General features: G+C 43.1%; 57 protein-coding genes, 1 tRNA gene, 1 pseudogene and 2 other annotated features (2 of these 61 running past the window's edge). Of the genes and pseudogenes, 42 read left to right on the top strand and 17 right to left on the bottom strand.

The genetic code is table 11. The annotated features are described in order from the left end of the window. A protein-coding gene (locus IGJ26_RS11860) for a MetQ/NlpA family ABC transporter substrate-binding protein (RefSeq protein WP_086297658.1) crosses the window boundary here: on the bottom strand, positions 1-389 show its 5' portion. Its footprint begins 451 nt before the window's first position; 389 of the gene's 840 nt are visible here — the first part of the coding sequence; it begins with the start codon at positions 387-389; the stop codon falls past the left edge of the window. 49 nt (positions 390-438) lie between these two features. Next, positions 439-670, bottom strand: a binding site (T-box leader). Positions 671-871: 201 nt separating this feature from the next. Here IGJ26_RS11860 and IGJ26_RS11855 point away from each other — a divergent pair. After that, positions 872-1,477 (top strand): short chain dehydrogenase, encoded by a 606-nt coding sequence (locus IGJ26_RS11855; protein WP_008379180.1) that lies wholly within the window; start codon positions 872-874, stop codon positions 1,475-1,477. 82 nt (positions 1,478-1,559) lie between these two features. Here the strand turns inward: IGJ26_RS11855 and IGJ26_RS11850 are convergent, their stop codons facing one another. Continuing rightward, positions 1,560-2,144 carry an SOS response-associated peptidase gene (locus tag IGJ26_RS11850; RefSeq protein ID WP_005234526.1) on the bottom strand — a complete coding sequence of 195 codons (585 nt, stop codon included), beginning with the start codon at positions 2,142-2,144 and terminating at the stop codon, positions 1,560-1,562. Positions 2,145-2,363: 219 nt separating this feature from the next. Continuing rightward, positions 2,364-2,510, bottom strand: a complete 147-nt coding sequence (locus tag IGJ26_RS11845) for a hypothetical protein (protein ID WP_005234527.1) — start codon at positions 2,508-2,510, stop codon at positions 2,364-2,366. Positions 2,511-3,231: 721 nt separating this feature from the next. Here IGJ26_RS11845 and IGJ26_RS11840 point away from each other — a divergent pair. From IGJ26_RS11840 to IGJ26_RS11830, 3 genes are read left to right on the top strand one after another with little or no spacing between them, the layout of a single operon-like run. Further along, positions 3,232-4,089, top strand: coding sequence for a PRD domain-containing protein (locus IGJ26_RS11840; RefSeq protein WP_008379178.1), 858 nt, complete (start codon positions 3,232-3,234; stop codon positions 4,087-4,089). After that, positions 4,079-5,950: a beta-glucoside-specific PTS transporter subunit IIABC gene (locus IGJ26_RS11835; protein ID WP_194199696.1), complete on the top strand. Its 1,872-nt coding sequence runs from the start codon at positions 4,079-4,081 to the stop codon at positions 5,948-5,950. Before IGJ26_RS11840 ends, IGJ26_RS11835 begins: the two co-directional genes overlap by 11 nt. 28 nt (positions 5,951-5,978) lie before the next feature. After that, positions 5,979-7,409 carry a family 1 glycosylhydrolase gene (locus tag IGJ26_RS11830; protein ID WP_194199695.1) on the top strand — a complete coding sequence of 477 codons (1,431 nt, stop codon included), beginning with the start codon at positions 5,979-5,981 and terminating at the stop codon, positions 7,407-7,409. A gap of 117 nt (positions 7,410-7,526) precedes the next feature. Here IGJ26_RS11830 and IGJ26_RS11825 read toward each other — a convergent pair whose 3' ends face one another. Then, positions 7,527-9,131: an amidohydrolase gene (locus IGJ26_RS11825; RefSeq protein ID WP_086373199.1), complete on the bottom strand. Its 1,605-nt coding sequence runs from the start codon at positions 9,129-9,131 to the stop codon at positions 7,527-7,529. Beyond that, positions 9,132-10,211 (bottom strand): ABC transporter substrate-binding protein, encoded by a 1,080-nt coding sequence (locus IGJ26_RS11820; RefSeq protein ID WP_061054440.1) that lies wholly within the window; start codon positions 10,209-10,211, stop codon positions 9,132-9,134. It lies immediately after the preceding gene. 267 nt (positions 10,212-10,478) lie between these two features. On the opposite strand from IGJ26_RS11820, the gene IGJ26_RS11815 reads away from it, so the two are divergent. The 4 genes from IGJ26_RS11815 (at position 10,479) to IGJ26_RS11800 (ending at position 13,748) form a co-directional block, all read left to right on the top strand. Next, on the top strand, positions 10,479-11,447 hold the full coding sequence (locus IGJ26_RS11815) for an NADP-dependent oxidoreductase (protein WP_139960037.1): 969 nt from the start codon (positions 10,479-10,481) through the stop codon (positions 11,445-11,447). 14 nt (positions 11,448-11,461) lie between these two features. Beyond that, positions 11,462-11,824 (top strand): TIGR02328 family protein, encoded by a 363-nt coding sequence (locus IGJ26_RS11810; RefSeq protein WP_430599658.1) that lies wholly within the window; start codon positions 11,462-11,464, stop codon positions 11,822-11,824. A gap of 153 nt (positions 11,825-11,977) precedes the next feature. Then, positions 11,978-13,039 (top strand): LLM class flavin-dependent oxidoreductase, encoded by a 1,062-nt coding sequence (locus IGJ26_RS11805; protein WP_139960175.1) that lies wholly within the window; start codon positions 11,978-11,980, stop codon positions 13,037-13,039. Continuing rightward, entirely contained in the window at positions 13,032-13,748 is a 717-nt protein-coding gene (locus IGJ26_RS11800) for an NADPH-dependent F420 reductase (RefSeq protein WP_139960176.1), read from the top strand. The genes IGJ26_RS11805 and IGJ26_RS11800 overlap by 8 nt, the downstream gene beginning before the upstream one ends. A gap of 235 nt (positions 13,749-13,983) precedes the next feature. Here the strand turns inward: IGJ26_RS11800 and IGJ26_RS11795 are convergent, their stop codons facing one another. Beyond that, positions 13,984-14,436 carry a DIP1984 family protein gene (locus tag IGJ26_RS11795; protein WP_005234539.1) on the bottom strand — a complete coding sequence of 151 codons (453 nt, stop codon included), beginning with the start codon at positions 14,434-14,436 and terminating at the stop codon, positions 13,984-13,986. Between the two features lie 562 nt (positions 14,437-14,998). On the opposite strand from IGJ26_RS11795, the gene IGJ26_RS11790 reads away from it, so the two are divergent. Beyond that, positions 14,999-16,651, top strand: coding sequence for a peptide ABC transporter substrate-binding protein (locus IGJ26_RS11790; RefSeq protein WP_086373195.1), 1,653 nt, complete (start codon positions 14,999-15,001; stop codon positions 16,649-16,651). A gap of 93 nt (positions 16,652-16,744) precedes the next feature. On the opposite strand, the gene IGJ26_RS11785 is transcribed toward IGJ26_RS11790, so the two are convergent. Continuing rightward, positions 16,745-16,826, bottom strand: a tRNA-Leu gene (locus tag IGJ26_RS11785). A 631-nt stretch (positions 16,827-17,457) separates the two neighbouring features. After that, positions 17,458-17,697, top strand: a binding site (T-box leader). A gap of 92 nt (positions 17,698-17,789) precedes the next feature. Here IGJ26_RS11785 and IGJ26_RS11780 point away from each other — a divergent pair. The 6 genes from IGJ26_RS11780 (at position 17,790) to IGJ26_RS11755 (ending at position 23,887) form a co-directional block, all read left to right on the top strand. Then, positions 17,790-18,638 carry an SAM hydrolase/SAM-dependent halogenase family protein gene (locus tag IGJ26_RS11780; protein ID WP_008379156.1) on the top strand — a complete coding sequence of 283 codons (849 nt, stop codon included), beginning with the start codon at positions 17,790-17,792 and terminating at the stop codon, positions 18,636-18,638. After that, positions 18,635-19,189: an ECF-type riboflavin transporter substrate-binding protein gene (locus IGJ26_RS11775; protein WP_005234545.1), complete on the top strand. Its 555-nt coding sequence runs from the start codon at positions 18,635-18,637 to the stop codon at positions 19,187-19,189. Before IGJ26_RS11780 ends, IGJ26_RS11775 begins: the two co-directional genes overlap by 4 nt. Positions 19,190-19,215: 26 nt before the next feature. After that, positions 19,216-20,925, top strand: coding sequence for an ABC transporter ATP-binding protein (locus IGJ26_RS11770; RefSeq protein WP_194199694.1), 1,710 nt, complete (start codon positions 19,216-19,218; stop codon positions 20,923-20,925). Further along, positions 20,915-21,745 carry an energy-coupling factor transporter transmembrane component T family protein gene (locus tag IGJ26_RS11765; protein ID WP_005234547.1) on the top strand — a complete coding sequence of 277 codons (831 nt, stop codon included), beginning with the start codon at positions 20,915-20,917 and terminating at the stop codon, positions 21,743-21,745. The genes IGJ26_RS11770 and IGJ26_RS11765 overlap by 11 nt, the downstream gene beginning before the upstream one ends. A 445-nt stretch (positions 21,746-22,190) precedes the next feature. Next, a complete protein-coding gene (locus tag IGJ26_RS11760; RefSeq protein WP_016621435.1) occupies positions 22,191-23,075 on the top strand; it encodes an ABC transporter ATP-binding protein in 885 nt (294 codons plus the stop codon). Next, entirely contained in the window at positions 23,072-23,887 is an 816-nt protein-coding gene (locus IGJ26_RS11755; protein ID WP_008379151.1) for an ABC transporter permease subunit, read from the top strand. Before IGJ26_RS11760 ends, IGJ26_RS11755 begins: the two co-directional genes overlap by 4 nt. A 284-nt stretch (positions 23,888-24,171) precedes the next feature. Here the strand turns inward: IGJ26_RS11755 and ypfJ are convergent, their stop codons facing one another. Continuing rightward, the gene (gene ypfJ, locus IGJ26_RS11750) at positions 24,172-25,062 is read right to left on the bottom strand and encodes a KPN_02809 family neutral zinc metallopeptidase (RefSeq protein WP_008379150.1); all 891 of its coding nucleotides are present in this window, start codon (positions 25,060-25,062) and stop codon (positions 24,172-24,174) included. Between the two features lie 201 nt (positions 25,063-25,263). Here ypfJ and IGJ26_RS11745 point away from each other — a divergent pair, with 201 nt between their 5' ends. Genes IGJ26_RS11745 through IGJ26_RS11725 form a run of 5 tightly spaced genes read left to right on the top strand, consistent with a single transcriptional unit; the run spans position 25,264 to position 29,614 of the window. Next, complete coding sequence (locus IGJ26_RS11745) at positions 25,264-26,904, top strand: BglG family transcription antiterminator (RefSeq protein ID WP_005234551.1); 1,641 nt, start codon at positions 25,264-25,266, stop codon at positions 26,902-26,904. Further along, the gene (locus tag IGJ26_RS11740; protein ID WP_061054433.1) at positions 26,901-27,329 is read left to right on the top strand and encodes a PTS sugar transporter subunit IIA; all 429 of its coding nucleotides are present in this window, start codon (positions 26,901-26,903) and stop codon (positions 27,327-27,329) included. The genes IGJ26_RS11745 and IGJ26_RS11740 overlap by 4 nt, the downstream gene beginning before the upstream one ends. 12 nt (positions 27,330-27,341) lie before the next feature. After that, on the top strand, positions 27,342-27,623 hold the full coding sequence (locus tag IGJ26_RS11735; RefSeq protein WP_016613655.1) for a PTS sugar transporter subunit IIB: 282 nt from the start codon (positions 27,342-27,344) through the stop codon (positions 27,621-27,623). Positions 27,624-27,625: 2 nt separating this feature from the next. Then, positions 27,626-28,876, top strand: coding sequence for a PTS ascorbate transporter subunit IIC (locus IGJ26_RS11730; protein WP_005234555.1), 1,251 nt, complete (start codon positions 27,626-27,628; stop codon positions 28,874-28,876). Beyond that, positions 28,877-29,614, top strand: a complete 738-nt coding sequence (locus IGJ26_RS11725) for an SIS domain-containing protein (RefSeq protein ID WP_005234557.1) — start codon at positions 28,877-28,879, stop codon at positions 29,612-29,614. Positions 29,615-29,764: 150 nt separating this feature from the next. On the opposite strand, the gene IGJ26_RS11720 is transcribed toward IGJ26_RS11725, so the two are convergent. After that, positions 29,765-31,906, bottom strand: a complete 2,142-nt coding sequence (locus tag IGJ26_RS11720; RefSeq protein WP_144330430.1) for a helix-turn-helix transcriptional regulator — start codon at positions 31,904-31,906, stop codon at positions 29,765-29,767. A gap of 214 nt (positions 31,907-32,120) precedes the next feature. On the opposite strand from IGJ26_RS11720, the gene IGJ26_RS11715 reads away from it, so the two are divergent. The 4 genes from IGJ26_RS11715 (at position 32,121) to IGJ26_RS11700 (ending at position 38,402) form a co-directional block, all read left to right on the top strand. Next, positions 32,121-33,497, top strand: coding sequence for an extracellular solute-binding protein (locus IGJ26_RS11715; protein ID WP_430599651.1), 1,377 nt, complete (start codon positions 32,121-32,123; stop codon positions 33,495-33,497). A gap of 85 nt (positions 33,498-33,582) precedes the next feature. After that, positions 33,583-34,476, top strand: a complete 894-nt coding sequence (locus IGJ26_RS11710; protein WP_008379138.1) for a carbohydrate ABC transporter permease — start codon at positions 33,583-33,585, stop codon at positions 34,474-34,476. Between the two features lie 9 nt (positions 34,477-34,485). Next, positions 34,486-35,316 (top strand): carbohydrate ABC transporter permease, encoded by an 831-nt coding sequence (locus tag IGJ26_RS11705; protein WP_008379135.1) that lies wholly within the window; start codon positions 34,486-34,488, stop codon positions 35,314-35,316. Beyond that, positions 35,313-38,402: an alpha-mannosidase gene (locus IGJ26_RS11700; RefSeq protein WP_429976709.1), complete on the top strand. Its 3,090-nt coding sequence runs from the start codon at positions 35,313-35,315 to the stop codon at positions 38,400-38,402. The genes IGJ26_RS11705 and IGJ26_RS11700 overlap by 4 nt, the downstream gene beginning before the upstream one ends. Before the next feature lie 50 nt (positions 38,403-38,452). Here the strand turns inward: IGJ26_RS11700 and IGJ26_RS11695 are convergent, their stop codons facing one another. Beyond that, positions 38,453-39,292, bottom strand: coding sequence for an aldo/keto reductase (locus IGJ26_RS11695; RefSeq protein WP_016621425.1), 840 nt, complete (start codon positions 39,290-39,292; stop codon positions 38,453-38,455). A gap of 128 nt (positions 39,293-39,420) precedes the next feature. Then, a complete protein-coding gene (locus IGJ26_RS11690; RefSeq protein ID WP_034872349.1) occupies positions 39,421-40,248 on the bottom strand; it encodes a manganese catalase family protein in 828 nt (275 codons plus the stop codon). A 186-nt stretch (positions 40,249-40,434) separates the two neighbouring features. On the opposite strand from IGJ26_RS11690, the gene IGJ26_RS11685 reads away from it, so the two are divergent. Continuing rightward, entirely contained in the window at positions 40,435-41,376 is a 942-nt protein-coding gene (locus IGJ26_RS11685; protein ID WP_016621424.1) for a magnesium transporter CorA family protein, read from the top strand. A gap of 71 nt (positions 41,377-41,447) precedes the next feature. On the opposite strand, the gene IGJ26_RS11680 is transcribed toward IGJ26_RS11685, so the two are convergent. Together IGJ26_RS11680 and IGJ26_RS11675 are read right to left on the bottom strand one after the other, a co-directional pair. Next, entirely contained in the window at positions 41,448-41,636 is a 189-nt protein-coding gene (locus IGJ26_RS11680) for a hypothetical protein (RefSeq protein WP_194199692.1), read from the bottom strand. Further along, a complete protein-coding gene (locus IGJ26_RS11675) occupies positions 41,620-41,871 on the bottom strand; it encodes a hypothetical protein (protein WP_260606939.1) in 252 nt (83 codons plus the stop codon). The genes IGJ26_RS11680 and IGJ26_RS11675 overlap by 17 nt, the downstream gene beginning before the upstream one ends. A gap of 419 nt (positions 41,872-42,290) precedes the next feature. Here IGJ26_RS11675 and IGJ26_RS11670 point away from each other — a divergent pair, with 419 nt between their 5' ends. From IGJ26_RS11670 to IGJ26_RS11660, 3 genes are all read left to right on the top strand, one after another. Beyond that, positions 42,291-42,539 (top strand): GlsB/YeaQ/YmgE family stress response membrane protein, encoded by a 249-nt coding sequence (locus tag IGJ26_RS11670; RefSeq protein ID WP_005225422.1) that lies wholly within the window; start codon positions 42,291-42,293, stop codon positions 42,537-42,539. Positions 42,540-42,721: 182 nt separating this feature from the next. Then, the gene (locus tag IGJ26_RS11665) at positions 42,722-43,123 is read left to right on the top strand and encodes an Ohr family peroxiredoxin (protein WP_005225423.1); all 402 of its coding nucleotides are present in this window, start codon (positions 42,722-42,724) and stop codon (positions 43,121-43,123) included. A 77-nt stretch (positions 43,124-43,200) separates the two neighbouring features. Further along, positions 43,201-44,286 (top strand): hypothetical protein, encoded by a 1,086-nt coding sequence (locus IGJ26_RS11660; protein ID WP_139960042.1) that lies wholly within the window; start codon positions 43,201-43,203, stop codon positions 44,284-44,286. Between the two features lie 9 nt (positions 44,287-44,295). Here the strand turns inward: IGJ26_RS11660 and IGJ26_RS11655 are convergent, their stop codons facing one another. Then, entirely contained in the window at positions 44,296-44,640 is a 345-nt protein-coding gene (locus tag IGJ26_RS11655) for a peptidase (RefSeq protein ID WP_005234590.1), read from the bottom strand. A 292-nt stretch (positions 44,641-44,932) separates the two neighbouring features. Here IGJ26_RS11655 and pepA point away from each other — a divergent pair, with 292 nt between their 5' ends. The 4 genes from pepA to ytpR all read left to right on the top strand — a co-directional run bounded on the left by pepA (position 44,933) and on the right by ytpR (position 47,825). Further along, a complete protein-coding gene (pepA, locus tag IGJ26_RS11650) occupies positions 44,933-46,009 on the top strand; it encodes a glutamyl aminopeptidase (RefSeq protein WP_034878843.1) in 1,077 nt (358 codons plus the stop codon). A gap of 134 nt (positions 46,010-46,143) precedes the next feature. Further along, positions 46,144-46,464, top strand: a complete 321-nt coding sequence (locus IGJ26_RS11645) for a thioredoxin family protein (protein WP_008379116.1) — start codon at positions 46,144-46,146, stop codon at positions 46,462-46,464. Between the two features lie 12 nt (positions 46,465-46,476). Further along, a complete protein-coding gene (locus IGJ26_RS11640) occupies positions 46,477-46,938 on the top strand; it encodes a universal stress protein (RefSeq protein ID WP_005225429.1) in 462 nt (153 codons plus the stop codon). 272 nt (positions 46,939-47,210) lie between these two features. Further along, the gene (gene ytpR, locus IGJ26_RS11635; RefSeq protein WP_194199691.1) at positions 47,211-47,825 is read left to right on the top strand and encodes a YtpR family tRNA-binding protein; all 615 of its coding nucleotides are present in this window, start codon (positions 47,211-47,213) and stop codon (positions 47,823-47,825) included. A gap of 76 nt (positions 47,826-47,901) precedes the next feature. On the opposite strand, the gene IGJ26_RS11630 is transcribed toward ytpR, so the two are convergent. Further along, a complete protein-coding gene (locus IGJ26_RS11630; RefSeq protein WP_194199690.1) occupies positions 47,902-49,206 on the bottom strand; it encodes a S1C family serine protease in 1,305 nt (434 codons plus the stop codon). Positions 49,207-49,579: 373 nt separating this feature from the next. On the opposite strand from IGJ26_RS11630, the gene rlmH reads away from it, so the two are divergent. From rlmH to IGJ26_RS11595, 7 genes are all read left to right on the top strand, one after another. After that, positions 49,580-50,059 (top strand): 23S rRNA (pseudouridine(1915)-N(3))-methyltransferase RlmH, encoded by a 480-nt coding sequence (gene rlmH, locus IGJ26_RS11625; protein WP_008379108.1) that lies wholly within the window; start codon positions 49,580-49,582, stop codon positions 50,057-50,059. Between the two features lie 65 nt (positions 50,060-50,124). Continuing rightward, on the top strand, positions 50,125-50,862 hold the full coding sequence (truA, locus tag IGJ26_RS11620; protein WP_005225435.1) for a tRNA pseudouridine(38-40) synthase TruA: 738 nt from the start codon (positions 50,125-50,127) through the stop codon (positions 50,860-50,862). A gap of 42 nt (positions 50,863-50,904) precedes the next feature. Beyond that, on the top strand, positions 50,905-51,663 hold the full coding sequence (gene map, locus IGJ26_RS11615) for a type I methionyl aminopeptidase (protein WP_005234612.1): 759 nt from the start codon (positions 50,905-50,907) through the stop codon (positions 51,661-51,663). An 87-nt stretch (positions 51,664-51,750) separates the two neighbouring features. After that, on the top strand, positions 51,751-51,849 hold the full coding sequence (locus IGJ26_RS11610; protein ID WP_074534955.1) for a type I toxin-antitoxin system Fst family toxin: 99 nt from the start codon (positions 51,751-51,753) through the stop codon (positions 51,847-51,849). 345 nt (positions 51,850-52,194) lie between these two features. Next, positions 52,195-52,362, top strand: coding sequence for a PTS glucose transporter subunit IIA (locus IGJ26_RS11605; protein ID WP_194199689.1), 168 nt, complete (start codon positions 52,195-52,197; stop codon positions 52,360-52,362). Between the two features lie 259 nt (positions 52,363-52,621). Continuing rightward, positions 52,622-52,912 (top strand): AbrB/MazE/SpoVT family DNA-binding domain-containing protein, encoded by a 291-nt coding sequence (locus tag IGJ26_RS11600; RefSeq protein WP_016621415.1) that lies wholly within the window; start codon positions 52,622-52,624, stop codon positions 52,910-52,912. After that, on the top strand, positions 52,906-53,256 hold the full coding sequence (locus IGJ26_RS11595; protein ID WP_008379101.1) for a type II toxin-antitoxin system PemK/MazF family toxin: 351 nt from the start codon (positions 52,906-52,908) through the stop codon (positions 53,254-53,256). The genes IGJ26_RS11600 and IGJ26_RS11595 overlap by 7 nt, the downstream gene beginning before the upstream one ends. Positions 53,257-53,271: 15 nt before the next feature. Here IGJ26_RS11595 and IGJ26_RS11590 read toward each other — a convergent pair. Both IGJ26_RS11590 and IGJ26_RS11585 read right to left on the bottom strand, forming a co-directional pair. Then, positions 53,272-53,532, bottom strand: a pseudogene (locus IGJ26_RS11590) (hypothetical protein); the annotation flags it as partial. 39 nt (positions 53,533-53,571) lie between these two features. Beyond that, entirely contained in the window at positions 53,572-53,979 is a 408-nt protein-coding gene (locus IGJ26_RS11585) for an Lrp/AsnC family transcriptional regulator (RefSeq protein WP_429961956.1), read from the bottom strand. 120 nt (positions 53,980-54,099) lie between these two features. On the opposite strand from IGJ26_RS11585, the gene IGJ26_RS11580 reads away from it, so the two are divergent. From IGJ26_RS11580 to IGJ26_RS11570, 3 genes are all read left to right on the top strand, one after another. Next, positions 54,100-54,645: a cysteine hydrolase family protein gene (locus IGJ26_RS11580; RefSeq protein WP_042890449.1), complete on the top strand. Its 546-nt coding sequence runs from the start codon at positions 54,100-54,102 to the stop codon at positions 54,643-54,645. Positions 54,646-54,961: 316 nt separating this feature from the next. Continuing rightward, on the top strand, positions 54,962-55,885 hold the full coding sequence (msrA, locus tag IGJ26_RS11575; RefSeq protein ID WP_194199687.1) for a peptide-methionine (S)-S-oxide reductase MsrA: 924 nt from the start codon (positions 54,962-54,964) through the stop codon (positions 55,883-55,885). Positions 55,886-56,233: 348 nt separating this feature from the next. After that, positions 56,234-57,126, top strand: the 5' portion of a protein-coding gene (locus IGJ26_RS11570; protein ID WP_005225442.1) for a hypothetical protein. The gene runs 469 nt beyond the window's last position; 893 of the gene's 1,362 nt are visible here — the first part of the coding sequence; its start codon is at positions 56,234-56,236; the stop codon falls past the right edge of the window.

Genomic DNA, 57,126 nt, shown 5'->3' with positions numbered 1-57,126 from the left:
AAACTGTCCTTTCTGCCAGGATACAAGCCGGCTGGAACGGTAGGAATCGGTGTGATACCCACTAAATCGGCATCCGTGTTTTCATTGAAGTTTTCTAAATAGGCGGTGTGCTGATCGACGTTTAAGTCGATCTCGCCATCGTTCAATGCAATGTCCGCTTCCAAGACCCCAGTAAAGCCAATATCCGTCACAGTATAGCCAGCTTCTTCTAAAATCGGTTTGATTCCTTTGAGAAACAGTTCGCTGTAAGGCCCTGGTGTCGTCCCCAATCTGATTTCTGTCTGCTGTTCCTCGGCATTTCCCGTTACTTCTTCTTGATTGCCACAACCGGCAAATAAAACTAAGGACAATAAACCAATGCCCACACCCAATCGAATCTTTCGTTTCATAACTTTTCCTCCTTTTTTATAAAAAAAGCCTTCCCAAAGAATAGTCTTTGGGAAGGACGATCATTTCGCGGTACCACCTTCGTTTGTTTTTTGCTGAAACAAAAAACCTCAGTCAGTTCATCAAATAAACTGCATTGCGCTATCGGGCTTTCTCCGTCGGGGATTGTTCGTCCACGAATGCTCAAAGGTCATTTTCGGATCGTCTTCCTTACTCGTTTCCACCAGTTCCGAGTTCTCTTGAAAGAAAGGGGGGATCGTACTCTTCTTCTCACTGCATGTGTATGAAATTAGTAGTATCTTAGAACAAGATGAGAAAGTTGTCAATTGCTTTCGTGATAGGTGATTCCAATCACTACGCAGGTAGTAGGGGAACAAATGGACAAGGGCAAGAATAGACCTAAAAAGCAGGAAAAGCAGATGAATGGTCGAAATCGCTTGGTTGGGTTAGAATCGAAACACAAAACAAAAAAAGAGGCGAGCAAATGAAATTACTTTTGATTGGACATACCGGCACACTTGGGCAGCTTTTAGTTGAAGGCTTTCAGCAGGTACCAGAGGTGGAGCTGATCACGGCTAGCCGTAGCAATGGCGATCATCAGGTCGAAATTGCGGATGCAGACAGTGTCAGCCAGCTATTTACAGCCACTGGGAAAGTGGATGCCATTGTTTCCGCTGCGGGAAGCACAGTGTTTAAACCCTTTGAGGAATTGACGCCAGCAGATATTCAACAGTCGGTGGCTTCGAAGCTGCAAGGACAAGTCAACCTTGCGTTGATTGGCCAGCATTTTCTCAATGAAGGTGGCAGTATCACGCTGACTTCTGGAATTATCAAAGACGAATTTATCCCAATGGGCACGCCTTCAGCACTGGTCAACGGCGGTTTAGAAGCCTTCGTGGCATCGGCAGCTTTTGAGATCGGTCAGGGGATACGAATCAATGCAGTCAGTCCCAATGCGCTTGTGGGCTCTTGGGAAACCTTCGCCGATTCTTTCAAAGGCTTTATTCCCGTTGGTGACGCACCCGTTTTTGCAGCGTATCAAAAAGCAGTCTTTGGAATCATGACTGGCAAGACCTTCACCGTTTATTAAGGAAAAGCAGAAGTAGAAAAAAACCGCCAAATCAAAGCTGACTTGGCGGTTTTTGTTCTGCTGAAAAAGAAGTAGCAAGCAGTTAAGAAGAGAGCAATTGGGTTTTCAGCTTGGGCATTTCTGCTTTGAGTTGTTGGCGAGCAAAAGCCAAGTCATTGATCCAAGAAGCAATCGCTTCTTTTTCTAAGAACAGAGGCATTCGATCGTGGACTGGTTCAACAGAATCGTTCGCGGCAGTCGTTAGAATGATTGATTCGGTTTCGATCTGATCCTCTTTTTGAAGGATGCGATAAAAACCAGCAGCATAAATCACGTGATCTTGCGAAAAGAGGAACTTTTCCTTTTCATGATTCCATTCATAGAAACCAGACATCGGAAAGACACAGCGATGCTCTTGGAAAGGCTGGCGAAAAGTCGGTTTCTCTTCAACGGTCTCAGAACGCGCATTGATCATCAAATGCCCTTTTTTAAAGCCGGTAAAGCCCCATCTTGTCACACCAGCTACAACTTGTTGTTGTTGATTTGCACCGATGGTTACGACGTGATTGGAGGGGAAAACATCATTGATAGCGACAGTCTGTTGGCGCTTGCGGGCTTTCGCCGCGGCTTCTTGATAATATTCTGACAATTCGCCAGTTGATGGATCAAATAAGTATCGGCCGCACATGGACAGGTCACTCCTTTTTTTGGATTGGCTGGTGCCTTTGTTTCAGTATAAAGACTCAAGGCGTCAAAACCAACTAACTTGCTTCACAGCGTGATTCGACAAGGAAAGGATAGGGACGGTTATGTAAAAAGTTAGTACCGCGAAAAGAGTTAAAAGAAATCAGATAACAAAAAAAGGCAGTCACCTACTGAGGTTGACAGCCTTTTTTATTCTAGTTGGTTAGCCAATTTTTTTAACTCTCCCGCCGATTTTATTTGCGAAACGTTCAGCATCTTCTCTGCAAGTATAGGTCAATGCAATTGTTTTGTCCCGTGTTCTTTTTCCTTCGGCGGTTAGATAACCATGAAAGATTTTAATCGCATACAATCGATAAACACCTCCTTATCCTTCGTAATAATAACAAATTTACCGCTTACATTCAAGAGATATAGTAAAAGTTTATTTTTTGTTAGTTATTTTATTAAGAAATTGTTCAAACGCTTAAGAAAAGATTGAGAGATAAAGGGAGGAGGTGTGGAATAGACCAATGCGCATTTGAAAGGAAAGACGAAGGAACCTAGATGTATAAAGTTACTGCTACTTGCTTTCCAGCATAGAAGGACAAAGAATGAAAGCTGTTTTGTTTTGAAATTTAAACAAATAGACCAATCGAGGAATAGCTAAGATAGGTGTCAAAAGTAGAGAAGAGAATCTATTTTTGTATTTGCGTGTTATTGAGACATTTTCCCCTCAAAAAATGGTTTGTAGAAAGAAACGATGATTCAAGCGCTGCATAAGCACGAAGATTGTTGTTTATTGTGCCGGCAAGTTGCTGGTTTGGGGATTAAAAAAAGCAAAAGTTGTTCTTAAAACACCAGTCTGACAAAAATAGCTTTTGTGAGAAGCTCAACGGTGGCTTAGCGATCGTGTGAAAAAATTTAAGGAAGCGATTGACAAGTTTTTTTTGAAGTGCTATGATACCGATGTAATTAGATAACGGTTACAGAAGTGCTGTGACCAAGAGGCGTGTTACTGTAAGAAGGCAAACCTCATATTCCACCAAGGGTGGAGTATGAGGTTTTTTAGTGTTTTTAAGGTGGAGGAAATCATGAAAATAAAGAAGTTTTTAAATAATAATGTTGTCTTACTAAAGAAAGGCAGCAATGAAATTATCGGATTTTCTACAGGCATCAGCTTCAATAAGAAGGTAGGAGATGATGTAGAAGAACAAGATTTTGAAAAGATTTTTGTATTGGATACTCACGCAATGTTGGAACATTTTAGCTATCAATTAGGAAAATGCGATCCGAAATACGTAGCGATCGTTGCTAAAATCGTGGCTTATGCCAAACAGAATTATCGCTTAGCAGTCAGCGACTATATTTATTTGACTTTGCTGGATCATATTGATTTCACTGTTCATAGGATCAAGCAGCAAATGACTTTTCATAGTCCTTTGCAATGGGATATTCGGCGATTTTATCCCGATGAATATGCCATTGGGGTGTATGCTGTCCAGCTTATGGAGCAAGAACTAGCGATCGATGTACCAACAGAAGAAGCGATCTCCATCGCATTGCATTTTGTAAATGTCCAATCACAAAAGAAGGATATGGCGGTTACCAATCAAATCGCGAAATTTATAGAAGACGTACTGACGATCGTAAAGTATGAGTACAAACAAAATTTTGATGAGAATAGTTTCCATTATTCTCGCTTTGTCACGCATCTGCACTATTTTGCACAAAATGTGATCAATCATACACTTCCCAGCTATGAAGCGTCGACGCTCTATGCACAAATTGAGAAGATGTATCCGCAAGCGTTTCACTGTGTGGAAAAAATCAAGGTTTATATCAAAAATACGTATGATATCAGCATCTCAGAAAATGAAGAAATTTATCTATCACTCCATATCCAGAAATTGACGGAACAAGGAGAAAGGGAGAAAAACAATGGACTATAAAAAACTAGCCAATGAAATTTATGAAAATGTCGGCGGTGGTAAAAATATCCAGCACGTGACCCACTGTGCAACAAGACTGCGTTTCACGCTGGCCGACGACAAAAAAGCTGACAGTGAAGCAATCAAACAGTTAAAAGGAGTGACTGGACTCGTTCAGGGAAATGGTCAATACCAAGTGATTATTGGGCCAGATGTATCGAGTGTATACGCTCAACTACCGACGACAGAAACGACGGCTGATCAAAGCAGTAGCGATCAATCGATCATCTCACGACTCCTTGACTTTATCGCAGGCTGTTTTACACCGATGATTGCAATCATAGCAGCTGGAGGAATGCTGCAAGTGGTCCTTTCACTATTGGAGTTATCAGGAATTTTAGCTGCAACTGACGATACGTATCTCGTATTGTATCAAGTATCGCAAGCAGCCTTCTTTTTCATTCCCGTTTATTTAGGAAATTCTGTGGCCAAACGATTGAAAATTGATCCTTTCTTAGGAAGCTACGTCGGAGCGATTTTTGTGATGCCAGGATTGACGGCCCTTCTTAGCCAAGAAGGAGGAATCACATTATTTGGATTGCTCGTACCGAATGTGAGCTACAATGCCTCCGTTTTGCCAGTTTTATTAAGTGTCTGGGTTATGTCTTATGTCTATCGGTTCGCCGATCGGATTTTACCGAACAGTGTCAAATTTATTCTACGTCCATTGATCGCCATCATCGTGATCACACCGCTGGCTCTATTGCTAATCGGACCATTAGGTGTGACGATCGGCAACTATGTGTCACAGTTTTTGAACTACTTAACAAACAATTTTGGTCCGTTAGCCGTCTTGTTTATGGGTGCCTTTGCTCAATTGCTAGTAATGACGGGCATGCACACGACGCTGACCCCTATTTTATTAACTTCTTTGGCAACGTACGGGTATGATGATTTGATCGTCCCTGGTATGCTGCTTGGATTGGCTGCCGAAGCAGCGATTTGTTTAGCGGCTGGAATCAAAGCTAAGGATACGGAATTTAAACAAGTGAGTTTTTCATCGGCAATTACTGCCTTGATGGGTGTGTCTGAACCTGCTTTGTACGGAGTAACCTTACGTCTGAAAAAACCGATTGTCGGAATGATCCTTGGGGGTGCTGCTGGGGGACTTTATTTTGGTTTGATGAAAATCAATACGCCAGTAGTCATTGCTTCATTTGTGGCGCTTCCATCATACAGCAGTGTGTTTCATGCGCTGATCGGCTCGTTGATTACTTTTGCGATTGCCTTTGCTTACACCTGGGTCATGGTCAAAGATGCAGATTTTCCTAATAATAATCAGCCGCAAGCAGTCAAATCTGGAGCGCAAGATGTGACAGCCAAAGCAACTGATGTTTCTTCTGAAACGAAGAAAGAACAATCAGCGATTGAAAAAATTGTATTATCACCTTTAAAAGGAACTGCCGTTCCATTGACAGAAACCAATGATCAGGCGTTTGCTTCATTGGCATTAGGCAAAGGAATTGCTGTTAAGCCACAAGATCAACAGGTGATTGCCCCATTTACGGGACAGGTTTCTGCCGTTTTTCCAGGAAATCATGCGATTGGACTTACCAGTACCGAGGGGATTGAACTTCTGATCCACATCGGTATTGATACGGTGAATATGCAAGGAAGTGCCTTTGAACGACTAGTCAATGAAGGTGATCAAATCACTATGGGAGAAACATTATTGCACTTTGATGCAGAAAAAATCGCTCAGGCAGGGTATGAAGATACCGTTATGATCACTGTTACCAATACGGCAGACTTCTTAGATGTTGTGGCACTTGCCCAAAATCAAGAAATTAAAGCTGGCGATCAGTTATTAGCCATTTTTTAACCATTAGAAAGAAGAAAGGATGACAGCAATGAGTTTCCCAAAACATTTTTTATGGGGCGGCGCTTCGGCGGCAAACCAATATGAAGGCGGCTATAATGAGGGCGGAAAAGGGCTCGCTTGTGCTGACTTGATCAGCGGTGGCAGCCATACGACTTCTCGGAAAATCACAGCAAAAATTGAAGAAGAGTTGTTGTATCCAAGCCACGAAGCAACTGATTTTTATCATCATTATCAAGAAGATATTGCATTGTTTGCAGAAGCTGGATTTAAAGCTTTCCGCATGTCTATCAACTGGACCCGGATTTTTCCCAAGGGCAACGACACTGAACCGAATGAAGAAGGCCTGGCCTTTTATGATCGTGTGTTTGACGAGTGTCGGAAGTACGGGATTGAACCAATTGTAACCATTGCTCATTTTGATGTTCCCGCATATTTGAGCCAAGAATACAATGGTTGGGCGAGTCGTGAAGTGATCGACTTTTATGCGAGATATGCGGCGGTGTTGTTTGAACGCTATCACGAAAAAGTAAACTATTGGATCACTTTTAATGAAATCAACACGGCCACCTTAAGTATCGGAAACTTTTTATCACTGGGACTGCAAGTTGGTGAATCTGAATTTATCAATCAGCCGGATAATCTACAGCAACGCTACCAAGCCCTGCATCATCAATTTGTTGCCAGTGCAAAGGTTGTCGCTTACGGACATAAACACTATCCAGATTTGAAAATCGGCTGTATGATTTCTTATATGCCACGCTATCCTTATACTAGCCATCCAAATGATGTATTACTAGCCAAACAAGAAGAAAATATGCATTCGAAATTTTGTGGCGATGTGCAGGTCAAAGGGAAATATCCTTATTATGCAAAGAAATATTTTGCTGATCATGGCTTTGCAATCGAGTTTGCACCAGAAGATCAAGCGATCCTAGCTAAGGGAACAGTGGATTACTACACGTTTAGTTACTATCTAACACTTTGTGTCTCTGCAGATGAGAAAGTTACCAAAAATGGACACAGTATGATTGGCGGCTCTGGCGTAAATAATCCTTATCTAGAGCAGACGGAATGGAATGCGATGATTGATCCAGTAGGATTGAGAATTGCGTTGAATGATATTTATGATCGCTACCAGCTGCCATTGATGATCGTGGAAAATGGGATCGGGGTTTCAGAAACTGTTGCTGAAGATGGACAGATTCATGATGATTACCGTATCGATTATTTAGAAAAGCATATTGCTGAAATGGAGAAAGCCATCGATGATGGTGTCGAGTTGATTGGTTACACGATTTGGAGTGCCGTTGATATTGTCAGTGCTTCTACAGGAGAAATGAAAAAAAGGTATGGCATCATTTTTGTGGATAAATATGACGACGGGACAGGGACTTTAGATAGAAAGAAAAAAGACAGTTTCTATTGGTATCAAAAAGTGATTGAACGAAACGGCTTATGATTAAATACTCCAGTACTTGCGGTGTACAAGTGCTGGAGTTTTTTTGCGTATCAATTTCAGCGCGTACAAAACAAAAACCACGCGTAAAACACGCGTGGTCCATATCAGGGGTTCATGTTAGTTGCCCCGATAAACAAATCGTCCATCAAATACGGTGGCTTCAACGGTCGTTTGAAGCAATTCTTCGGCAGTTAAAGGCAAGATGTTTTGTGACAAAATACAAAGATCGGCTAAACAGCCAACTTCTAATTGACCGATATCTTGCCGACTCAAGGCTTTGGCGGCGCCTGCGGTGTGGGCATAGAGGGCATCGGCGATGGTGATTTTTTCCTGTGGCATCAATCCGCCTGCTGGCTGGCCATTTTTTTCTTTCCGAGCAACCGCATAATACAGCGAGTCTAAAGGGGGCACGTCGATCACGACCGGCGTATCAGTCCCAAAAGCCAAGGTGGCACCTTGCTCTAGAAAGGATTGAAAAGGAAACATTTGACTGGCACGCTGAGGTCCTACTTCTTCATCGAGGGTCTCATAACCGACTAATAAATGGCTAGGCTGTACGGAGAGTACCAGTTGTTCTTGGCGAACTAGTGGCAAATCGGCGGCATCCATCACTTCCAAGTGTTCCAAGGTATTGGCTTTTCCTTTAGAAAGCGGGTGAGCAGCAGCACTTTCTTGATAAAAGAGGAGTGCTTGTCGAATCGCTTCATCACCGATGGTATGGATGCGCATCGGCCAGTCTTGCTGGTTAGCTTGTAATATAAAGCGGCGCATCCGTTGAACATCGATCAACGGCATCCCGACATCACCAGCAAAATACGGTGTTTCATATTCCGCTTTTAAAAAAGCGGTGTGAGTACTCGTCACGCCGTCAAAAAATTGTTTGACGCCGCCCATTTGTACTTTTTCGGAGCGATACGTACGGTAAGTTTCTTTTAGTTGTGTGATGTCTTCTCGCATGGCTGGATAAAAGACAGCGCGCAAGGTCGCTTCTGCTTCCGTTTGTCGATAAAGATTGGGGTAGACCAAATCGTCCCAGCTTTCTCCTGTCAAGGCAACATCGCCGATCGTCGTGATGCCGTATTGATTGAGCTGTTTCATATAGGTCAGAAAAGCAGCAGGGCTTTGAGCTTGGAATGACTGTAAGACCTTTGCTAAATAATGAATGGCGATCGCTTCTAAAAAGCAGCCGCTTAATTGTCCGCTGTTTTCGTCAAGCAATGCCTCCCCGCTGATCCCCGTTGGCAAGTTCTCAGGTGTGATCCCTAAAGCAGCGATCCCTTGGCTATTCAACCAAATGCTGTGGGCATCACCGGAAATCAGCATGACAGGCGTGTCGGCACAATAGTTGTCGATCGAATCTTTCGTTGGGTAGACTTGCTGACCGAAATCACTGCTGAACCAGCCGATGCCGATTTTCCATCCATGGGTGATGGGCAGCGCGGGCACTTGCTGGGCAACGGCTTCTTCTGTCACTCCCGTAAGATGGGTCAGTGCCCCTTGATGGAGTAATGCGGAAAGATAAAAATGAACATGAGCATCAATAAAGCCCGGGATGATCATTTGTTCTTTGAGATCAATGACCTGGGTGTCTTCAGCAAGTGTTGGCAGCGCTGAAAGAGGACCCACAGCCGTGATTTTCTGGTCTTCTATCAGGAGAAAGCCCGCAAAAGTCGTTTTCGTTTTGGTATCAAAGATGTGTTCAGATTTTAGTAATAGTGACAATTATAATCCCAACTTCCATTCAAGGAAAAGGTCGTTGTAAAGCTCAACCGCTTCTTTTCCTAAGTATTCATAATGTTCCATTTGTTCCATCGCACTTGGCTCAGGGTAGAAAGCTTTGTCAGCAGTCAGTTCAGCCGGCAGCATGGCTTTGGCCGTTTCACTCGGCGTGGCATAGCCTACGTATTCGGCATTTTGTGCGGCATTTTCTGGGCGGAGCATAAAATTGATGAAGGCGTAGGCTCCTTCAAGATTACCAACGGTTTTCGGGATCGCAAAATTGTCTGTCCAAATCGCACCGCCGTCATTGGGAACGATATAGGTGACGGCAGGATTTTCCGCCATCACATAAGCGGCATCGCCCGAATACCCGATTCCTAAAGGGGCATCGTTGTTGATCATCAAGGTTTTGATCTCGTCGGTCAAAACTGCTTTGACATTGGGACGGATACTTTCCAGCTTCTTCAAGGCTTTGGCGACTTTGGTCGGGTCTTTTTCATTTTGGGAAAGACCGAGCGTCTGTAACGCGATTCCTAAGGTTTCGCGAGCACCATCCACCATCAATACATCATTTTTAAATGCAGGGTTCCATAAATCCCCCCAGCCATGGATCGAAGAAACATCGACTTCTTCAGTATTTGCCATGATCCCGATCGTGCCCCAAAAATAGGGGATCGAATAGGTATTGTTTGGATCAAAGGCTTGATCCATCAAAAAAGGCGACAGATCTTCCGTTCCCGTCAATTTCTGATGATCTAAAGGCACTAACAGTCCTTCTTCGATCATTTTCGGAATTATCGATTCGCTAGGGAAAACCAAATCATAGCGTGAGCCGCCTTGTTTGATTTTTGTTTCCATCGCTTCGTTGGAGTCAAATGTATTATAAATCACTGAGTAACCAGTCTCAGTTTCGAATGTTTTGATCAATTCGGGGTCAATATATTCGCCCCAATTGTAAATAATCACTGTATTTTTGTCGGACGACGTTGCTGCCCCCGATTCTTTCGTTAACACCGAAGCACCGAAAAACAGCAATGCGGTGATGCCGATCACACCGCCAAAAAATACCCACAACCTTTTCAATTCATCAATTCCTTCTTTCTTTACAATTTCGTATTTCTTGAGTAGCGTAATTGATTTTTAAAGAAAAGGCAATAAAAAAATGAAGAAAAAATAAACCCGTTTCTTTCAAGGCTTAGCAGGAGGAATGGCCAGGTGGCTGCGGCAGTTTCCAAACATATCATTTGTCAAATTTCTTCCTTTTGCCTAAGCTAGGGAAGTGAGAAATCAAGGGATGGAAAAACAGGAACCTCTCTTTGATGAAGAATGAATGTAAGGAGTGAAGCATCAATGGAAACACGTGCTGTCGTTATTGAAGCCTATGGTGGAAAAGACCAATTAAAAGAAGCAACGGTCCAATTACCAGAATTAAAAGCAAATCAATTATTAGTCAAAGTTGCCGCAACATCCATCAACCCAATCGATTGGAAATTAAGAGAAGGCTATTTGAAACAAATGTTTCCATGGGACTTCCCAATTATTTTAGGCTGGGATGTCGCAGGGGATATCGTAGAAATAGGCGCTGACGTGACAGAATTCAAAGTTGGTGATGCAATCTATGCCCGCCCTGAAACGACTCGTTTTGGGACGTATGCTGATTACGCCATCGTGGATGCTGAGTTAGCAGCGATTAAACCAGAAAACCAAAACTACGCAGAAGCAGCTGCAGTGCCACTAGCTGGTTTGACTGCTTACCAAGCGTTGTTTGAACACGGTCGTTTAAAAGTAGGGGAAAAAGTCTTGATCCATGCCGGAGCAGGCGGAGTTGGTACCTATGCGGTCCAACTAGCAAAAGCAGCTGGCGCTTACGTCATCACGACGGCTAGTCCTCGTAACCATGAGTTATTAAAAAAACTTGGTGCCGATGAGATCATCGATTACCACACGACAGATTTTGAAGAAGTCTTGCAAGACATCGATTTGGTCTTTGATACGATGGGGGGCGACACCCAGAAGAAAAGTTTCACTGTCTTAAAACCTAAGGGCCGTCTGATCTCGATTTTGAGTATTGAAGACGAAGACTTGGCAAAAGAAAAAGACATCTTCGCCAAAGCAGTTTGGTTACGAACCAACGGCAAACAATTGGCAGAATTGACAGAGCTGATCGAAGCAGAAAAAGTCACCAGTGTCATCGGTGCAACCTTCCCATTGACAGCACAAGGAATTTACGATGCCCACGCATTGAGTGAGACACACCATGCAGTAGGTAAGATCGTTATTGAAAATCAAGACAATTTCATCAGCCAAGACGCAGAATAAAGGAGGCTGAACCGATGCGCTTATGGCATGAAGCACTGATACCTGCTTTGCCCCGGCAGCAGCTGTTAGGCCAGCATCGTGAAGCAGCAGCCTTACGAGGGTTAGGCTGGGGCAAGAAGCACGCAACGGTCGATTACGTTTTTACTCATCCACCCTATAAATTGTTTCAATACCATCAGTTAGTGCTGTATGAAATGACCTGTCGAGGCTATCGGCCAGCACCTGAATGGTACGATCCAGCGTATCGTGGCAAAAATCTGCCGCTGGAACCCTCCGTTCAAGCCGTTCCTTTGACTACGCCGATCTATCCAGAACATGATGAAGCATACTTGGAAGAATGCTTAGTGAATCTCCATAGTAAAGGGATCTATCTTTAAAGACCAAACACTTTCCTGAATTTTTGTTCGGGAAAGTGTTTTTTTCGCTTTAAAATCGGCGACTTACAAAAAGTAAGCATATTGTTCGCAACTTTTTTTGTTCCTTGTTATAGTGAGAACAGAGAATCAGTAATGAGAAATGAGGAAAAGAAAATGACCATCAATCACAGAAATCTTGAATTTGGGTTAGATACTTTTGGCGATCTAGCCTTTGAAGATACAACGAAAGAACGGATCAGTTATAGCGAATCGTTGCGCAATATCGTGGCAGAAGGAAAATTAGCCGATGAAGTCGGCATCGATGTCATTGCCTTAGGGGAGCACCATCGGGAAGAATATTCGATCTCAAGTCCTGATACGGTACTAGCGGCTTTAGCGATGGTTACCAATACCATCAAATTAGGTACCGGTGTAACTGTCTTGAGTTCGGATGATCCCGTGCGGGTCTACGAACGGTTTGCGACCGTTGATGCGTTGTCGAACGGTCGCGCACAAATCATGCTGGGACGAGGATCTTTTACTGAATCATTCCCTCTATTCGGCTATGACTTGCAAGATTATGAAGAACTATTTGAAGAAAAAACAGCAATGTTCAGTGAATTGAGAAAAGGCAAACCATTAACTTGGGAAGGCAAGTTTACGCAATCCTTAAAAAATGCCGACGTTTTTCCAAAAATTGAGGGGCATCAACTAGATACCTATGTGGGTGTCGGTGGAACCCCTGAATCGATCATTCGTGCCGTCCGTTATGGGTTTCCTGTTATGTTAGCGATCATCGGTGGCGAACCCGCTCGTTTTGCGCCCTATGTTGACCTATATAAAAAGGCAGCGCAGCAACTGGGGCAACCGATTTTGCCAATCGGCATGCACTCCCATGGTGTGATCGCCGACACCGATGAAGAAGCCTATGAAATCGGCTGGAACTACATCAAAAAAAGCATGGACAAAATCGGTCTTGATCGCGGCTGGCCAGCCATGAGCAAAGAGCGCTTTGACTTTGAAGTCGAACATGGGTCTTACTATGTAGGCAGTCCAGAAACCGTGGCGAAAAAAATCGCCCGTATGATGCCGCAAGTCGGTGTAGAACGCTTTGATCTGGTTTACGGTACTGGCGGCCAGCTGCAAAAAGACCGTTTCAAAACGATTGAATTGTATGGAACCAAAGTGATTCCACGGGTGAAAGAATTGTTGGCAGCAGGTGATGGCAATGCCTAAAACCATCGGTATTTTAGGCGCAGGCAAGTTAGGCTTAGCGCTCGCAAATCTTGGTGCCCAGGCGGGCTATCGGGTCTTGATCGCCAGTACGAAGCCAGCAGAAAAAATCGCCTTGTCCGTTTCTGTGTTGGCTCCGGGAGCAATCGCAAAAAATGCCGCTGAAGTGATGGCGGAAGCTCAAACGATCATTTTGGCCATTCCGTTGAGTAAGTACCAACAGCTGCCGGCAGAAGCTTTGGCTGGTAAGCTAGTGATCGATGCCATGAATTATTGGTGGGAAGTCGATGGCAAAGAAACAGAATACTCATCCATCGAGCAGACTTCTTCGGAACGTGTGCAACGCTATTTTTCCCAAAGTAAAGTAGTCAAAGGATTCAATCATATGGGGTACCACGACATCCAAGAGGAATCCTTGCTGACGAGAAGGGCTGCTCAAGGAACTGCCAAAAAAGCCATCGCCATTGCTGGTGATGACCAAACCGCCCTCGATCAGACAGACGAAATCGTTGACGCTTTCGGCTTTGATCCCTTTCCTATCGGTGCTTTAGCTAATGGCATCATGTTGGAACCCGGCAGTCCTTTCTTTGGTGCCAATCAAACCAAAGAGGGATTGACGGCATTGATGAAGGAGTTTTGGAGCAGTGAGAAAGGGCAAGCGTTTCTGGCGCGTCCTTCCGCTGTGAGTAACAAGCAGCAGGCTTCGCAGTAAAAGAGCCGCCTCCATGTACGACTGGATACGATAAAAACAACCCTCTTCTCAAAAAAGAAGAGGGTTTTTCCCATCCAGTCAAATCAGCACGTGGTCGCTAAAAAATACAATGTGATTGTTACGATTGTGATTCGTAAGCAGTGGTTGTTACGTTTACGTCTCTGCCAGACGTTCCATAGTGTACATATCAGCCTGTACCTGCTTTGTGCTCGCCTTTGACACCCACCCATATTGATTAAAGATCGACCAGCCAGTTGGTTTGTTGGATCTTTCCATCTAATTCTCGCAGCTGCTTGGCGGTCGCATTCAATTGCTCCGTTAGCGTTTTTGTATCGATCGTACGCACCAGTCGAATTTCGTTGCGACCTATTCGGGGAGCTGCTTTGGTTTCATCCAGTGCTTGCGTTAGCAGTGCATGCTTGCGGCGCAGCTGTTCTCGCTGTTCTAGTGCTTCCATCAGCAATAACGCACTATCTGCTAAAGAGGCAGTCGCATTTTTCCGATTGATGGCAACGACTAATTCTGAATATTGTTGATTGATCTCATCGTATTCCTTGAACAATTCTGTGATACTACGATCCAAGGTATCGCCTTCTTGGACTAACACACTGCTAGAGATCTCGTTACGTAATTGAAACAGACGATTGTTCAAATCCCGTCTTAAAAGTAACGCTTCTGCTAATTTCATTTTGGCACACTCCTTTTTACAAATGAGAACAGCTTATCTAGTTCTTATCCTAGAGAAGAACGTGATGAAAGGCAAGCAAGATGCAAAAAAAGGTCTGCCAGAAAAATCATAAAAAACTGAATATTCGCAATTCTTTTTGACTTCCAAAAACACCAATAGTATACTTTATAACAATCATGAAATAGACAAAAAAACGTCATTTACCTGTTTTTTAGATAAAAAGAAAGACGATGAAGAGAAGAGTAGCTTTGGAATCTGTTAGAAGAGAACCCGGATGGTGAGAAAGGGCAGCAGAAAAAAAGTGAAGATGAGCTCTGAGTGATCTGATTTGTTCACGCAAATCAGACGGAAAGCAGCCGTTATCGTGCCAAGTATCTTAGCGTACTGTTGAGGTGCCATTTGTGAGGATGGTGCGAAAAAGGGTGGTAACACGAAAATCTCGTCCCTTTGTTTGTCAAAATTGATAAGCAAAGGGATGAGGTTTTTTCTTTTTATCGATGAATGCGTTTTTTGCCGTCATGAAAAACACTTGCGTTGGTTGCGCAATCACATAGGAGGAAGAATGGAAATGATCTGGAAGAAGCGTTTATTGGTTGCAGCAGGAGTGATTGGGTTGACCCTTTCCGGCTGCACGACAACAGGAAATACCGAGGGATCAGAGGCTGAAACTAACGGAGCGCCGAATCAAGCGATTGCGGTGAGTCTACCGGCTGAGCTGACGACTCTCGATACGACTCAAACGACGGATAAAGCAACATTTACCATCGTTCAACATTTATTCGAAGGGCTTTACCGTTTCGATGAAAACAGTGAACCAGTTCCGGGCTTGGCAGAAGGAGTCGAAATCAGTGAAGATGGCAAAACCTATACCTTTACCTTGCGAGAGGATGCGAAGTGGAGCAATGGCGAAGCGATCACTTCAGCTGACTTTGCTTATGCGTGGAAAAAGTTAGTCGATCCAGCAACGATGGGACCTAACGCCTATTTGTTAGATAATGTAGTTAATAGTAAAGACATTCGTGAAGGCAATGCTGATATAGAAACGATTGGTCTGGAGACCCCAGATGACGCGACCTTTATCGTGCAGTTGGAGCAGCCACAGCCATCCTTTTTATCCTTGATTTCCATCGGCTGGTTGGCACCGCAAAACCAAGCCTTTGTTGAAGAAAAAGGTGATACCTATGCTCGTACAAGTGAAGATTTGCTGTATTCTGGTCCCTTTACCTTGACCGATTGGCAACAGACTGGGGATGAGTGGACATTGGTGAAAAATGACCAATACTATGATGCTGATGTCGTTCAATTGGAGGAGATCAAAGGCTCCACCATCAAAGAAGAAAATACTGGGATCCAATTGTTTGAAAGCGGCGACCTGGATTTGCAAAAAATCAGTGGGATCTACGTTCAACAATATGGAGACAATGAAGAGCTAGTTACGCAAAATGATGTTGCGAACTTTTTCTTAGACTTTAACAAAACGGCCAACGATGCCTTGGCAAATGTTCATGTGCGTAAAGCGATCGCGTTGGCGATCGACAAAGAAAGTCTCGTGGATAATGTGTTGAACGATGGAGCGAAAGTTTTAAACGGGCTGGTCCCCACCGGCTTAGCTACGAATCCAAATACTGGCGAAGATTTTCGAGCATATAGCGGTGATTACAACTTGTATGATTTAGAGGCGGCCAAGGAAGAGTGGGAAAAAGCCCAAGCGGAAATTGGCGAAAGTACGACGTTGCGTTTATTAGTGACAGATGATGACAATGGTCAAAAAATCGGGGAGTACTTGCAAAGCCAACTGCAAGAAAACTTGCCAGGCTTGTCGATCTCCATCAACAAACAGCCACGTGCCAGCTTGAATCAATCAAGAGCAAATAGTGATTACGAGCTTTCCGTTTCTGGCTGGATCGCTGGAAGTAGTGACATGGATATGTTCTTTATCTTATACAAAAATGGCGCTTCCTTTAACTACGGCGGCTATGTCAACGAAGAATATACGGCATTGACGGAAGATGCTCGCACCGTTCATGCCAATGACCCCGATCAATATTTTGAAGATTACAAAGCGGCAGAAGAAATATTGTTGGAACAAGATGCTGCGCAAGTCCCTCTATACCAGAGTGCTTCAAATTATCTGATCAAATCAAATGTAAAAGACATCCAATTCCCAGCCTATGGCGCGCATTTCTTTTTCCGCACCGCCTATGTCAGTGAATAAGGAGAAAGATAGCTGAATGAAGAGCGCATGTTTATTCGATGAACATGCGCTTTTTGCAACAAAAAAAGCAGTTCAGAAAGCTGAACTGCTAAATGCGGAAGATGGGAGTTGAACCCACACGAGATAAACTCACACGCGCCTGAAGCGTGCGCGTCTGCCATTCCGCCACTTCCGCATAAGATAAAGATAATCCTTTCTAGGAAGAAATGCAAGTCCAATCTCACAAAAAGGAGCCCGCCAGCGGGGACTGGCGGGATAGGAGTAAAAATGAAAAAGTGTTAGGGTTGTTTGTTGGTATGCATTTATAATAGCGTGTAAATGTGAAAAAAAATTGACGAATCAAACAGAATTCTGAGAAGAAATCGCCAAGAAAAAGTGAAACTAGATAAAACAATCAGAAGACAAAAAGGAGCCCGCCAGCGGGGACTGACGGGATAGGAGTAAAAATGAAAAAGTGTTAGGGTTGTTTGTTGGTATGCATTTATAATAGCGTGAAAATGTGAAAAAAAGTTGACGAATCAAACAGAATTCTGAGAAGAAATCGCCAAGAAAAAGTGAAACCATGTAAAACAGTCAGAAGACAAAAAGGAGCCCGCCAGCGGGGACTGGCGGGAAGGAGTAAAAATGAAAAAGTGTTAGGGTTGTTTGTTGGTATACAAGTATCATACCGAGAAAATATGAAGAATTTTCGAGCGAAATTTAGGAATTGCGTGAATCTTTTGACAAATTATGCCTTCTGTTTGAATTTTTTCTTAAAAGAGAATTGACAAAAGGCACAAGCTTTGATAATTTAAATGAAACAAAATGCAAACGCGATGAAAAAGAAAGTAGAATCAAGGAAGTTGTCTAGCAGAGAGTTCCGGTAGGTGGGAAGGAACGACAACGAATGATTTGAAAATGACTTTGGAGCGGATTTTCTGACTAATTAGGAAAATACGGTTGCCCCGTTAACAAGCGACAGTCTCCGAGTGTTTTCGGGTACTGAATGAGGTGAAGCCTGTGAAGGTTTTGCAGATTAAGGTGGTACCGCAGGTGATGCCCTTAGCTTTGGCTAAGGGCTTTTTTTGTGTCTGCACGGTCAGCTGTTTCAAGCGCAGGTTTTGTTAAAAAGGAGAAAGGTTGTTGGGAGGAGAGAAAAATGCACAAATTAGTGGTTCAAACCGATTTTGGTTTGCAAGATGGAGCGGTTAATGCGATGTACGGGGTAGCTTATCAAGTGGCACCAGAGCTGGTCATTGCTGATTTGACTCATGAGATCGAGCCATACAACATTCATGATGCCAGCTATCGTCTGCTGCAAAGCGTCACCTATTGGCCGGCAGGAACGGTCTTTGTTTCAGTGGTCGATCCTGGCGTAGGGTCTGATCGACGAAGTGTGGTTGCCAAGTTGGCGACCGGACAGTTGGTTTTGACACCAGATAATGGCACACTGACCTATTTAGCGACTTATATCGGAATCACTGAACTACGGGTGATCAATGAGGCAACTGAGCGGTTGGCAGGATCAGCCGAAAGCCATACATTTCATGGTCGGGATGTTTATATGTATAACGCCGCGCGTCTCGCCAGTGGCGCCATCAGCTTTGATGAGCTAGGAACACCCGAACCTAAAAAAGCGATCCAAGTCTTTGCCATTGAAAAGCCAAGCCAAACAGCAGAAACGATCACTGGCACGATCGATATTCTTGATATTCGTTTTGGTTCGTTGTGGACGAATATTCCCCATACGTTCTTTAAGCAATGGCAGGTACAGTACAATGAGCCGCTGCTCGTCAGTATTTATTACCAAGATACGCTGCGTTATCAAGAAGAAGTGCGTTTCGGACGCTCTTTTGCGCAAGTGTCGGAAAATGAACCTGTCTTATATGTCAATTCCCTATTGAATATTGGTTTAGGGCTCAACTTGGCTTCATTTGCTGAAACCTATAAAATCGGGACTGGCACGAATTGGAAAATTACCCTCAAAAAAAGGAGAAATGAAAAATGAATCAATCAAAATTTACAGTAAAACACATTGTTGCTATCGGAATCGGTGCTGCCGTCTTTTTCGTCTTAAAACGTTTTGTCACGATTCCGACTGGTTTTCCAAATACAGATATCGCCACAGCCTATCCTTTCTTGGCATTATTAGGCGTTGTCTACGGTCCAATCGTTGCTGGTTTAGCGGGCTTTATCGGCCATGCCCTAGGAGATTTGACGACTTATGGTCCGTGGTGGTCTTGGATCGCCGCCTCTGGGATCTTAGGGGTGTTCTTCGGACTTTTGACTCGTTGGATTCCAATCCAGCAAGGAACCTTTGGCGCTAAAGAAATTCGGACCTTCTTGATTGGTGAATCGATCGCAAATTTGGTCGTCTGGGTGATCATTGCCCCAATCGGTGATATTTTGATCTATGGCGAACCAGCGAACAAAGTCTTTGCGCAAGGAGTCATTGCGGGATTGACCAACGCAGTCGTAACTGGGATAATCGGAGTGATCCTGCTAAAAGCCTATGCCCAAACCAAAACCAAAAAAGGCAGCTTGAGCAAGGAATCCTAAACAAAGAAATGTGTGAAGGCTAAAAAATGAAACAAAAAATCATTCAATTTACGAATTTTTCTTTCCAATATGATGCACAAGCGGAACCGACCTTGAAAAACATCGATCTAACGATCTTTGAAGGAGAAAAAGTCCTGATCGTCGGTGCTAGCGGTTCTGGCAAAAGTACATTAGGAAAATGTTTGAACGGTTTGATCCCGCAAAATGACGAAGGTAGTAGTACCGGAGCATTGACGATCGGTACCAATGCCTTTGGGCAAGCTTCCATCTATGAGCTGTCTTTGACCGTTGGCACGGTGCTGCAAGACACCGATAGCCAATTTGTAGGTTTGACCGTATCAGAAGATATCGTGTTTTCCTTGGAAAACGATCAGCGTAGTCAAGCTGTAATGCAGGAGGCGCTGCGCGTTTGGGCAGAAAAGACCGACTTAATGGATCATTTGGCAAAAAAACCGCAGGAATTATCGGGTGGCCAAAAGCAGCGTGTTTCAATGGCAGGTGTTTTGATCGACGAAACACCGATTCTACTATTTGATGAGCCCCTAGCCAACTTAGATCCGCAAACAGGTGTGGAAGCCATCAAAATGATCGACCAGCTGTATCAAGAGAAGCGTTTTACCACCATCATCATCGAACATCGCTTAGAAGAAGTGTTGGCCGCCGCTGTCGATCGCATCATCGTGATGGAAGAAGGCCGCATCATTGCCGACAGTACACCGAATGAACTATTAAAAACGGACATGCTGCAGCAAGTCGGCATTCGTGAACCACTGTATTTAGCCGCCTTAAAAAAAGCGGGGGTTCCTGTGACCGATGCTGCTGATTTGGTCGCGGTAGAAGCATTTGCATCACATGAGATTGCCGAAAAACTGACTAGGTTTCAAAAGGAATATCCGAAATCGGCACTTCCTAGCCAACAGCCGCCGTTGTTGGAAGCGAAGAATTTATCGTTTTCTTACCAAGTGGGCAAACCAATCTTGCAGGCACTGGATTTTACCATCCATCAAGGAGAAATGATTAGTTTGGTTGGGCATAATGGCGCAGGAAAATCGACCTTGTCCCATTTGATTACCGGCTTTTTGACACCGACTTCTGGCAAGTTGCTTTGGCAAGGAACAGACATGGGCAATGATTCCATCAAAGAACGAGCGCAAAAAATCGGGTATGTTTTGCAAAACAGCAATCAAATGCTGTCAAAAAACTTCCTGTTTGACGAAGTTGCCTTAGGCTTGCGCAACCGAAGTGTCCCAGAGGCTGAAATCACAGAAAAAGTTCATCAGACCTTGAAAATTTGTGGTCTTTATCCGTTTCGCTCATGGCCATTGTCGGCACTAAGTCATGGGCAAAAACGCCGAGCCGCCATTGCAGCGATCCTCGTCTTAGATCCTGAACTCATTTTATTGGATGAGCCGACAGCGGGACAAGACTATCGCCATTACACCGAAATGATGCAATTTTTACAGGAGTTGAACCAGCGGGGATTAACGATTGTTATGATCACCCACGATATGCACCTGATGTTGGAGTATACACAGCGGACGATCGTTTTGACGCAAGGAACGATTTTGCTGGACGCACCGCCAGAAGTTGTTTTAGCAGACAAACAAGTGGTGAGTGCCGCGAACCTTAAAGAAACCAGCTTGTATACACTGGCGACCCTTAACCAGTTGACAGATCCCGCCGCTTTTACAGCCGCCTTCATTGCCAGCGAGAAGGAGGGACACGATGGAGAGTAATCTAATCGGCTATCTTGACCGCAAAACGTGGATCCACCAATTAAGCGGTGCCGCAAAACTGATTTGTTTTTTGCTGCTATCCGTTATCGGGATGATCTCTTATGATACGCGTTTTCTTATTGGACTGGCATTGTTTTCGGTCTTTCTATTTGCCAGTGCTGGAATTCGCTACCGAGATATCGCTTTTGTATTAAAATTTATCATCTTCTTTTCGATTTTGAATTTGGTGGCGGTCTATCTTTTCGCTCCAGAATACGGGGTGGAGATCTACGGGACGCGCCACGTGATTTTCGAAGGGATCGGTCGGTATACATTGACCCAAGAGCAAGTGTTTTATGAGTTGAATCTGTTGATCAAATATTTTGTCACGATTCCGCCAGGGTTGATTTTCCTGTTTACCACTAATCCAAGCGAGTTGGCGTCCAGTATCAACCGCATCGGGATTTCCTACAAGATCGCCTATGCAGTCGCACTGGCTTTGCGTTACATCCCTGATATTCAAGAGGATTTTCGAACCATTGCCAAAGCGCAGCAAGCACGGGGCGTGGAGCTTTCTAAAAAAGCACCTTTGCGCAAACGAGTGGCAGGCAATGTCGCGATCGCGATTCCTTTGATTTTTTCCAGCTTGGAACGGATCGACCATATTTCTGCTGCCATGGAGCTAAGAAGGTTTGGCAAGCATAAGCAGCGTACCTGGCTGAAAGCTAAGCCGATCCAAGGCAAAGATCTCTTGGCGATTGCTGTCGTTTGCTTGATCGTGGCGCTTGGATTGTTCTTGATGGTCCTTAATGGCGGACGCTTTTACAATCCGTTTCGTTAACAAATCAACACATGAAAACTTAAAAAAACGGACTCATTGTCAATAATGAAAGTGGGACGGATGAATCAACTCTGATTCATCCGGTCCCATAAATGATCGAGACAAAAAACGCAGGACAGTCAGTCAATTGACTTTAGCGAGTGCTACATTTGCTAAAGCCAGTTGCTGCTAGGTCTGCGTTTTTTTGCCGATAAAAAAAAGGAGCCCGCCAGCGGGGACTGGCGGGATAGGAGTAAAAATGAAAAAGTGTTAGGGTTGTTTGTTGGTATGTATTGATAATAGCGGGAAAATGTGAAAAATATCGGAAGAGAAAGTAATAGAAGTGTGTCAATCTTTTGATGATTTTCGTAAAACATTCCAGCGGAACCCTTTTAGATCTTTGATTGACGGAAACACGAAATAAGGCTACACTGATGGCATCAAAGCAGTACAAGGAGGGGACAGGATGGATGCCATTACGATCAACGGATTAAGCAAACAATACAACAAGAAGTACGCCATCGAGAATGTATCATTGCAAGTGGCAGAAGGAGAGATTTTTGGCTTTATCGGACCAAATGGTGCGGGAAAATCAACGACCATCAAAGTATTGTTGAATTTTATTAAACCGGATGCAGGGCATGCGGCGATTTTTGGACGAGATTGCCAACAAGCAGCCAAAGAAATCAAAACGTTTACTGGATATGTTTCCAGTGATGTACGGTTTTATTCAAAAATGACGACAGCAGAATTGCTGGCATTTACGGCAGATTTTCATCAAGTCAAGCAGCCAAAAAAAGAGATTCAGAATTTGATGGAGCTTTTTCAAATTGATCCAAACAAATCGATCGCAGAACTTTCTTTGGGCAACAAGAAAAAAGTCGGGCTTGCGAGCGCCTTGATTGCACAACCGAGAATGTTGATTTTAGATGAACCGACCAATGGCTTAGATCCCTTGATTCAAAAACGGCTGTTTGAAGAGCTCCTTAGAAGAAACAAACAGGGGATGACGATTTTTCTATCTAGCCATGATTTGCATGAAATTCAGACCTATGCCCATCGGACCGCCTTTATTCGTGAAGGACAGATCATCACCGTGAAAGAACTGAGTGAGGAAGAAAATTTCGGCAAAGTTGTAACGCTCACGAATGAGGGGAGCCTCTCATTAGCCGGCTTGGAAAACGTGCAAGTTCTTGCTCAGGAATCACACACCTTGCGTTTTTTCTATCAAGGGGACATGAATCAGCTGGCACATTTTTTAACCAATCCTGCCATTAAAGAGTTCACGATCGAACACCCAACCCTTGAACAGCAATTTATGCTGCTCTATGAAGGAGGTTCTCAAAAATGACTTTAATGAAAATCGACCTTAAAAATACCTTCAAAGGCTGGCTGGTCTGGACGATCCTTTTTGCAGCAATCATTTTTGCATTTACGGCTATCTATCCTCAAATGATCACGCCAGAAATGAAAACGTCCTTAGACCAGATGTTGGGCTCTTTCAGCCCAGAATTACTAAGCATCTTTAACATCCAACTGACAGGACCCTCAAGCTTGGTTTCACCGACAGGCTTTTTCGGGTACTACTTTCAATACTTATTTATCGCCGCGTGTATTTATGGGATGCTTTTAGGCTTGAACAGTCTGATCACTGAAGAATCAGAAGGAACGATCGAGTATTTATATGCTCAGCCTATTAGCCGCAGAGAAATCGTTGGGTGGAAGTTCCTCGCCCGATTGTTGCTGCTGACTGGCTTTTGGCTGATTGCCTATGGCAGTAGTCTGGCCTCGTTTGCTCTATTCAAACTACCAGGAGACGACCTGTCCTCTTTTATAGAAGAAATCAGCAAAATCTTCGTTGCCGAGTATGGTGTCTTAGTCTTCTTCCTCTGTCTAGGTTTCTTTTTATCCACGATCTTGCGTTCCAGCAAACAAACCGCAAGTGTCGGCTTAGGCTGCGTGTTCGGGCTGTATTTGCTCGGCATCGTGGGGGAACTCTACGATAAATTGGAATGGCTGGCAGGACTTTCGCCTGTGCGGATGGCATTACCCGTCCAACTCATGGATAATGGCGCCACATCAGTCCTATGGGTACTGCTGATCGGTGTATTGTGTTTCTTTGGCACCTTTTACCGTTACGAGCGCAAAGACTTGCAGGTCTGAGCACAACAATCAAAAGACAAAAAAGAGCCTGTCAGCGGGGACTGACAGGCAAAGGAGTAAAAATGAAAAAGTGTTAGGGTTGTTTGTTGGTATGCTTATATAATAGTCTCGAAATGTGAAAAAAGTATGACGAAGCAGGCACGTTTTTGCGAAAAAATCATTGCGAAAGTTAAGAAAGCGTAAAGCATCCCTTCACCAAAAGGCTTGAAGGGACAACAAGAACCTAAAATCACTCCGAAGCAGCAGGCGGTTCATGCTGTTTCGGAGTGATTTTTTAGTTAAAGCTACTTGCTCAAATCAAGGCTATCGACATTGAAGGTGTCGCCATGTGCTAAGTCACCATAATGATAGCCACGGTTAAACCAGTCCACGCGCTGCTGCGATGTGCCGTGCGTAAAACTATCTGGAACAACATAGCCTTGGTATTCTTTTTGCAGCGTATCATCCCCGATGGCATTGGCAGCCGTGATCGCTTCTTGAATATCGCCAGCTTCTAAAATCGGCTGTCCTTGATAGGTTTCGCCTTGCAAATATTTCGCAAAGGTACCAGCTAAGTAGTCAGCTTGCAACTCCAAGCGAACGCTGTACTGGTTGTACTCCTTCTCTGAAACTTGCTGGCGGATTTTGTCCAATTGTTGGGTGATCCCCAGCTCATTTTGCACATGATGACCGACTTCATGGGCGATGACATAGGCCATTGCAAAGTCGCCGCTTGCGCCATATTTATCAGAAAGCTCATTGGCAAAACTCAGATCAAGGTACACATTCTCATCTGCTGGGCAATAAAACGGACCAACCTGTGACGTGGCATAGCCGCATGCCGACTGGACACTTCCCGTAAATAATACGAGTGTTGGGTCTTGATAGGTTTCTTGCCGCTCTTGAAAAACGTCTTGCCAGTAATCTTCTAAATAGCCGAACACGACTGCGGAAAACTCTTTTTCTTCCGTGTACTCACTGGTGCCCACATTTTCTGTCTGGTAATTGGCTGCTTGTCCGCTGCCACCCAAGACATCCGGCAGCGAATTTAAATCACCACCGCTAAACAGGAAAAATAAAACAGCGATGATCACCGTACCGATCCCGCCACCAGCAGCCAACATCCCACCTGAGCCAGATGATCGCCCCGTTCGATCATCGACATTGCTGCTTTGTCTACCCCCACGCCATTTCATGTTATCTCCTCCTATATAAATCCTAGCTTAATTATAAGAGAAAGGCGGCAGATTGTGAAAAAAAGCGCCTTGAAATTGTTATAAAATGCCTTCAGGAGCCTTAAAAATCAAAGTGTACACTCCTTTTAATCATTCTTTAATCTAACAATTAGCCTTCTAATTTGGTACAGTAGCAATAAAATAGATGTAGAGGGTGAGCGTATGAAAATGAATTATTCGGGGACATCGGAACGAAGGATTTTGATTTTTAAACGGTTGATTGCTGGCGAGCACCTCAGCTATCAGCAGTTAGCAGAGGATTATTTCGTTTCCCGCAGCAGCATTGCTAAAGATATTTCTTATTTAAAAGAGCTGTTTCAAAAAGAAAGCTTACGTCTGAGATTTGATAATTCAGGTACATTTTTTGAAGGAAGTGAATCCCAGATCCATCGAGTGCTCAAACGCTTTTGCTTAATGATGCTGGATCAACCAGCGGCGTTTTCCTTGTTGGTGGAACCTGCGAAATACCAGGAAGTAAATCAGGCCTTTCGTCGAGCATTAGTGGAAAAACAAGTAGAAATGCCCGACAGCTATATCCAAAGTATCGTCCTTTCCATCGTGCTGCTGATCGAGCGGGCGAGTCATGCGGAAAGCTTAGTGATTGAAGAAAACCGCCAAGTGGGGAAGTTGTTTTTGGAGTTCGACAAATATCCGTTAGTCTATGAGCTACTGAAAGAAATCGAAGAACAACACATTTATCAATTTTCACCAAAAGAAGTGCAATATCTAACCTACCTGATTGTCGGTAGCGGCTTGAAATTTTTTATGAAAAGTGAAAAAGTTCCTTTTGTCTTTCGGGGAAAAGTGCGTAACTTGATTCAAAAGATCAGCGAAGGCTTAGGCACCGACTTGACCCAAGACAATCGTTTGGAAGAAGATGTGACGATCCATCTGTATCAACTACTGCTGCGGATCGAAGCGCAAACCACAGTCATCAACCCTTTGTTAGAAGAAATTAAACAAAACTATCCTGCCTTGTATGGCGTGGTCTGGTTCTCGCTTCATGATTTCTTGAAAGCGTATCAAGTGGGGATCTCTGATGATGAGATCGGATTTGTCACGATCCATTTTCAAGCAGCAATCGAGCGAATGCGTCGCATGAACAAAATCATTTTTGTCTGTCCCAATGGCGTCGGCACTAGCTCGTTTGTCTCTGCGAAAATTCGTCGCATTCTGCCTGAAATCGACAGTATCGAAACCGTTTCAGTAGAAAAATTAAAGCAGATGGACATCTCGGCGATCGATTTTATTATTTCAACCATCGATCTTGTCGGGATTCAAAAACCTGTGGTGCGGATCTCGCCTATGGTGACCAATCGCGACATGAAGCGGATCATGAATCACTACATCGATTTAGTCATCGATAATGAGGCGGTGGTCGATCAAAATGGTTTACTTCTTCAAGCCCAATCGATGATCCAGCCAACCGTCTTTTTCGAGCGATTTGCCAGCAAAACAGAAGCCATCAATTTTCTGATCGAACAAACCCCTTTTAGTGATGAAAAACGAAAAGCGCAGTTTCGGCAATCCGTCATTGAAAGAGAGCAGCTACAATCAACCTATTTAGATAATGGCTTTGCCATCCCTCATGGCAATCCGAATTATGTCGAAAAAACAGCGATCTCGATCCTGCTTTTGGATCAGCCAGTAGAATGGGGCAACCAAAAAGCTGACATCATTATTTTATTGATGATCCGAGAGGATGAGACGCAAAAGGTGGAACCAATGATGAAATTGATCATGCAAGGAATCGAAAACAAAGAATGGTTCCTATCAAAAATGTTGGAGGTTAAATCAGAATGAAAGTGAAGGATTCTTTGCCTGAGAAGCATATACAGACGGATGAGACAGTGGCAGATTGGCGCTCAGCCGTAAAATTAGCCAGTCAGCCCTTGCTCGATGAAGCGCTGATCACGTCAGCTTACATCGAAGCGATGATTCAAAGCGTGGAAGAAAATGGTCCTTACATGGTGTTGGCGGATTACTTTGCGCTGATGCATGCCCGTCCTGGAGAAGGGGTTTTGGAGCAAAGTATGAGCCTTTTAGTAACGAAACAGCCCATCGATCTTGAGGGCAAACCGGTGCGGATATTTCTTGTCTTAGCCGCCGCAGATAGTGAAAGCCATCTAGAAAGCTTGAAAGAGATCATGGCGATCTTTATGGATGAAGAAAAATACAACGTGATATTAAACGGCGATCGGGAACAAATTTGTCAATTATTCCAATAGGAGGAAAAGGATATGAAAATTTTAGCAGTATGTGGATTTGGTGTAGGAAGCTCAATGGTATTGAAGATGACGATCGATAAGGTGATCAAAGAGTTAGGGTTGACGGCAACTGCCGAGAATACTGATTTATCAACGGCAAAAGCGACACCAGCAGATGTTTATTTTACGAGTAATGAATTATTGAATGAGTTAAAAGGATCCGTGAAAGCACCCGTTTATCCAATCAAAAAGTATATGGATAAAGAAGAAGTCAAACAGCAAATGGAAAAATTTTTAGCTGAAAGAGAGGGATAATCATGAATTTTGTCACGGATTATATTTTAAAAAATCCGCCAGTCCTACTGGGGATCATTGCCATGATTGGGTTATTGGTACAAAGAAAGCCCTTCGCAGAAGTCGTCAAAGGAACATTAACAGCTTCCTTCGGGATGGTGGCATTGACGGCTGGGGTAAACATGTTGGTGGGAACGATCGCACCGATCAATGCTGCGGTTCAAACCCAATTAGGCGTTGCTGTGTCAGATGGACTCTCTGACATCACCTTTACGGCAGAATACGGCGGAACAGTTGGTTTAGCGATGTTTTTCGGCCTGATCATTCATCTATTGATTGCTCGCTTTACACCTGTGAAGACGATTTTCCTCACCGGTCACATGTTGTGGTGGTTCCCATTCGTCATCGTCGCTGGGGGCGTTGAAGGCGGACTTACCGGAATCCCACTGTTGATCTTAGGGGCGGTTCTATCTGCTTGTTACTGGTCCTTCATGCCATGGATCATGCGTAAATATGTGTGGGATGCCACAGGCGATGATTCATTCTTGATCGGTCATCCAACGGGGATCTTGTCATTGGTTTCAGGCTTTGTTGCAAAACGGGTCGGAAACAAAGAAAAATCGACGGAAGATTTGAAAGTGCCAGAAAATCTATCGTTTTTCCGTGAAATATCGATTACTGGCGCGTTAGTGATGTTTTTGATGAATATCGTTATCGGTCTGATTGCGCCCGTATTAGTTCCTGAAGGGGGCAACTTGGTGATGTTTGCGGTTGATGCTGGCTTGAACTTCGGTGCAGGACTATTGATCATGTTGTATGGGGTACGTCTATTGATCAACCAAATCATTCCCGCCTTTCAAGGGATCGCAGAAAAAGTCGTTCCTGGAGCAAAACCAGCTTTTGATGTGCCCATCTTGTTCAACTATCGTCCAAATGCTGTAATCATCGGCTTTATCGTGGCGATGATCACCTCAACGATTTTAGTGGTCATTGCCAATACGACCAACGTCTTTGGCATTTTGATCGTTCCTTTAGTCATCACCAGCTTCTTTGAATGTGGCGGTGCTGCGGTGATTGGCGAAGGACAAGGGGGCTTGCGAGGGGCCATTATTGGTACGATCACAGCTTCTGTCGTTATGGTAGCACTCGTTGGGATCTCTGCAGCGTTATTCTCAACGACGATTCAAAACTGGATCTTGATTTTCGGTGGGAACGATTTATCTTTATGGGGCATCCTTGGTGAATTGATCGGCAAGCTGTTTGGAGGGTTTTAAATGTTTCAATACTTTGAAAAAGCAAAAGAACTATTGTCTATTGTAGAAGAAAAAGAAGCACCAGCGATTGAGCAAGCCATTGAATTGCTGACGCAAGCCAACTTGACCAAAAAAGCCATCTACATTTTTGGCGCTAGTCACGCTGGGATCTTAGCCGAAGAGATGTATTATCGAGCAGGCGGCATGATGACGATCAACGCGATCTTTGGAAGAGAACTGATGCTTGATCGCAGCCCAATCACCTTCACTAGTAAAATGGAGCGCTTAGAAGGCTACGGTAGTGCCTTGGCGGCGACACAGCCCTTTACAGCAGGCGATGTGCTGATCTTGCATTCGGTGTCTGGGCGAAACCCAGTTATCATCGATATGGCGCTTCATGCCAAAGAAAAAGGGGTCAAGATCATCGCATTAACGAACCTTACCTATTCGAAAACAGTCAGCAGCCGTCATACATCAGGCTTGCGTTTGTTTGAAACGGCGGATATCGTCATCGACAATCATGGGGAGATTGGCGATGCTGCGTGTACGATTCCAGACGTAGAACAAAAAGTCGGACCTACATCCACCGTAGTCGGCGCAACGATCTTAAATGCGATCATCGTTGAAGTTTGCCAAAAACTAAAAGAAGCCGGTGTCGACTATCCGCCGATTTTTTACTCAGCGAATCTAGACGGCGGGGATGAATTGAACCAGTCCCTGTTTGAAAAGTACCAAGAAGCGATCCATTATCAGCTGTGACTGTATAAGTAACTTATCTTTTTATTAGAACGATCAGAACGATAAATTTGAAAACTACTAAATGAATGAAATGCCTTGGGGAAACAATTCGTAAATGTAGGGATCAAATCTCGTTCAGATCGTTTTTTGTGTATTAAAAATTTTAAAGGTTTAGTGAATTTTGTTGGTACGATAAGTACCTGGTGTCGTCCCTTCAAATTGTTTGAATACCCGAATAAAGGAATTGGTATTTTTAAAGCCGACTTTGCTAGCAATTTCATTGATTGAACTTTCTTGTTCACTCATTAGACGTTTGGCTTTTTCCACACGTAGTTGATTGACATATGGTTTGAAGGACATGGACAATCGTTCTTTGATCAACCGACTTAAATAGGCTTCACTTAGATGAAACTGCTGGGCAATATCTGTTAAACTGAGGTCGCTGCAATAGTTGCTATTAATAAATTGAATGATTTCATCTGTTTTGGATCCATTATTATTTTCCGTGGTTTCGATCTGAGTGATCAGCGTGTCAAAAAGGAAAAAAATCGTTTTTTTCACATCGGGATCTGAAAAACCTTTTTTTAAGTAAAGAAATTGTTTCTTATTTTGTTCGTAGAATTCAGGGTAGGAAATCTCTTTGATCACAGCGATACGTTTTATTGTTAAGGTCAGAGCGGTTGAAAATTCCTGAAGGAAGCCTAGGGAACGGTTGCTAGAAATATTGATCTCCACGATTTGTTGCAATAATTCTCTAGCATGGACAAAATCACCTACTTTGAAATATTGGATCAGTAACTGTTCTTCATCAACGGTATAATTGATTTTATGAAAAGCATTTGATGTTGGAACCGGTATTTGATGGAACTGATTATTGCCGTTGCATTCATCTGACCACTGACAGGTTTCATGAAAGACTTCGATAAAATGTTCGAGAGAATGAAAAGGTTTGGAAAGTAGATAAGTCATTCTCAAGTTCAAACTGTCTTCTATCGTTAGTTTCAATTGATCGATCTCTTTCATGATTTGTGAATATTCCTGATCGTAAAAAAGAATGACAAGGTGTTTTTCGGAAAAACTGATGATATCATAACGCTCGATATGAAGATTTTTCTTGATCAACTGTTTGCGTACATGAATGATCTCTGTTTCATTAAAAGTGGCTTCTTCTGCCATCTCACCTGAGAAGGTCAGAAAAGCAAAACTCCCGCCTTTTTCTATGCCTTCAAGATGAAAAGTAGGCAGTAAACTCTTGCTCATATTGTACGTATATTTTCCGTAAAGCAGATTCTTTAAGAATAGTTCCTTTACTTCTTCTGAGACAGGGGACTGGAGCTGGTTGATCGAACTAGACGACTCGATTATCTGGTGCAAAGCTAAGTTTATATCATCAACCGTTAAAATATCAACATTACTCTTTTTGATTTCATCTAATATTTCTAGATAAGGTTTGTACATCCGCTTACTCAAGAAAACGACGATCAAAGCACCCAGTACGATCAAAACCATTAATGGAAGGAGAAAGGAAGAAATCGTAGATAGTGGAAAACTGCTTTGAATCGCGGTTGTCAATTGATAATTGGCAAAAGGGAGCACCTCTGAATTTTTTGTAAAAACGATAGTATCTGATTTGGCCTCTTGCTGAATGGTATTTTGTGTAAAATCAGTAAGTATCGGTGAATTGGTCTCACTAGAAGGATATTGGTGATCGATAACTTGTATTTCTTGATTCATTGGAGACAGTAGTTCATTTTTTTTCCAGTAGGCAAAGAAGTAGAGGGTCTGATTCTCTACTTGCTCTTTATGAAGCATGATCAGCCGTTGATCAAGGGTTTCGAAGATGGAGGAACTGAAGCTGGCATCTGCCAGCATTTCGGAAAGAAGCCCGGCTTTTGTTTCTATATTCAAAAAGGAAAAGAAATCATTGTAAACAAAATAGCCGTCAGAACTTACGATGATATGATTCTCTGGATTCAAGATTCCGATAGAGTATTCAAACTGATTCATTAATAAATAGTTTTCACGAATTTCATCATACATCGCTGAAAACAGCGCATAATCAGATTCAGTACTTTGGGAAAACAGTATAATACTTTCTTTTGTTGCTAAAGATTTCATTGAATTGAGGGCAAATCGAAGTTGCTGATCAATGCGAAAAGCACTGTTTTCTAGCGTCATGATACTTTGGGTAGTTTGTTCAGTTTTCCGCTGATTGACTTCATTATTGATGACGATCACCATAATAAAAATAGTATATGCAATGATTACCGTTAAAAAGGTTAAGAATATTTTTCGATAGGTTTTTGATTTCATAAGTGCTCCTTTCTTTTTTTGGTAACGTTTACATTGATTATAGAGATAAATCAGCTTGAGTCAAATCATCATTATTTGTAGTTATCTACAAAACTTGATATTAAGAGTAAAAAATGTATATTTCAACGAATAATAATGATATTCAACAATGTCTAAACACGCTATATTTAAAGCGCTTACTTTAAGCGAGAGAAAATGAAAAAATTCAGGAGGAATGATTATGTCGATGAAAAGAAAAGCTGTAACATTACTGTCTCTACTGACACTTCCAATGGTTTTAGCTGCTTGTGGGAACAGCGACGGCTCGTCAAATGGGGACGGGGCAGAGGGGAAAACCGAGATAAAGATCACTTGGCGCAATACTGGGGAAAACGATAAAATGACCCAATATTTGGAAGAAACATTTATTCCACAATTTGAGAAAGAAAATGAGGACATAAAAATCGTACTTTCTCCGATTACCGCAAGTGAGGGGGATTATTTTTCAAAAGTTGCTCTTTCTATGCAATCGGAAAGCACAGCACCCGATGTAGTGGCAGAAGATTCCTTTATGTTGAATTCTGATGCAAACGCTGGTTACTTAACCAATCTTGATGAATATGTTGCTGACTGGGATCAATGGGATAAATATACAGAAAACTTAAAAGCTGGTGTTATTGCTGAAGATGGTAGTACGTATGCCATTCCAGGAACTTCTGATTCTCGCGGGATTTGGTACAACAAAAATGTCTTTAAGAAAGCCGGTCTGCCTGAAGAATGGCAGCCAACAACTTGGAGGGAGATCATTGAGGCAGCTGAAGCAATCAAAGCTTCCGATGAGAATGTGATCCCCTTAGGATTAGGTGTGGCTAAAGCCAATGGTGAGTCGGTTTCCATGCAGACTTTCCAGATGCTCTTATATGGTACTCAAGATACATTATTTGATAGTGAAACGCGTAAATGGCAAGTAAATACACAAGGAATCATTGATTCATTGGCTTTCATTGATGAAGTGTATAACCAAAAACAATTAGGACCATCATTATCCGTTGCGATCAACAGCAATTACGGATCTGTGATGTTCCAAGATAAATTTCCTAATGACGAAGTTGGTATGCTTCTAGATGGCTTTTGGAGTGCCGGTAACTGGGCCGAAAATGGGGCAACTCCTGTTGAGAATATGACAGAACGCTTTGGTTTTGCAGCCATGCCTACACAAAATGGTGGTGAACCGCCATTTACGACCATGTCCGGAGGTTGGACATGGGCCATTCCTGAAAAAGCACAAAACAAAGAAGCGTCTTGGCGAGTAGTTCAAGCACTCGGTGGAAAAGAACAGCAAGCTGCACGAGCAATCGCTGAAGGGAATTTAACCGTCCGAGACGATTCAGCAGAAATAGCTGAATATAAGGAGCAATCTTTTATTGAGCAAGCAACCTCTTTCTTACAATATGCTCATTTCCGTCCGGCAGATGACAAATATCCTAATGTTTCAGTAGAAATCCAAACAATGGTTGAAGCAGTTGCCACTGGCAGCAAGACACCGGAAGAAGCAGCTAGTGATTATGCCGCCAATGTAACAAGGATCGTTGGAGACGATGCCGTTAACTAAATCATTAATAAAGAGAAGGAATTGCAGCAAACAATCCGAATGGAAGCTAACGTTTCTTCTCTTTAAAAAAAGAAAGGAGAAAAGAATGGAAAATTCGCTAAAACGAGAGCAGCAAATGTCCAATAGTAAAAAAGCGTTGATTTTTTTATTTCCCAGTTGGCTCTTGCTGCTGATATTTTTTGTTGGTCCAGTTATCTTAACTTTTATCTTTTCCTTCACGAACTTGGCTCTGACCGGTGCTGAAGCAAGTCAATTGCGGTTCATCGGCTTTGAAAATTTTGTGCGCATGTTCAATGATCCGGCTTTTCAAACTAGTGTCGTACGAACCTTGATTTTTGTCATTTTTTCTGCAGTGATCGGTCAATGTTTCTTAGGTTTTTTGATTGCATTTATGATGCGGGAGAAAAATCGAGCCTTTCGGCGAGTCGTTGGTCTGATCATCATTGCTGCATGGGTTACGCCGGAAGTCGTTGTTTCCTTTTGCTGGGTCGCTTTTTTAGGAGATAGCGGAACAGCTAATTGGTTGATGGGACTGATGGGATTTGAGCCGGTTGCTTGGCTGTTTGCTTTTCCTATGATAAGCGTTGTGGTTGCCAATATTTGGCGAGGAACCGCTTTTTCAATGATGGTGTTTCAATCCGCTTTAGATGAGATCCCTAAGGAAGTAGAGGAAGCTGCAGTTATGGATGGCGCCAGCCGCTGGCAAGTGATTCGAAAAATTACGATACCGATGGTCAAAGGTACCATTGCAACGAATTTGATGCTCGTCACTTTGCAGACATTGGGTGTCTTTACGTTGATTTATACTATGACTGGTGGTGGTCCCGGCAATCAGACTGCAACCCTGCCGGTCTTCATGTACAAACAAGCTTTTGTGAGCTATCAGCTAGGATACGGAACAGCGATTTCGCTGGTCTTGCTACTGATTGGTGCTGCCGCAAGCTTGATTTATATGAAAATGCTGAAAGTGAAAGTGTAGGTGAAAAAAATGGTAAAACGCAGTGAAAAATTGGAGACCATGATTCATTATCTGCTTTTGGCAGTATTAGCTTTATTGTTTTTGCTCCCATTGTTGTGGATGCTGATCGCCTCTATTGATCCGGGCGCTATTCAAACTTTGAAATTACCTGAAGCAGTATCATTTGAAAATTTTGCTTCGATCCTTTCTGATCAAACTATCATTCGGTCATTCGGAATCGGCTTGCTTTTGTCCGGCTGTCAATCGATTTTAGTTGTTGTCTTATGTGTTTTGGCAGCATATCCCTTGTCGAGGTATCAGCTAAGATATAAAAAAAGTTTTTTGATGGCGGTGCTGTTCATGACCTCATTACCGATGACTGCTGTCATCGTGCCGGTCTATCAACTGTTTATCTTTTTGAAGTTTCAAGATTCGTTACTGGCGGTGACGTTCTTCTTGACGGCGTCCTCACTGCCTTATGGGATTTGGATGATGAAGAACTTTATGGATTCGGTACCAATCGACTTAGAAGAGTCCGCTTGGGTCGATGGGGCTTCAACATGGCAAGGGGTGCGAAAAGTCGTAGCGCCGCTGATGGTTCCAGGTATTTGTACGGTTGGTATTTTTACTTTTACTGGAAGCTGGGGCAACTTCTTTGTTCCTTATATTTTGATTCAGTCACCCGAAAAAATGCCGGCATCAGTCTCGATCTTTCAGTTTTTCGGCAACTTTGGTATGGTCAATTATGGCCGTTTAGCCGCTTTTTCGGTGCTATATACCTTACCAGTCGTCATTTTATATGCTTTGTCACAAACGTATATGTCTAAAGGATTTAGCATGGGAGGAGCGACGAAAGGATGAAAGATCCATTTCATACGACAAAAAAATTAACGAAACGAATCGCTGAACTAAAAGCGTATCGTTTTCAAAAAGTACAAGACCTTACAAGGTGGTCGGCAAAAGAAGATAAGTCAAAAACGGAAAAACACCCACCAGAAGAGTGGGACTTTACACTTTCAGTTAGCGATTTCTGGCAAGGGAGAGACCGTTATATTTGGGCTCATCATGAATTGACAGTTCCAGAGGAGGAAGACTTATGGTTACTGATCGATTTTGGTCGTACAGGTGGTGGCTATAATTCAGGCTTTGAGTCCTTGCTGTTGATCGATGGTGAACCTTATCAGGGTGTCGATTCGAATCATACAGAGATTTTTCTGGCGGATCATTACCGAGGGAAAACCATCCGACTTGATTTAAAACTATGGTCGGGCTTGGAAGGCGGTGGGGCTGAAGTCATTCAACGGCATGAGTTTCGGCAAGCTTGTTTGGCAAAAAGATACTTAGCTGCTGATGACTGTTTCTTTCTCGCTGATATGATGGCGAAAACTATCGATGGGTTACCGGAAAATGAACCGATACGATACAAGCTGTTGAATCTTTTAGATGATGCCTTTCGTTTGATTCAGTGGCAGGTACCCGGATCTATCTCTTTTTACCATAGCGTTGAGGAAGCGGATCATTATTTAAATCAAGAACTGCAAAAAATACCTAAACTTTCGGAGATCACTGTGACGGCTATCGGCCATACACATATCGATGTTGCTTGGTTGTGGCGGCTGAAGCATACAGGGGAAAAAGCTGTCCGCAGTTTTTCAACGGTTTTACGTTTCATGGAACAATACCCAGAATATATTTTCTTACAAACCCAACCTCAGCTATACAAATATGTCAAAGAAAGCTATCCAGCACTTTATGAGAAAATCAAAAAGAGGATCAAAGAAGGCCGTTGGGAAGTGGACGGAGCCATGTGGCTGGAAGCCGATTGCAATATACCGTCAGGCGAATCATTGGTCCGTCAGATACTCCATGGGAAGAAATTTGTGAAGGAAGAATTTGACAAAGAAATGCATTTCTTGTGGCTTCCGGATGTGTTCGGTTATTCTTGGGCACTGCCCCAAATCTTGAAAAAATCCGGCATTGAGACGTTTATGACGACCAAAATCAGCTGGAATCAATATAACCGGATGCCTCATGATACCTTTTATTGGCGGGGAATCGACGGGACAGATATTTTGACGCATTTTATCACCACGCCAGTTGATGGTAAAACGGATGAATGGGCAGAAGAATGGTTTTATACCTACAATGGAACGCTTTCTCCGGAGACCGTTCAAGGAATTTACGACGGATATCAAGACAAGCGTTTGAATCAAGAATTTCTGCTGTCTTACGGTCATGGGGACGGCGGAGGCGGTGTCACTAGAGAGATGCTGGAAAATCGACGACGCCTTGACCAGATTCCAGGATTGCCGCAAGTCAAAACAGGAAAAGCGAAAGCCTTTTTTGAACGACTGCATCAGACAGTAGAACAAAATAAGCCGCTGGTCTCTCGTTGGGATGGCGAATTGTACTTGGAATATCATCGAGGAACCTATACCTCGCAAGCGTTTGTCAAAAAAATGAATCGAAAAGCTGAAATTGCTCTACGGGAACTTGAGATTCTCTATACATGTTTAGCAGCCAGCAAAGAAGACGAGTATCCTAAGGATCCGCTTTTTGAAACATGGGAGACGGTTCTTCGTAATCAATTCCACGATATTATTCCTGGTTCTTCGATCAAAGAAGTTTATCAAGACCATAGAGCAGAGTTTGCCGTCGTGACTCAGACCATTCAACAGTTATTTGAACAATTAGATGGACCTGCTAATCAAAAGTATACAGTCATCAATACAGCTAGCTGGTCAAGGAATGAACTGATTGAACTTCCACTTTTACAAGAAGGTCGCTTTATTGATTCACAAGGAAAAGAACTTCCGGCTTATTTTGATGGAGAAAAACAGTCTGTTCTTGTGACAAATGTTCCGCCAATGAGTCAGGTGATGATAAAGTTTCAACCGATAGCAGAAAATAAAGACATCAAACCGCTCGCTGAGTTCACAGAGGGAGCGCTTGAGACCGATCGTTTGCGAATTTTATGGGAAACATCGGGAAATTTGATCAGCATTTTTGATAAGAAACTAGGTAGAGAAATGTTGGAAGGAAAAGGGAATGTTTTTCAGCTATTTGAAGACAAACCTTTAAATTACGATGCATGGGATATCGATAGTTTTTATCAAGAAAAAGCAACAGTGCTTCAAGCCGATCAAATACGATTACGCTCAAATAATGCGCTTTACGCTTCCGTAGTATTTGAGTATACGTTTGGTAATTCGCAGATACATCAGGAAATGCGGGTCTATGCTCATACACAACGAATCGATTTTTTAACAAACGTGTCATGGCATGAACGCCAACAACTGTTGAAGGTAAACTTTGATGCAGCAATTCGATCAACTGAAGCAGTATTTGATATTCAGTACGGAAATGTAAAACGAGCTACCCATGCTAATACCAGTTGGCAATTGGCTCAGTTTGAAACAGTAGGCCACCAATGGGCAGATCTTTCAGAAAAATATTGTGGGGTAAGTTTATTGAATGACTGTAAATATGGTTATGCTGTTAAGGAAAATCAATTAAGCTTGACCTTGCTTAAAGGCGCTATCTATCCTGATCCACTGGCTGACGATGGCGATCACAAATTTACTTACAGTTTTTATGCCCACGAGCACGATGCCATCGATGGGGGAACAATGGAAGAAGCATGGTCCCTCAACTCGCCATTAACGGTTATTAACGGAGAACATTCTTGGTTGCTTCCGTTGCAAATAGACTGTGAAACCTCAGTTACCATCGACGCCATCAAGCAAGCAGAAACCGGCAAAGGGTGGATTTTACGCTTACATGATCACACGGGAGGAACTAGAAAGGTTACATTGCAGTTGCCAAGCAGTTTTTGGCAAGAAACAGATTTAATGGAGATACCTTTAAATAATGAGCAGTGGAAAGATGAAGTCTCATTTACCTTGTCACCCTTCGAAATAAAAACATTTCATTTTGAGTTGAGATAAACTAAAACCAGCAGATTCTCCATTTATAGCGGAGAATCTGCTGGTTGTGTTTATTCAAATTCTTCATACTCATTTGGGTCTTGACCATCGATGCGGCCGTCTGCTTTGTTTAACTGATTGATTTGATTGATTTCATCTTCAGTCAGTTCAAAGTCGAAGATCGCAAGATTTTCTCGTTGATGGGCGAGGTTTCTTGATTTAGGTAGGGGCAAAATGCCACGTTCCACATGCCAGCGCAAGATGATTTGACCAGCTGATTTTTGGTATTTCTCAGCTAATTCAGTGATCAGTGGTTCTTTCAGGGCATCGCTGCCGCGGCCTAATGGGCTCCAAGCTTCCGTTACGATGCCGCGTTTTTTGTTCTCTGTAACCATTCGTTCTTGGACCCAGTAAGGATGGATCTCAATTTGATTTAGCGCAGGGGTCACACCAGTTGCTTCAATGATGGCATCCAAATGTTCTGGCTCGAAATTGGAAACGCCGATGGAACGGATCAAACCTAATTTCTGGGCGGTCACTAAGGCTTGCCAAGCTTCGACATATTTGCCGCGTTTTGGTAATGGCCAGTGGATCAAAAAGGCATCGAAGTAGTCGAGTCCCATGCGAGCAAGGGATTCTTGAATGCTGGTTAAGGCATCATCATAGCCATGGTATTTTCCCGGTAATTTTGAGGTGATATAAAATTCTGAACGTGGGATACCAGAGCGACGGATCGCTTTGCCGACAATGCCTTCATTGTCATAATTGGTTGAAGAATCGATCAATCGATACCCGTCAGCGATCGCTGCTTGCAGCTGGCTCAACCCTTCGCCACCGCGGATCTGATAGGTACCGATGCCCACGGCGGGGCGTAAATTGCCGTCGTTTAATGTCAGTAAAGGTGCTTTCATAAAATGATTCCTCCTTTTCTTTACATTCTACTCTAACGCTTTTTTGCCAGGAACGTAACCAACTTGCTCAGACAAAGAAAAAAGAGCAACGGTTTCTGTTTCAGAAACAATTGCTCTTTTTGATTAAATTATTTTTCAGGCGGTGTGCCATACATTTTTGGTGTGACTTGATCGAGTTTTGGCGCTTTTCCTTCGATCTTTGGTTCGTCTAGCCATTGGTATTCGCCTTCACCATCAAGGGCTTTGCCTTTCGCCCAAGAGCCTTCTTTACTTTGGTCGCCTTCTGAGAAGTTATAGAAATCATAAGCGATATCTAAGCGTTCGTTTTTGCGGTCAAAGGTAGTCGGCACTAAAATCGAGCCTTCGTTTTCTTCCAATTCTTTCACGGCAGCTGCCCAAAGATTTTGGTGGTAGCTATCACGCGCTAATAAGACCGAAAGTAAGTCTTTGACCCCACGGTCATCGATCATTTCATAGATGCGTGCTACTTGCAGACGACCTTGTGATTCTGCATTTAAGTTGGCACGGAAATCAGCAAGTAAGTTGCCACTAGCAATGATATACGCACCTGACCATGGATTGCCGACGCTATCAGCAGGACGTGGTCCTAAGCCGGCAACGATGGCATGTTGCGGATTCATTCCGGAAATGATCGCACCGATCGTTGGGTCTTTTTTCATGGCAGCTTCCTGATCTTCCACAGGTGCACCTTCCAGCAGACGTGCAACCATCGTTGCTAACATTTCAACGTGTCCAAGCTCTTCAGTAGCGATATCCATCAACATATCTTTGTATTTTTCTTCCCCACGGCAGCTCCATCCTTGGAATAAGTATTGCATGGCAACACTCATCTCTCCATATTGTCCACCGATTAATTCTTGAAGGTATTTCGCAACTAACGGATTTGGTTTTTCTGGTTTAGCTTCAAACTGTAGTTCTTTTTGATGACGAAACATACTATTCCTCCTAAAATTTTTTATTGGGCCCATAAAAAGTTTCTCATGAATCGAAAGGTTCGTCTAATAAAATGCACTTAGTTCAAAATGAAAAAAGCTCCAAAAAGAAAAGCCATTTACTTTGACAAAAAGCGAGAAGCGTTAGATAGTTAAATTAAGAGAGAATTAGAAAAGGAGCGAGTCACCATGTTTCAGTATTACAAAATGGACGACCGAAAAATAAGGGAATCCTCGGAGGAAGATTACAATTGGCTGGTGGTTTCTGGGACAGATCCAGAGGAACAACGCCACTTGTTAGATAAGTATCAACTGCCCGAAGATATTTTTATTGGCGCCAATGAACCGGAAGAAGTCTCACGTTTGGAATACTTACGTAACACTAAGTTAAATCATCCGATTCTTTATACCTTGATCGATTTGTCAGAAGTGACACAAGACCGCATCGAAGATCGTTTAGAACCGGTGACGTTTATTTATACCAAAGATCTTTTAATCACTTATGTCTCTCATCAATCTACACTGATTAAACGCCTGATTGAAAAGCATGAGCAAGATATTCAACGGTATGAAGATATTGTTGCCTACTCGACGCTGATGATCTACACCCATTACATCAAAGGTCTGCAGGAAATGAAGAAACAGATCGATGCACTAGATGAAGCAGCTCGTAAAACGACGGAAAACAACGAATTGTTTAATTTAGCCGATACCGAACGAGACATGGTCTATCTGGATCACACCTTACGGGATCAGAACCATACCGTCGATCGTTTGATGGATCGCAAAGAATTTTTGGATCGTTTGGATAATGAAGCACTCGTTTATGACATTAAGCTACGACAGAAGTTTGCCATGAAAATGGTCACTATCTATCGCGACTTGTTAGAAACCATTGGTGGCTTGTTCTCCGATATGATGGACAACAATCTAAACCATCTGATGAAATACTTAGATTCTGCGGCATTGGTGGTGGCTGTGCCGTCCTTGATCGCGGGGCTATGGGGGATCAACACCGGGGGACTGCCAGGAAAAGACAATGCCATCGGTACGATCATTGTCTTTGGTTTAGCTATTTTAGTTGGGATATTAACCGCCATTTACTTGTCACGGAAAGACTTTTCAAAATAAAAAGCGCCGCTGCTCTGTGGCACCGTTCATCCATAAAAGGAGAATGGTGTGACGAAGCAGTTGGCATTTTTTTATTTTAACCCGCTGTCCAAATTGCTGTCGAGAGTCCAGCGCTGAAAGGCGAGAAAGACCAGCAGCAAAGGCAAGATGTAAATTACCAAGGCAGCAATCAAAATCGTCCAATGGATATTTTCAGTGCCCACCAAGCTGCGGTTCGCCACTTGCAAGGTGTATTTTTTCGGATCATTCAAGACGATCAAGGGCTAGATATAATCCTTCCACCGCCACTGGAAGGAGAAGATCCCCAGTGTCATAATGATTGGTAATCGGCAGCATGGTGATGGCGATGATAGAGGAAGAAAAAATGGCATCGTATTTTGTAAGCGCATAGCTGCAGTCGGCACTGACTAGAATCCTCAATAAATCCGCGTAAGGCAAATCAGGAAATTCTACAGTCACACCGTTTTTTTCTGAGTATTTTCCCGTCATTTTCAAATAAGTACCGCTTTCGCTGGGAGCTCTGGAAGCAAACATGGGAATCTGCGAAGACATTTCCAATCTGAAACGATCGAAACGTTCACTAATGAAAAATAGCTGAAGTGCTGAAAAGATAGCTGTCCTAAAACGCACTGAGGAGTAAAAAGTGCCAATTATCTGACAAAATGAGAGTGGCTCTCCCTCAGTTTAGCGTCGAAGATGAAAAATATAAAATAAAGCGATTTCAAAAAATGCACGAATATTAAAAAAAACGAATTAAAGCTCTTACAACGATAATTAAGAAGTACTGATAAACGTTAATATAACAAGGTTTGAAAATTTTTTTTGCAAATTGAGTGCAAATCTTTTGTCTAAAACGGGGATTAAGCGTAACATAATATGTGTAATAACTACTTAAAAGAAAGAAGGAGAAAAATATGCATTGGTTATGGGTATTAATCGTAGGAGCTATTATCGGTTTGATCGCCGGAGCTATCACAAATAAAGGTGGATCAATGGGTTGGATCGCCAACATCGTTGCAGGTTTAGTAGGTTCAGCTATTGGACAAGCAATCTTAGGTTCTTGGGGTCCATCACTTGCTGGAATGGCAATCGTCCCATCAATTATTGGTGCGGTTATTGTAGTTGCTGTTGTTTCATTCTTCTTAGGACGTTCAAACGGCTAGTCCATTCAGCAATTGTTTCCATTCATTTATTTCGGGTAGTAATTACCTCGAATAGACAGGCAAATCCAGATTTTTCTGGGTTTGCCTTTTTTGTTTTTAAGGAAGCATAAGCAATCCTTTTGTCATATCGGGAAATTGTCGTTACACTTGAAGTAGGTCAAAAAAAGAAAGGAAGAGGTTCAATGAAAAAGCAATATGAAACAGCGATGATCAATCGAGGCGGACGTGTCGGAGAGGTCGAAGCACCAAATGGCAGTTTTCACCTGAAAATCGACAAACCGGGTCTTCACAGTGAGGGCACAAACCCAGAACAATTATTTGCCGCTGGCTATGCTTCTTGTTTCAACGGTGCCGTACAGCATATGCTGAAAGAGCATAACATCGAATCCGAATCCGAAGTTAAAGCAAGAGTGTCTTTGTATCAGCATGAGGACGGCAGTTACCAAATCGGCGTGATTTTAGAAGTGTCGTTACCAGGCGTTGAAAAAGCCGAGGCAGAGAAAATCGCAGAAGAAGCCCATGATTTTTGTCCGTATTCTCGGGCAACTCGTGGCAACATTGATGTCGAAGTACAAGTAGTCTAAGCATTATTGCAGCTAGACAAACAATAAGCGGCTGATGAATCAGCCGACAAGAGGGAATTCATCAAGGAGGCCAATCAATGAGACAAACAGAGATCTTGCTGCTTTTGGGCGTGTTTGTGGTTGGCCTTTTTGTGGTGTACTGGCTGAAAAAGCATCGACATGCGGGCCACAATCAAGCACTGGCAGCTCAGCTGAAGCGTTATCCCAGTGTGCGGAAAGCGTGGTTGGCAGCCGGGGCAAAAAGGGAAGCAGTCCTTTTGGTTCCTGGTTTAAAAAAAGCTACTGCCGCAGTTGCAACGACGGCAACGGCGAAAGCAGAAACGAGGCTGTACAAGCATGCGGATCAGTGTCAGGCAATGACCCCACAAGGGTTGGCCGTTTCGGAGGACTATTTGTTCCTCTCTGCGTACTGTTCGCAGCAGGAACATCACTCACAGCTTTATATAATAGAAAGAACGAGCGGACGGCATCTGAAAACGGTGGTTCTGCCAAAACGCCCCCATGTCGGCGGATTAGTCTTTGATCGAGCAACGCAAGTGCTGTGGCTAACCATCACTGGGAAAGGAATGGGACGAGTGGCGTGTGTTTCACTGCAGACACTGCTGGAAGATGATTCCTTGGCAACCAGTCAGCCGATCGCTTATCAGCAAGTCATCGAATTGGCAGGCATCACTCATAGCTCCTATTTGGCAGCCGATAGCGGTGAACTTGTCTCAGGGACCTTTGCCTTGAAAAACGGTGGCGTGGTGGCGAATTATCCGCTGCCTGTTCTTTCAGACAGCGGTCGCAAAGCATCTCCTTGCATCAAGCCGCGTAAGAGAAGGGTCACCACCACGAAAGTCCAAAGTGTCGCCTTTACCACTGAATACTTGTTGCTGGCACGTTCCTTTGGACCAGGGTCGGCTGAGTTATGGGTCTTTTCAAAGGATGCAACGGTGCTGACCCGCAAACATGCGTTGCGGCGCATCAAGTTTCCCCATTACCTTGAACAGATCGTGGTAGAAAAAGGGCAGCTGTACTGCTTGTTTGAAAGTGGGGCATGGGCGTATCGGCAAAAAGGCGGCAGCATCGATGAAGTCGTGGTATTGGACCTTGCGACCTTACTTCAGAAAGATAACTGCTTAAAAAGAAAAAAGACCAGCCTCTTAAGAAGCTGGTCGTAAGTGCAGTAATTATTCCACGATTGCTCGTTGGATATCTAAGACGGTGCCGGTATGAGCATCTGCCAAAAATTCATAGGTGACAAGCTGTCCGTCTTCGGTGCGGGTGATGCCGCCAGTATATCCTTGGGAAGTGATCGCAAATTTGCGCAAAGGTTGTTTTTCGAAATTGATCCAAGAACCTTCGATCGGTCCTTCTTTGATAAACGCCGCTTTTATATTGTCTAAGACATCATCGGCATTCATGGCTTGCCTTTTCTTCAACCAGATCGTTGAAAAAATCCCTCCTGCAAAGCCAAGACCTAAACCGATGGTCAGTCCATTTTTAAAATAATGCAATGGATGCTCATTCTCCATCTAATGTCCCTCCTAAAGTAAGTTTTCCCGAATGTTTTGATCTCGGTGAAAGCACAGGTTCTCTTAACAATAGTTTACCATAGTTTAGAAATATTCTATAAGAAAAATAACCAACAATAGAAATTTGCGCTATAATAAAGAATATCAGTAGAAATAAGGAGGAAGAGAGCACATCCGTTGTTTCACCCGAAAATTGCTGGAAAACACAGCCACAGCAAGCGTTGCTTTTTCAAAAAAAGCAGCTTTGTTTCTTTGGGGCAGCAAACAACTGATACGTGTTTCTCGAATGATCATGGAAGAAAAAACATTTCAACGTATCAAAGAACTAACGGAGTTACAAGGAACCAGCGGGTTTGAACACGACGTGCGAGCGTATATGCGTGAAGCGATGACTCCATTGGTAGATGAAATCCAACAAGATGGCTTAGGCGGCATCTTCGGTTTGCGTCACCACCAAGAAGCAGATGCACCACGAGTGATGTTAGCTGCTCACATGGACGAAGTTGGTTTCTTATTGACGACGATCACCGATCGCGGCTTATTCAAAGTCACTCCTTTAGGTGGATGGAACCCTTATGTAGTTTCTGCTCAACGGTTTACATTGAAAACAGCGAAGGGCGATTACCCATGCGTTTCTTCTTCAGTACCGCCACATTTGTTGCGAGGAAGCAGCGGTCAAAAAAATGTCGAAGTGACAGATATTTTGTTTGATGCTGGGTTTGAATCAAAAGAAGAAGCAGAAAGCTTTGGCGTACGTCCTGGCGATACGATCGTTCCACAAGTGGAAACCATCAAAACAGCAAATGGGAAAAACATCATCTCGAAAGCTTGGGACAACCGTTACGGCTGTGCGGTCGTATTAGAAGCACTTGAAGCCTTGAAAGAGGAAACATTAGGCCATACGTTGATTGCTGGTGCCAACGTTCAGGAAGAAGTCGGCTTACGGGGTTCTCGTCCGTCTGTGACAAAATTCAAACCAGACTTGTTCTTTGCGGTCGATTGCTCGCCAGCGGATGACACAGTCACGAAAAATGGCACCTTTGGTCATCTAGGAGCCGGGACTTTGATGCGAATCTATGATCCAGGCATGATCATGTTGCCACGGATGAAAGAATTCTTGTTGGATACAGCAGAAAGCAACAACATTCCTTATCAATACTTTGTTTCAAAAGGTGGTACCGACGCTGGTGCGGCACACATGGCAAATGAAGGGATCCCAAGTTCAGTTATCGGTGTTCCTGGACGGTACATCCATACCCACCAAACCCTATTCAGTATCGCTGATTATGAAGCGGCACGGGAAATGGTGATTCAAGTCTTGAAAGGTTTGGATCGTTCAACCGTTGATACGATTTTGGCAGGACAATAAGCGAGAACGAACGAAAGCAAAGAGACAGCCACCCGTTGTCTCTTTTTTTTCTGCAGGGCTTTGCAAGATCAGCATGTCAGTTGGTAGTCCCTGAAAGAAAGGTGTATACTTAAAGAAAAGAAAGTGGTGAGTATTTGATTATTCCAAAAGATTTAGCAGAGTTAGCAACATATGTGGAGAAAGGCAAAAATGTCTTCTTTTTCACCGCCGATTGGTGTGGCGATTGTCGATATATCAAACCGCAATTGCCTGAGATCGAAGCGGATTTTCCAGCGCTTCAGTTTATCGAAGTCGACCGTGATGAATACATGGATGTAGCGGTTGAATGGAACATTTTTGGTATTCCTAGCCTCGTCGTTATCGAAGACGGCAAGGAGCTGGGACGGTTAGTCAACAAGGATCGCAAAACCAAAGAAGAGATCGAAGCCTTTTTAACCAGCGTACAATCAGCATAGGAGGGGAAAAAGATGGAAGCACAAAGATATCAAAATATTTTAGTAGGGATCGACGGTTCAGATCAAGCGATGTCAGCCTTCAAAAAAGCAGTGGAAGTCGCTCGTCGAAACCAAGGGAAGGTCTATGCCGCAACGATCATCGATCAGCAAGTGCCGACCATGATGGGCTATGCACCTTTGGATAGTTCCATCTTAGAACAAGAAAAAGATACGGCGAAAAATCTGATCGACGACTGCAAAGCCTACGCAAAATCAGTGGATTTTGATCTAGTAGAAGGCATCGTCGCTTACGGCTCCATCAAAGACGCTCTTGCCACTCAATTACCAGATCAATACGACATCGATTTGATCATGGTGGGGCAATCCGGGCTGAACGCCGTGGAACGCTTCATGATGGGGAGTGTCGCCAGCTTCGTTATCCGTGAAGCCCGGTGCGACGTGCTGATCGTATCTCCTGAAGAAACCAAAGCGTAAGGTCATTTTTGAAAAAATAAGCTTGTCGCTGCCGTGTTCTTTTCCTTAGTTCGCATGGTAGTAACAAGTGACAAAAGGAAGTTCCTGAGAATCAGCGATTTTGCTCGCTAATGAAGCATTGTCTTTAGCAAATGAGCAGTAGCTGGTTTTCAGGCTTTTTTGTCTTTGAAAATAACTAGAATTTCAAGGAAAACAAAGAAATTCCATGACGGATGCCGAAAAATTTGTTAAGATTATGGGCGGAATGTGTAAGTACCTAAGGAGGAAAAAACGTGATTTTTGCTTATAACAAAGAATATGTCAGTGATACACTGCTTGCCATCACAGCAGATGATAAAGGATTAGAACAAACCGTCGAACGCAAAGGCAATGTTGCCCAAATCAAAAATGAAGAAGGCACGATCGTTGGCTGGAACTTTTTTGCGATCTCAGAAGTGATGACGATCGAAGGCCGTGGTCAAGTGACGTTGACGAAAGAACAAATCCAACAATTGAACACCATGATCAAAGAAGCAGGATTCAGCGAAGAACTGCCTGCAGACACAGAACCAAAAATCGTCGTTGGCTATGTGAAGTCTTGTGTGGAACATCCAGACAGCGACCATTTGTCTATCACGGAAACAGAAGTTGGAGATGGGGAAGTCTTGCAAATCGTCTGTGGCGCTGCCAATATTCGTAAAGGATTGAAAGTCGTTGTCGCAAAACCTGGCGCAATGATGCCGGATGGCTTGATGATTTGGCCGGGGACGCTTCGTGGCGTAGAAAGCTTCGGAATGATCTGTTCTGCTAAAGAACTACATTTAGAAGGTGCCCCAATAAAAAAAGGCATCCTTGAGCTGCCTCAAGATGCCGTTGTAGGTGAAGCTTTTCCGGTCGGTAAAGCCTAAAAAAATGAACTGCCGCTTCCTGTTTTTGCGGCAGTTCATTTTTTGATTGTTTCGATTGGTTTTGGTGATTGGCTGCTTAGTTGCTGCTGTCTGTTGATTGTTCGTTGATCGATGTATCAACGGAAAGTTTTACTTCTGCTGTTTTTTCTTCATCGCCACGATAGAAGGTTACAGTGATCGTGTCACCGACTTTGTGTTTGTACAACGCAGATTGCAGATCAGTTGTTGTGCTGACTTCTGTATCATCGATTTTCGTGATAACGTCATATTGTTGCAATCCTGCTTGTTCTGCTGGTGTTGCATTGTTGACTGAGTAGATCACAACGCCTGAAGTTACAGATGAAGGAACTTTCAAGATTTGTTCTTGTTGTTGTGATGTGATGGAACCTAAATCGATCGTTTGGATCCCTAGTGCAGGGCGAACCACTTTGCCGTCTGCTTCTAGTTGATTGATGATTTCAACGACATCGTTACTTGGGATCGCAAAGCCCATTCCTTCGACACTAACGCCTGAAGCAGAGCCCGAGGTGCTGGCGATTTTACTTGAGTTGATCCCAATCACTTGACCATCAACGTTGATCAGTGGACCACCTGAGTTCCCTGGGTTGATCGCAGCATCCGTTTGGATCGCATTGATACTGATCGTACCACCAGATTCGTTTTGGCTTGTTACTTGACGATTCAAGGAAGACACGATCCCTTGTGTCACAGAGTTTGCATAGTCAGAGCCTAGAGGAGAACCGATCGCGATTGCTGGTTCGCCGACTTTCAAGGCACTTGAATCGCCAAATGTTGCGGCAGTTGTAACTTTTTCAGAAGAGATTTTTAAGACGGCTAAGTCTGTGTAAGAATCGGTACCTACCAATTCAGCTTTGACTTTTGTACCATCTGCTAAGACAACTTCCAAACCATCTTGACCCTCAACGACGTGGTTGTTGGTTACGACATAGGCATCGTCGCCATCAATTTTGTAGATGACCCCACTACCTTCAGAAGAAGCTTCTAAGGCGCTGTCGTCTTCGCTTTGGCTATCGCCTTCACTTTGTCCACCTTGCTGACCAAAGAGGCTGTTCCAATCGTTGCTTTGACTTTGTTGTAAATTAATGATAGAAACGACGGAATCTTGTACTTTTTCAACTGCTTCAGTGACATCGCTGGTCACATCAAGTTTGACATTAGATACTTGTGTTTGCCCGTTAGAATCTTGGACCCCACTGTTGGTCGTGGTTTCTGGTGTTGAACTCAAGGATGAACCCATTGCCAGATATAGACCGCCGAAGGTCAATAATCCGCCGACCATACCGCCTAAAATCCCAATACCTAATCGTTTTAATAAACCAGGAGAAGTTTTCTTACCTGGTGTGACATATTTTCTTGCCATTACTATTTCCCCCTTAATGAATAATTCGTTATAATCAGTATATTCCTTCTATCTGAGATTAGTCTACTAAGAGATTTTGAAAAAAATATGAAGAAGTTGCGTAAGAATCTGTTTCAAACGATGAAATTTTCTTCGTAAGACCCGTTCATTTTTGAATAAAAATAGCAGAGAAATCTGGGGAGAAGTAAAGGTCTTTTTATCCACAGTGTGTGGACAAACTTGATGGGGTTGGTTGGGTGGATGAAGAAATCGTTGAAGTGTCGCAGTTTTATAGATAAGATAGAAGGATTTCAAAGAAAGTCAAAGTGTGTAAAAGGTTGTGGATAGCATTGTCCACATTTTCATAAAATAAGGGGATAACGAGGAGGAACCTATGAAAATCAAAATCGTCACAGTAGGAAAACTAAAAGAAAAGTACCTCGTTCAAGGAATCAACGAGTACGCCAAACGATTGGGGGCATACGCAAAGCTTGAGTTTGTCGAAGTACCAGATGAAAAAGCGCCAGAAACCTTGAGTGAAGCCCAAATGCTGCAAATCAAAGAAAAAGAAGGCCAGCGCATTTTAGCCAAAATCAAAGACACCGAATATGTCTTTGCCTTAGCAATCGAAGGCACCAATCCCACCAGCGAAGCCTTCGCCAAACAAATCGATCAACTCGGCATCCAAGGAAAAAGCCAACTGACCTTCGTCATCGGCGGCTCCCTAGGCTTAAGCCAAGAAGTCATGACTCGCAGTGATGCCAAAATCTCCTTTGGCAAAATGACCTACCCCCACCAACTCATGAAACTGATCTTATTGGAGCAGATTTATCGCGCGTATCGAATCAATACGGGAGCGCCGTATCATAAGTAAATATCTTAAGCAGTATAATAGAAAAAATTAACCACCGGTACTACCGGTAAAAAGGAGCAACAACCATGCGAAATATCAAACTAACGATTGAATACGACGGCAAGCGCTACTTAGGGTGGCAACGACTAGGAGATTCTGAAAAAACGATCCAAGAAAAAGTTGAAGGGGTCATCAAATTATTGACGGGAGAAGAAATTGAGATCGTGGGTTCTGGTAGAACCGATGCGGGCACGCATGCTCGAGGACAAGTGGCAAATTTCAAGACGACCCATCAAATGAGTTTGCCAGAGATGCAGCAGTTCTTTAACCGCTATTTGCCGCAAGACATCGTTGTCAACAAGATTGAAGAAGTGCCTGAACGATTCCATGCACGCTATCACGCTAAAGGCAAGCAATACAGCTATTATGTTTGGAACAACGCGATCCCATCGGTCTTTGCTCGCAATACCAGTTTTCATTGCCCGCAGCCCCTTGATTTGGAAAAAATGCAGCAAGCGGCTGAGAAGTTGATCGGCACCCATGATTTTATTGGCTTTTCTGCGTTGAAAAAATCAAAAAAATCAACGGTGCGCACAATCGATGAAATCACTATCACACCAGAAGGCGACCTATTGCGGTTTACCTTCAAAGGCAACGGCTTTTTGCATAAAATGGTCCGAATCTTGACAGGCACACTGATTGCCATTGGCGATGGCACGCTACCGCCAGAAGTGATCGATCAAGTGTTAGCCGATAAAGTACGACAAGCAGCTGGTGAAACAGTGCCTTCTCATGGCTTATTTCTAGATGAGGTGTATTATTAAAAGAAACATGGTAATGGCTATTTAAGGAAAGGAGATCATCTATTGATCACATTAAAATCCCCACGAGAGATCGAACAAATGAAAACTTCTGGTCGTATCTTGGCAAGTATTCACGAGCAGCTACGGGAAAAAATCGTTCCCGGTATCACCACGAACCAAATCAACGCCTTTGTCCATCAACAGATAGAAGCTGCAGGGGCAACAGCCGCGCAAATCGGGTTTGAAGGGTATGAATTTGCGACGTGTATCAGTGTCAATGAAGAGATTTGTCATGGTTTCCCTTCAGAATATGTTTTAAAATCAGGCGATGTCGTCAAAGTCGATTTTTGTGTCGATTACAAAGGAGCAATCTCTGACAGCTGTTGGACATATGCTGTAGGAGAGATTTCGCCAGAACATCAAGCACTGATGGAAGTCACGAAAGAAGCCTTGATGAGAGGCATCGAGCAAGCACAGGTTGGCAACCGAGTCGGCGATATTGGTTATGCGATCCAAAGCTTCGCTGAAGAAAAAGGGTATGGTGTCGTGCGGGACTTTATTGCTCACGGCATTGGCCCAACCATTCATGAAGAACCATTCTTTCCTCATTTCGGGTTACCTGGCAAAGGAATTCGTTTGAAAGAGGGCATGACGATCACCATCGAACCGATGATCACGACCGGCACTTGGCGCATGAAGATGGACCCAAACGGCTGGACAGCACGCACGATTGACGGGAGCTATTGTGCCCAATATGAACATTCGATCGCCATCACCAAAGAAGGTCCAGTCATCATGACGTTGCAAAAGGAAGAAACGTGAACATCACTTAATGTCTTTGAAAAATAACTGTGTGTAATTTCCGTAACATGAATACTTTCTACTCCCCCTGTGGAGGGTATAGTGTATATGATTTATCTATCGTTGGTTGTCGCACCAATTGTTGTTGGTATAGTCATCGAACTATTTTCTCACTGGTTGGATGAGAAAGACAAAGACGATAACTAAGCAAGTTGCTATCCAACTCACATGCTAGCAGTCGCAACTAGCATAAACAAGGCGCTCCCTTTCGTCGCGGTTAGGGAGCGCCTTTGTGCTGTAGTGCTATAAACTTTCTATCGTTTCGCAAGGTTATTATATCACAGGGAAAATAAAAAACTACCCGTGATATCCACTCGAATAGATAAAGAAAACCTAATAAATTTGAAATTTAATTACCTCTACTTCTATTTTCCGAAATATGGATGGTAACCCCCACTTGAGGTATTACCGTGAAAAAAATAGTCTATAGTGGGAGTTATTGTTTTCTCTTTTTTTTAAATAGAGAAAAATTTAAATTAGGTGTACATGTAAGTGATAAATTCGGATAAAGTAAACGACCCAGTATTTTCTAATAAAGCCATGGGTGACGGTTTTGCAGGTATTCCTATTGAAGAAATTGTTGGCTCCCTGATTAGTGGGAAAGTTAACTATTTTTTCGAACTAGCTATGCTATCGAATATAGAACACATGAAGGAATAAGTAGGGGAGGGACAGCAATCCCTGTTGTTTACTACTTACTTGCATCCAAATATTGTTAATACCTAAAGAGCGTATCAACGTGGTTATAATCAAATCGTTTATGTCAGTCATTGTCCTGCAATTTGACATTTTGGTATACTACAAATTTTTATTAGCACAGCAGTGTAAACTTGTAAGAACAATTCTTTTTAAATGAATATAGGTGAATCGACCAAAAAGGATAATTATGTATATACTCTGTCGCGATATATGTTATACTATGTATATACAGAAAGAGGTGTCGCGCATGGAAATGCTACCTATAAAAAAATGGGGCAATAGTAACGGTCTTAGATTGCCAAAGTACATTATGGAGTATCTTGGCATTCATACTGATGACAAAGTGAAGATAATACAAGAAGAAGTAAACGGACATAAACGGCTAATCATCGAAGCAGCAAATTTAGAAAACGAGTTAACGATTGAAGAGTTATTTGAAAATTACTCTGCTGAGAAAAATCATGTGGTAATTCAACATTTAGGTGAAGCAGTAGGGAATGAAAAATGGTAAGAAAACCTAGACAAGGGGATATTTTGTTATTGGATACAGCTCCTCGTTCTGGACATGAACAAACGGGAAAAAGACCCTATATTGTTTTAAGTCATGACATGATTGCAAATTATAGTAACGTTGCCACCGTTGCTCCAATTTCTAGTACAAGTAGAAATTATCCGTTATATGTAAGTATTAATCCAGATTATGGAATGAAGACAACAGGAAAAGTATTGTTGGATCAATTAACGACAATTGATTATGAAGCCAGAGCATGTGTTTTTTTGGAAAAAGCGCATGAGCACTTGGTTGATGAGTTATTGATAAAAGTTAGAACAGTATTTCAAAAAGTAAGTAGATAAAAACAGCATGATCATCTAATCGATGTTGACCATGCTGTTTTCTTTTATTCTATAAACGCTTTGTCTCGTAACATTATACTCCATTGCAATCTTTAAGATACTAGCTCTATTCCCGTGATCCTGAACGATACTTTTATAAACAAGGCAATGGGGGCGCTTTTGTGTTTGCACTAGCAGTCTTAATACTTTATGCTTGGCGATGTTTGAATTCGGCACGCTGCTGCTAGGCATCATTGCCAAAATTTCGACGATTGAGTCTTCGATAAATTTATCAAGGAATCTAATGAATGGAGGACTAGCCCACAGCCGCTAACATCAAACATCCCCATGATTGAGTTTGTCAGCCACAAAGGTTTCTACACTATACCTGCCCCATTTTGAGAGACTCTCTATAAATAAAGGGAAGGTTACATCTGTAAAATGACTGACCAAGAGATAACAAGCTTGACCCGAAACTTTATGAAAGACCTCAATTTCTTTGTATTGATTCACGAAGGCTTCAAAAGCTGTAAAGCGATTTGAATCCATAAAAAATCGGATATATTGCGTACTTGGATAGTTTACTACAATACTAAATCGCTGAATGATTCTCTCATCTTGCAATTTCAAGATCCGATTGCCCACGGCTTGTCCCGTCAGGTGGACCATTTCGCCGATTTCTTTGTTCGATAATTTGCTGTTGTGTTTCAGGATAGCTAGGATTTGTTCATCGATGATGTCCATAAGGGTTCCTCCTTTCATAATGAAAGTAAATTGACTTTATCTTTTTCAAGAGACACTTTGTTGTAGGTTCATATGTATTTATACTGGATTATAACAAATAAGAAAAGAAATGGTGATTCTATGAAAAAAGCTTTAGTAATTATTGATGTCCAAAATGATTATTTTAAAGAAGGAAGAATGGCCCTTCATTCCCCTGAACAGGCGCTTGCAAACATAAATAAACTAGAAGCGTCTTTTATCGAAAAGCAACTCCCGATCATCTATATCCAACACATCAACGATCAAGAAGCAGCTGATTTTTTTGAACGAGGGACCGAAGGTGTACTGCTGCATGAACAGTTAAAAACAACGCATTCTTCTATTATTATCGAAAAGCACTTTCCTAACTCCTTCATTGAAACAAATTTAAAAGAGACGTTAGACTCTTTAGGTGTTCAACAAGTTATCATCACTGGGATGATGACGCATATGTGCATCGATTCAACCACAAGAGCTAGTAAAGAACTCGGTTATCAGCCCATACTGATTTCTGATGCCACGGCAACGAAAGCATTAACATTTGAAGCACACGAAATTCCTGCGGAAGCTGTTCAACGAGCGTTTTTATCGGCGTTGGAAACCTTCTCTACGGTGATGAAAACCGATGACTATTTAAACGGATTGTAGAAAAATTGCGTATTTACCAACAAAGGCAAAGGTTCATTTGCATTGAGTGGTTCTTGATCACTCTTTGAAATTGGCAATCCTATCTCATTCCGCTTCAATGTTTCTAAAAAAAAATGAATGCCCAATTGCGTACCCACCAATGATACTGAGCTGATCCCTCAGAGGATGAATAAGAACTAACCCATACAAAAGCCAAAAACGTTCGAGGATTTCTCTCGAACGTTTTTTGGGCATCAAATTGGGCGAATCGGCGAAACTATGGTACAGTGCAACCAAACAAGGAGTAAAAGCGGCTCGTTCATGAGGCAAAGGGGCAATGGTGATGAAGCAAACAACGATGGCGTGGCTGTCAGAAATCTATAATTTGATCTTGCATCCTGGCACGAGACAGTGGGAACGAGAACAACTGGTGCAAGCGAAAAATACCTTGGAAACCCAGCTGGCGACCAAACAAAAAGCAGGCAAACACGAAAAGGAATCGTCAAATAGTCTTGAAGACCAACAGACCAGGCGGGTTTTGGAAAAACTAGAAGCGTCGTTGCGTCCTTTGGCACTGAGAAACAATCTGACCCCGAATGTCGCCGAGTTTTATCAAACAATCAGCCAGCCAGCACCGAAAAAGGCAATGAATGAAGAAACAAGCAAAGCCCAACCAGCAGAAGTTTCCGTGGAGCCGACCGAAACAGGTGGAAAAGCACAAGAAGTGGCTATTTTTGCTGGCGGCTGCTTTTGGTGTATGGTAGAGCCTTTTGAAGACCAGCCGGGCATTCTTTCCGTTTTGTCGGGGTATACTGGGGGAACAGTCCCGAATCCGACGTATGATCAAGTACTAAGTGGAACAACAGGGCATGTCGAAGCAGTAGAGATCATTTTTGATCCCAAAATCATCACCTATCAGGACTTGTTACAGTTGTATTGGCAAGTGACAGACCCGACAGATGCTTTCGGACAATTTCAAGATCGCGGCAATTTTTATCGTCCAATCATTTTCTATACGACTGCTGAGCAAGAAGTGCTTGCGCAACGAGCCAAAAAGGAACTAGCACAATCTGGTTATTATCAGCAACCCATCGTGACCGAGATCCGCATGGCTGCACCCTTTTGGCCAGCGGAAAACTACCATCAAGCATTTTACAAGAAGCAGCCCAAGCGCTACCAGCGGATCAAGCGAGCGCGCAAGCAACTGATGCTTTTTTATAAACTGAAACGCTGGACAAACCGAGGGGAAAAACGATCATAGTCAGAAGATACATCAAAAAAGCGGGGCTCCGAGAAAAGGCCAGAGGATCAAATGAAGGCTCTTTTCTCCACAGGCCGCGCTTTTTTCTGCGCGTTTAGCCAATTGGATAAAAAACGAAGATTTATTTTAGAATAATGTCCAAAGAAAGCGTTAACAACAAGAATTATAATAGAGAAAGAAAAAGTGGCGAAAAAGGTCGAAAAAGCAGGTTCCTTTTGCTTGGTTCCTTTCTTCGAGGAAAGAAGGTGGGAAACACCAGAGAAAAATCAGCGGAAAAATCAATCAGCAACACCCCATAGCAACACAACATTTATTATATGAAGATTCATATAAGTTAGGAGAAATGTGATGAAAAAAAAGGGAACGTTCGTCTCACTGTTTATGGCTCTCATTCTTTTTATCTTTTCAGAAAGAACAGTGTTTGCGGCAGAAGCGATCAATGAGATCGTTGCACCAACTGGAGTCAAAGCATTTTTAGTACTGATTCCGTTAGTGTTAGTACTGGTTTTACTCTTTAAAAAAGTAGATATGATCATTGCTGGCTTGATTGCTGGGATATTGGCGATGATTATTGGCGGGATCAGTTTAGCTGAAGCCAATTCGCAACTGTTGGAAGCTATTCCGACGATGTTAAGTATTACGGTGCCAATCATCAATTCCGCTGTAGCGATGGCGGTCTTCAAAGCCGGTAGTTATACGGCAGCCTTAACCTTAGCCAAAAGAGGGACCAAAGGAAAAGTGGAATATGTGGCTGGTTTTATTGTCATCTTATTGGCAGCAGCGACTTATATGTCTGGGATCGGCGGCGGGAGTGCGATGGTGATCGCACCATTAGCATTTGCGGCAGTTGGGGTGGTACCCGAATTGATCGCAGCGATGTCGTTAGCGGCAGCTGTCTCCTTTACGACCTCTCCTGCCTCTTTGGAATCTAGTATCGTGTCTGAACTGGGCGGCTTTAGTGTCGCTTCTTATGTCGATCAAATGCGCCCATTTTGGTTGTTATTCGTTGGTTTGGCGATTTTATTGGCATTCTTCGGGACTAAGCGTCGTCATCTAGGCTTCAAAGAATCAGCCAATCAAGAGTATGAGAACAAAAGCAATGGCGAGTTGTTCAAAACGACACTGCCTGCGATCTTCTTGCTTTTTGCGGTCATCTTTGGTCCGTTGATCAATGACCTGATCGGCTTTGTCCTCTTTACGCCGCTAGTTTATATGGTGGTCACGTTGGCGTTGATTTTTGT

Origin of the sequence: Enterococcus sp. AZ095a (assembly GCF_050546735.1) — a bacterium.
Lineage (GTDB): Bacteria > Bacillota > Bacilli > Lactobacillales > Enterococcaceae > Enterococcus_D > Enterococcus_D entomosocium.
Note: the sequence above shows the minus strand (reverse complement) of the source record. Positions and strands in the feature narration are given on the sequence as shown.

Excerpts from the sequence above, each read along its gene's own strand:
- IGJ26_RS11855 (WP_008379180.1), top strand. The coding sequence starts at position 872 with ATGAAATTACTTTTGATTGGACATACCGGCACACTTGGGCAGCTTTTA.
- IGJ26_RS11850 (WP_005234526.1), bottom strand. The coding sequence starts at position 2,144 with ATGTGCGGCCGATACTTATTTGATCCATCAACTGGCGAATTGTCAGAA.
- IGJ26_RS11840 (WP_008379178.1), top strand. The coding sequence starts at position 3,232 with ATGAAAATAAAGAAGTTTTTAAATAATAATGTTGTCTTACTAAAGAAA.
- IGJ26_RS11835 (WP_194199696.1), top strand. The coding sequence starts at position 4,079 with ATGGACTATAAAAAACTAGCCAATGAAATTTATGAAAATGTCGGCGGT.
- IGJ26_RS11830 (WP_194199695.1), top strand. The coding sequence starts at position 5,979 with ATGAGTTTCCCAAAACATTTTTTATGGGGCGGCGCTTCGGCGGCAAAC.
- IGJ26_RS11815 (WP_139960037.1), top strand. The coding sequence starts at position 10,479 with ATGGAAACACGTGCTGTCGTTATTGAAGCCTATGGTGGAAAAGACCAA.
- IGJ26_RS11810 (WP_430599658.1), top strand. The coding sequence starts at position 11,462 with ATGCGCTTATGGCATGAAGCACTGATACCTGCTTTGCCCCGGCAGCAG.
- IGJ26_RS11805 (WP_139960175.1), top strand. The coding sequence starts at position 11,978 with ATGACCATCAATCACAGAAATCTTGAATTTGGGTTAGATACTTTTGGC.
- IGJ26_RS11800 (WP_139960176.1), top strand. The coding sequence starts at position 13,032 with ATGCCTAAAACCATCGGTATTTTAGGCGCAGGCAAGTTAGGCTTAGCG.
- IGJ26_RS11795 (WP_005234539.1), bottom strand. The coding sequence starts at position 14,436 with ATGAAATTAGCAGAAGCGTTACTTTTAAGACGGGATTTGAACAATCGT.
- IGJ26_RS11790 (WP_086373195.1), top strand. The coding sequence starts at position 14,999 with ATGGAAATGATCTGGAAGAAGCGTTTATTGGTTGCAGCAGGAGTGATT.
- IGJ26_RS11780 (WP_008379156.1), top strand. The coding sequence starts at position 17,790 with ATGCACAAATTAGTGGTTCAAACCGATTTTGGTTTGCAAGATGGAGCG.
- IGJ26_RS11775 (WP_005234545.1), top strand. The coding sequence starts at position 18,635 with ATGAATCAATCAAAATTTACAGTAAAACACATTGTTGCTATCGGAATC.
- IGJ26_RS11770 (WP_194199694.1), top strand. The coding sequence starts at position 19,216 with ATGAAACAAAAAATCATTCAATTTACGAATTTTTCTTTCCAATATGAT.
- IGJ26_RS11765 (WP_005234547.1), top strand. The coding sequence starts at position 20,915 with ATGGAGAGTAATCTAATCGGCTATCTTGACCGCAAAACGTGGATCCAC.
- IGJ26_RS11760 (WP_016621435.1), top strand. The coding sequence starts at position 22,191 with ATGGATGCCATTACGATCAACGGATTAAGCAAACAATACAACAAGAAG.
- IGJ26_RS11755 (WP_008379151.1), top strand. The coding sequence starts at position 23,072 with ATGACTTTAATGAAAATCGACCTTAAAAATACCTTCAAAGGCTGGCTG.
- ypfJ (WP_008379150.1), bottom strand. The coding sequence starts at position 25,062 with ATGAAATGGCGTGGGGGTAGACAAAGCAGCAATGTCGATGATCGAACG.
- IGJ26_RS11745 (WP_005234551.1), top strand. The coding sequence starts at position 25,264 with ATGAAAATGAATTATTCGGGGACATCGGAACGAAGGATTTTGATTTTT.
- IGJ26_RS11740 (WP_061054433.1), top strand. The coding sequence starts at position 26,901 with ATGAAAGTGAAGGATTCTTTGCCTGAGAAGCATATACAGACGGATGAG.
- IGJ26_RS11735 (WP_016613655.1), top strand. The coding sequence starts at position 27,342 with ATGAAAATTTTAGCAGTATGTGGATTTGGTGTAGGAAGCTCAATGGTA.
- IGJ26_RS11730 (WP_005234555.1), top strand. The coding sequence starts at position 27,626 with ATGAATTTTGTCACGGATTATATTTTAAAAAATCCGCCAGTCCTACTG.
- IGJ26_RS11725 (WP_005234557.1), top strand. The coding sequence starts at position 28,877 with ATGTTTCAATACTTTGAAAAAGCAAAAGAACTATTGTCTATTGTAGAA.
- IGJ26_RS11720 (WP_144330430.1), bottom strand. The coding sequence starts at position 31,906 with ATGAAATCAAAAACCTATCGAAAAATATTCTTAACCTTTTTAACGGTA.
- IGJ26_RS11715 (WP_430599651.1), top strand. The coding sequence starts at position 32,121 with ATGATTATGTCGATGAAAAGAAAAGCTGTAACATTACTGTCTCTACTG.
- IGJ26_RS11710 (WP_008379138.1), top strand. The coding sequence starts at position 33,583 with ATGGAAAATTCGCTAAAACGAGAGCAGCAAATGTCCAATAGTAAAAAA.
- IGJ26_RS11705 (WP_008379135.1), top strand. The coding sequence starts at position 34,486 with ATGGTAAAACGCAGTGAAAAATTGGAGACCATGATTCATTATCTGCTT.
- IGJ26_RS11700 (WP_429976709.1), top strand. The coding sequence starts at position 35,313 with ATGAAAGATCCATTTCATACGACAAAAAAATTAACGAAACGAATCGCT.
- IGJ26_RS11695 (WP_016621425.1), bottom strand. The coding sequence starts at position 39,292 with ATGAAAGCACCTTTACTGACATTAAACGACGGCAATTTACGCCCCGCC.
- IGJ26_RS11690 (WP_034872349.1), bottom strand. The coding sequence starts at position 40,248 with ATGTTTCGTCATCAAAAAGAACTACAGTTTGAAGCTAAACCAGAAAAA.
- IGJ26_RS11685 (WP_016621424.1), top strand. The coding sequence starts at position 40,435 with ATGTTTCAGTATTACAAAATGGACGACCGAAAAATAAGGGAATCCTCG.
- IGJ26_RS11670 (WP_005225422.1), top strand. The coding sequence starts at position 42,291 with ATGCATTGGTTATGGGTATTAATCGTAGGAGCTATTATCGGTTTGATC.
- IGJ26_RS11665 (WP_005225423.1), top strand. The coding sequence starts at position 42,722 with ATGAAAAAGCAATATGAAACAGCGATGATCAATCGAGGCGGACGTGTC.
- IGJ26_RS11660 (WP_139960042.1), top strand. The coding sequence starts at position 43,201 with ATGAGACAAACAGAGATCTTGCTGCTTTTGGGCGTGTTTGTGGTTGGC.
- IGJ26_RS11655 (WP_005234590.1), bottom strand. The coding sequence starts at position 44,640 with ATGGAGAATGAGCATCCATTGCATTATTTTAAAAATGGACTGACCATC.
- pepA (WP_034878843.1), top strand. The coding sequence starts at position 44,933 with ATGGAAGAAAAAACATTTCAACGTATCAAAGAACTAACGGAGTTACAA.
- IGJ26_RS11640 (WP_005225429.1), top strand. The coding sequence starts at position 46,477 with ATGGAAGCACAAAGATATCAAAATATTTTAGTAGGGATCGACGGTTCA.
- IGJ26_RS11630 (WP_194199690.1), bottom strand. The coding sequence starts at position 49,206 with ATGGCAAGAAAATATGTCACACCAGGTAAGAAAACTTCTCCTGGTTTA.
- rlmH (WP_008379108.1), top strand. The coding sequence starts at position 49,580 with ATGAAAATCAAAATCGTCACAGTAGGAAAACTAAAAGAAAAGTACCTC.
- truA (WP_005225435.1), top strand. The coding sequence starts at position 50,125 with ATGCGAAATATCAAACTAACGATTGAATACGACGGCAAGCGCTACTTA.
- IGJ26_RS11610 (WP_074534955.1), top strand. The coding sequence starts at position 51,751 with ATGATTTATCTATCGTTGGTTGTCGCACCAATTGTTGTTGGTATAGTC.
- IGJ26_RS11600 (WP_016621415.1), top strand. The coding sequence starts at position 52,622 with ATGTATATACAGAAAGAGGTGTCGCGCATGGAAATGCTACCTATAAAA.
- IGJ26_RS11595 (WP_008379101.1), top strand. The coding sequence starts at position 52,906 with ATGGTAAGAAAACCTAGACAAGGGGATATTTTGTTATTGGATACAGCT.
- IGJ26_RS11585 (WP_429961956.1), bottom strand. The coding sequence starts at position 53,979 with ATGGACATCATCGATGAACAAATCCTAGCTATCCTGAAACACAACAGC.
- IGJ26_RS11580 (WP_042890449.1), top strand. The coding sequence starts at position 54,100 with ATGAAAAAAGCTTTAGTAATTATTGATGTCCAAAATGATTATTTTAAA.
- msrA (WP_194199687.1), top strand. The coding sequence starts at position 54,962 with ATGGTGATGAAGCAAACAACGATGGCGTGGCTGTCAGAAATCTATAAT.